The 57671-nt window shown below is 69.6% G+C and carries 44 protein-coding genes and 2 pseudogenes (1 of these 46 running past the window's edge); 40 read left to right on the top strand and 6 right to left on the bottom strand.

The window, feature by feature from the left end:
- Positions 1–1013, bottom strand: partial view of a hypothetical protein gene (locus tag AC1UKG_RS11450; RefSeq protein ID WP_029123184.1) — the 5' portion only. 181 nt of this gene lie to the left of the window's left edge; 1013 of the gene's 1194 nt are visible here — the first part of the coding sequence; the start codon lies at positions 1011–1013; its stop codon lies off the left edge, out of view.
- A 337-nt stretch (positions 1014–1350) separates the two neighbouring features.
- Here AC1UKG_RS11450 and rsmD point away from each other — a divergent pair, with 337 nt between their 5' ends.
- The 8 genes from rsmD to mutM all read left to right on the top strand — a co-directional run bounded on the left by rsmD (position 1351) and on the right by mutM (position 6689).
- Positions 1351–1914, top strand: a complete 564-nt coding sequence (rsmD, locus tag AC1UKG_RS11445; protein ID WP_475889251.1) for a 16S rRNA (guanine(966)-N(2))-methyltransferase RsmD — start codon at positions 1351–1353, stop codon at positions 1912–1914.
- Complete coding sequence (gene coaD, locus AC1UKG_RS11440) at positions 1911–2399, top strand: pantetheine-phosphate adenylyltransferase (RefSeq protein WP_018743081.1); 489 nt, start codon at positions 1911–1913, stop codon at positions 2397–2399. Before rsmD ends, coaD begins: the two co-directional genes overlap by 4 nt.
- A 196-nt stretch (positions 2400–2595) precedes the next feature.
- Positions 2596–3093: an SPFH domain-containing protein gene (locus tag AC1UKG_RS11435; protein WP_011905185.1), complete on the top strand. Its 498-nt coding sequence runs from the start codon at positions 2596–2598 to the stop codon at positions 3091–3093.
- A 147-nt stretch (positions 3094–3240) separates the two neighbouring features.
- Positions 3241–3804, top strand: a complete 564-nt coding sequence (locus tag AC1UKG_RS11430; protein WP_482641745.1) for a YceD family protein — start codon at positions 3241–3243, stop codon at positions 3802–3804.
- 5 nt (positions 3805–3809) lie between these two features.
- The gene (gene rpmF / locus AC1UKG_RS11425; RefSeq protein ID WP_011905187.1) at positions 3810–3983 is read left to right on the top strand and encodes a 50S ribosomal protein L32; all 174 of its coding nucleotides are present in this window, start codon (positions 3810–3812) and stop codon (positions 3981–3983) included.
- A gap of 114 nt (positions 3984–4097) precedes the next feature.
- Positions 4098–5078: a fatty acid synthesis plsX protein gene (locus tag AC1UKG_RS11420; protein ID WP_018743083.1), complete on the top strand. Its 981-nt coding sequence runs from the start codon at positions 4098–4100 to the stop codon at positions 5076–5078.
- Positions 5075–5833 carry a ribonuclease III gene (rnc, locus tag AC1UKG_RS11415; RefSeq protein ID WP_018813611.1) on the top strand — a complete coding sequence of 253 codons (759 nt, stop codon included), beginning with the start codon at positions 5075–5077 and terminating at the stop codon, positions 5831–5833. The genes AC1UKG_RS11420 and rnc overlap by 4 nt, the downstream gene beginning before the upstream one ends.
- A complete protein-coding gene (gene mutM, locus AC1UKG_RS11410) occupies positions 5826–6689 on the top strand; it encodes a bifunctional DNA-formamidopyrimidine glycosylase/DNA-(apurinic or apyrimidinic site) lyase (protein ID WP_018743085.1) in 864 nt (287 codons plus the stop codon). Before rnc ends, mutM begins: the two co-directional genes overlap by 8 nt.
- Before the next feature lie 78 nt (positions 6690–6767).
- Here mutM and AC1UKG_RS11405 read toward each other — a convergent pair whose 3' ends face one another.
- A complete protein-coding gene (locus tag AC1UKG_RS11405; protein WP_482641744.1) occupies positions 6768–8141 on the bottom strand; it encodes a CAP domain-containing protein in 1374 nt (457 codons plus the stop codon).
- A gap of 374 nt (positions 8142–8515) precedes the next feature.
- Between AC1UKG_RS11405 and AC1UKG_RS11400 the strand changes: the two genes are divergently transcribed.
- The 3 genes from AC1UKG_RS11400 (at position 8516) to AC1UKG_RS11390 (ending at position 13343) form a co-directional block, all read left to right on the top strand.
- Positions 8516–8710, top strand: a complete 195-nt coding sequence (locus tag AC1UKG_RS11400) for a hypothetical protein (protein WP_012181397.1) — start codon at positions 8516–8518, stop codon at positions 8708–8710.
- A 416-nt stretch (positions 8711–9126) separates the two neighbouring features.
- Positions 9127–12723 (top strand): chromosome segregation protein SMC, encoded by a 3597-nt coding sequence (gene smc, locus AC1UKG_RS11395; RefSeq protein WP_482641743.1) that lies wholly within the window; start codon positions 9127–9129, stop codon positions 12721–12723.
- Positions 12720–13343, top strand: a complete 624-nt coding sequence (locus AC1UKG_RS11390; RefSeq protein WP_475889256.1) for an HAD-IA family hydrolase — start codon at positions 12720–12722, stop codon at positions 13341–13343. Before smc ends, AC1UKG_RS11390 begins: the two co-directional genes overlap by 4 nt.
- A gap of 3 nt (positions 13344–13346) precedes the next feature.
- On the opposite strand, the gene AC1UKG_RS11385 is transcribed toward AC1UKG_RS11390, so the two are convergent.
- The gene (locus AC1UKG_RS11385) at positions 13347–13874 is read right to left on the bottom strand and encodes a DinB family protein (protein WP_018743089.1); all 528 of its coding nucleotides are present in this window, start codon (positions 13872–13874) and stop codon (positions 13347–13349) included.
- Between the two features lie 121 nt (positions 13875–13995).
- Entirely contained in the window at positions 13996–15774 is a 1779-nt protein-coding gene (locus AC1UKG_RS11380; protein WP_482641742.1) for an alkaline phosphatase D family protein, read from the bottom strand.
- Positions 15775–15918: 144 nt separating this feature from the next.
- On the opposite strand from AC1UKG_RS11380, the gene ftsY reads away from it, so the two are divergent.
- The 23 genes and pseudogenes from ftsY (at position 15919) to AC1UKG_RS11265 (ending at position 50075) form a co-directional block, all read left to right on the top strand.
- Positions 15919–17142 carry a signal recognition particle-docking protein FtsY gene (gene ftsY / locus AC1UKG_RS11375; RefSeq protein WP_482641741.1) on the top strand — a complete coding sequence of 408 codons (1224 nt, stop codon included), beginning with the start codon at positions 15919–15921 and terminating at the stop codon, positions 17140–17142.
- Positions 17143–17152: 10 nt separating this feature from the next.
- On the top strand, positions 17153–18019 hold the full coding sequence (locus AC1UKG_RS11370) for an aminoglycoside phosphotransferase family protein (RefSeq protein WP_018813616.1): 867 nt from the start codon (positions 17153–17155) through the stop codon (positions 18017–18019).
- A 372-nt stretch (positions 18020–18391) separates the two neighbouring features.
- Positions 18392–19606, top strand: a complete 1215-nt coding sequence (locus AC1UKG_RS11365; RefSeq protein WP_018813617.1) for a hypothetical protein — start codon at positions 18392–18394, stop codon at positions 19604–19606.
- Between the two features lie 325 nt (positions 19607–19931).
- Positions 19932–21305 carry an ammonium transporter gene (locus AC1UKG_RS11360; protein ID WP_018743094.1) on the top strand — a complete coding sequence of 458 codons (1374 nt, stop codon included), beginning with the start codon at positions 19932–19934 and terminating at the stop codon, positions 21303–21305.
- 60 nt (positions 21306–21365) lie between these two features.
- Entirely contained in the window at positions 21366–21704 is a 339-nt protein-coding gene (locus AC1UKG_RS11355; RefSeq protein WP_180198442.1) for a P-II family nitrogen regulator, read from the top strand.
- 27 nt (positions 21705–21731) lie between these two features.
- Positions 21732–24026, top strand: a complete 2295-nt coding sequence (locus AC1UKG_RS11350) for a [protein-PII] uridylyltransferase (RefSeq protein ID WP_482641740.1) — start codon at positions 21732–21734, stop codon at positions 24024–24026.
- A gap of 156 nt (positions 24027–24182) precedes the next feature.
- Positions 24183–25727: a signal recognition particle protein gene (ffh, locus tag AC1UKG_RS11345; RefSeq protein WP_018729913.1), complete on the top strand. Its 1545-nt coding sequence runs from the start codon at positions 24183–24185 to the stop codon at positions 25725–25727.
- Between the two features lie 172 nt (positions 25728–25899).
- The gene (locus tag AC1UKG_RS11340; protein WP_018743097.1) at positions 25900–26979 is read left to right on the top strand and encodes an amidohydrolase family protein; all 1080 of its coding nucleotides are present in this window, start codon (positions 25900–25902) and stop codon (positions 26977–26979) included.
- A gap of 112 nt (positions 26980–27091) precedes the next feature.
- On the top strand, positions 27092–28498 hold the full coding sequence (gene proS, locus AC1UKG_RS11335; protein ID WP_018743098.1) for a proline--tRNA ligase: 1407 nt from the start codon (positions 27092–27094) through the stop codon (positions 28496–28498).
- A 271-nt stretch (positions 28499–28769) separates the two neighbouring features.
- Positions 28770–29417 (top strand): ribonuclease FAU-1 family protein, encoded by a 648-nt coding sequence (locus AC1UKG_RS11330; protein ID WP_026271204.1) that lies wholly within the window; start codon positions 28770–28772, stop codon positions 29415–29417.
- Positions 29418–29750: 333 nt separating this feature from the next.
- On the top strand, positions 29751–30215 hold the full coding sequence (gene rpsP, locus AC1UKG_RS11325) for a 30S ribosomal protein S16 (protein ID WP_018729917.1): 465 nt from the start codon (positions 29751–29753) through the stop codon (positions 30213–30215).
- Positions 30190–30450, top strand: a complete 261-nt coding sequence (locus tag AC1UKG_RS11320) for an RNA-binding protein (protein WP_018729918.1) — start codon at positions 30190–30192, stop codon at positions 30448–30450. The genes rpsP and AC1UKG_RS11320 overlap by 26 nt, the downstream gene beginning before the upstream one ends.
- A pseudogene (gene rimM / locus AC1UKG_RS11315) lies at positions 30450–30943 on the top strand (ribosome maturation factor RimM). The gene AC1UKG_RS11320 and the pseudogene rimM overlap by 1 nt, the downstream one beginning before the upstream one ends.
- Positions 30944–31048: 105 nt before the next feature.
- On the top strand, positions 31049–31822 hold the full coding sequence (trmD, locus tag AC1UKG_RS11310) for a tRNA (guanosine(37)-N1)-methyltransferase TrmD (protein WP_018813619.1): 774 nt from the start codon (positions 31049–31051) through the stop codon (positions 31820–31822).
- 143 nt (positions 31823–31965) lie between these two features.
- Positions 31966–32322, top strand: a complete 357-nt coding sequence (gene rplS, locus AC1UKG_RS11305; RefSeq protein ID WP_018729921.1) for a 50S ribosomal protein L19 — start codon at positions 31966–31968, stop codon at positions 32320–32322.
- 176 nt (positions 32323–32498) lie between these two features.
- Positions 32499–33368: a signal peptidase I gene (lepB, locus tag AC1UKG_RS11300; protein ID WP_029123199.1), complete on the top strand. Its 870-nt coding sequence runs from the start codon at positions 32499–32501 to the stop codon at positions 33366–33368.
- 10 nt (positions 33369–33378) lie between these two features.
- Entirely contained in the window at positions 33379–34014 is a 636-nt protein-coding gene (lepB, locus tag AC1UKG_RS11295) for a signal peptidase I (RefSeq protein ID WP_018743102.1), read from the top strand.
- 165 nt (positions 34015–34179) lie between these two features.
- Entirely contained in the window at positions 34180–34992 is an 813-nt protein-coding gene (locus AC1UKG_RS11290; RefSeq protein WP_018729924.1) for a ribonuclease HII, read from the top strand.
- On the top strand, positions 34989–35312 hold the full coding sequence (locus AC1UKG_RS11285) for a DUF2469 domain-containing protein (RefSeq protein WP_018218957.1): 324 nt from the start codon (positions 34989–34991) through the stop codon (positions 35310–35312). The genes AC1UKG_RS11290 and AC1UKG_RS11285 overlap by 4 nt, the downstream gene beginning before the upstream one ends.
- A gap of 208 nt (positions 35313–35520) precedes the next feature.
- Entirely contained in the window at positions 35521–36069 is a 549-nt protein-coding gene (locus AC1UKG_RS11280; protein ID WP_018743104.1) for a M23 family metallopeptidase, read from the top strand.
- Between the two features lie 313 nt (positions 36070–36382).
- Positions 36383–39556, top strand: a complete 3174-nt coding sequence (locus tag AC1UKG_RS11275; RefSeq protein WP_482641738.1) for a DNRLRE domain-containing protein — start codon at positions 36383–36385, stop codon at positions 39554–39556.
- A 101-nt stretch (positions 39557–39657) separates the two neighbouring features.
- Entirely contained in the window at positions 39658–43155 is a 3498-nt protein-coding gene (locus AC1UKG_RS11270; RefSeq protein ID WP_482641913.1) for a LamG domain-containing protein, read from the top strand.
- 89 nt (positions 43156–43244) lie between these two features.
- Positions 43245–50075: a polymorphic toxin-type HINT domain-containing protein gene (locus AC1UKG_RS11265; RefSeq protein WP_482641737.1), complete on the top strand. Its 6831-nt coding sequence runs from the start codon at positions 43245–43247 to the stop codon at positions 50073–50075.
- An 848-nt stretch (positions 50076–50923) separates the two neighbouring features.
- Here the strand turns inward: AC1UKG_RS11265 and AC1UKG_RS11260 are convergent.
- Positions 50924–51496 carry a GntR family transcriptional regulator gene (locus tag AC1UKG_RS11260; protein WP_482641736.1) on the bottom strand — a complete coding sequence of 191 codons (573 nt, stop codon included), beginning with the start codon at positions 51494–51496 and terminating at the stop codon, positions 50924–50926.
- Positions 51497–51650: 154 nt separating this feature from the next.
- Here AC1UKG_RS11260 and AC1UKG_RS11255 point away from each other — a divergent pair, with 154 nt between their 5' ends.
- The 5 genes and pseudogenes from AC1UKG_RS11255 to AC1UKG_RS11235 all read left to right on the top strand — a co-directional run bounded on the left by AC1UKG_RS11255 (position 51651) and on the right by AC1UKG_RS11235 (position 55721).
- Positions 51651–51974 (top strand): hypothetical protein, encoded by a 324-nt coding sequence (locus tag AC1UKG_RS11255; RefSeq protein ID WP_482641735.1) that lies wholly within the window; start codon positions 51651–51653, stop codon positions 51972–51974.
- Positions 51971–53413: an FtsK/SpoIIIE domain-containing protein gene (locus AC1UKG_RS11250; RefSeq protein WP_482641734.1), complete on the top strand. Its 1443-nt coding sequence runs from the start codon at positions 51971–51973 to the stop codon at positions 53411–53413. The genes AC1UKG_RS11255 and AC1UKG_RS11250 overlap by 4 nt, the downstream gene beginning before the upstream one ends.
- Positions 53414–53427: 14 nt before the next feature.
- The gene (locus AC1UKG_RS11245) at positions 53428–54735 is read left to right on the top strand and encodes a replication initiator (RefSeq protein ID WP_482641733.1); all 1308 of its coding nucleotides are present in this window, start codon (positions 53428–53430) and stop codon (positions 54733–54735) included.
- Entirely contained in the window at positions 54732–54923 is a 192-nt protein-coding gene (locus AC1UKG_RS11240; protein WP_018831733.1) for a helix-turn-helix domain-containing protein, read from the top strand. The genes AC1UKG_RS11245 and AC1UKG_RS11240 overlap by 4 nt, the downstream gene beginning before the upstream one ends.
- Positions 54913–55721, top strand: a pseudogene (locus tag AC1UKG_RS11235) (tyrosine-type recombinase/integrase). The gene AC1UKG_RS11240 and the pseudogene AC1UKG_RS11235 overlap by 11 nt, the downstream one beginning before the upstream one ends.
- Before the next feature lie 34 nt (positions 55722–55755).
- Here the strand turns inward: AC1UKG_RS11235 and AC1UKG_RS11230 are convergent.
- Positions 55756–56022 carry a flavin reductase gene (locus AC1UKG_RS11230; protein WP_482641732.1) on the bottom strand — a complete coding sequence of 89 codons (267 nt, stop codon included), beginning with the start codon at positions 56020–56022 and terminating at the stop codon, positions 55756–55758.
- Between the two features lie 180 nt (positions 56023–56202).
- Here AC1UKG_RS11230 and AC1UKG_RS11225 point away from each other — a divergent pair, with 180 nt between their 5' ends.
- Positions 56203–57399: a helix-turn-helix domain-containing protein gene (locus AC1UKG_RS11225; RefSeq protein ID WP_482641731.1), complete on the top strand. Its 1197-nt coding sequence runs from the start codon at positions 56203–56205 to the stop codon at positions 57397–57399.
- The last annotated feature ends 272 nt before the right edge of the window (positions 57400–57671 follow it).

The raw sequence follows: 57671 nt of genomic DNA, 5'->3' as shown, positions 1-57671 counted from the left end.
GGGTCCTCGATGCCCTCGCCGCTCGGCGTGACGATCAGGCCTTCCTCGGCCGGGAAGGAGACGGTGCCGCTCATGCCCGGCTCGACGGTCAGCGTCTGCGGCTCACCCTTGTTCGGGGTGAAGGTCGCGGTGGTGGTCTTGCCGTCCTCGGGGTTGTTGATCTCGAAGATCAGCTCGTCGCAGGTGGACTTGTAGGCGCCGGTCGGCTCGCCCGGCTTGACGCAGTTGTCGGCCGGCTCCGGATCGCCGTGGAAGAGCGGCTCCTCGCTGCCCTCGACGGACACCTTGATATCGGTCGCCTGCTCCGCCGGAACCTCCACCGAGGTGCTCTCGCCGGGCTTGACACTCACCTTCTCGGTGAAGGCGCCGGCACTGGCTTCGACGGTGAACTCCGCCGGAGCGGTCGCGTCGTCGGCGTTGTTGAGCGTGACGTGGGCGATGCCCTCGCAGTCAGCCTGGATGCTCGCCGACGGGTTGGGGACCGTCGGAGCCGGCGGCTCGGAGGGCGATGGGGTCGGAGTCGGCGGCTCGGAGGGCGACGGGGTCGGAGTCGGCTTCGGTGGCTTGCAGGTGCCGCAGAACTTGACCGTTGCCCCCTTCAGCCGGTCTTCGACGAAACCGTTGTCCCACTCGGCCCGGACGGCCAGCGACGCCATGGTGACGTTGCTGTCCACCCGCAGGGTGGCGGTCAGCGCCTTCTTCACCGAGTGCGGGTACTTGTCGCCGTCGGTGACGGTGATTTCGGGGATGGTGACCTCGGTGGCCTTCCCCCCGACGTAGGTCTTGGCAACGACCTCGACCAGCTTGTACTTCTTGACGCCCTTGGGGGCGTAGTTCTTGATGCTCCAGTCGACAACCCACTCGCCGGTGGCGGCGTCGCACTTGGCCTGACCGGTGACTTTGCTGTGGTGGGCGCTGGCGGGGGTGGCGAGGACAGCCACTCCGGTGAGACCGAGCAGCGCGCCAGCGGCGACGGCGCTGGCACGCCGGAATAGGGCATGGAGACGGTTCACGTCTGCTCCTGAATGAGGGATCGGACGACGTGCCGGGCGGAACGGGAGGTAGCGGCGATGTTGGCGTGGACCGCGGGCTCACGGCGCTCGCCTGGGCACAGGCTGCGCTCGCCAGGGCGGGCGCACAGACGGTGACTGTACTGGTTTGTAATCAATCTCGGGTACTGGGATGGGGGGGTTCACATGATGTTGTCGATTCGTGATCATTGATTGGCGGAGGGTTGTCGAGCAGTAACCGTCCGATGTGTATGGCGGGGTGACTTCTGACCTGGTTCGGCCCGGAAGCGCTCGGCCCGGCGTAGGTGACGTAGCGTCGCAGCATGACCAGGAGCAGGCGGTGACGCGCATCGTGGCGGGCGCGCTCGGTGGGCGCCGGATTGCCGCCCCGCCCGGCGCCGGCACCCGGCCGACCTCCGACCGGGTCCGGGAGGCGCTGTTCAGCGCCCTTGCGGCGGCCGTCGACCTGGAGGGGGCGCGCTTCGCCGACCTCTACGCCGGGTCCGGGGCGGTGGGCCTGGAGGCGCTCTCCCGGGGTGCCGCGCACGTGCTGTTGGTCGAGTCGAACCCGCGGGCCGGCCGCACGATCCGGGCGAACATGGCGGCCCTGCGAACCGGTCCGGCTGCCCGCCTGGTTGCGGGAAAGGTCGCCACCGTGCTCGCCGCCGGCCCCGAAGAGGGCCCATATGACGTGGTCTTCGCCGACCCGCCCTACCCGGTGTCGGACGAGGAGGTCTCCGCCATGCTCGCCGGGCTCGCCGGCAACGGGTGGTTGGCGCCCGAGGCCCTCGTCGTGGTGGAGCGGTCGAGTCGCAGCGGGCCGGTCGGCTGGGTGCCAGGTCTCACCGGCGAGCGCAGCCGCCGGTACGGCGAAACCATTCTTTGGTACGGTCGCCGATCATGAGGCGTGCGGTCTGTCCCGGCTCGTTCGACCCGGTCACCAACGGTCATCTCGACATCATCGGCCGGGCCAGTCGGCTCTTCGACGAAGTGATCGTCGGAGTGTTGATCAACCAGTCGAAGACCGGTCTGTTCACCGTTGACGAGCGCATCGACATGCTTCGCGAGGTGATCTCGTCGTACGACAACGTCCGGGTGGAGTCGTTCCGTGGTCTGCTGGTGGACTTCTGTCACGCCCAGCGGGCCAGTGTCCTGATCAAGGGGCTCCGAGCGGTCAGTGACTTCGACTACGAGTTGCAGATGGCCCAGATGAACATCGGCCTGGCCGGCGTGGAGACACTCTTCATGCCGACCAACCCGCTCTACTCGTTCCTCTCCTCGAGCCTGGTCAAGGATGTGGCGAAGTGGGGTGGTGACATCTCCGCCCACGTGCCGGAGGTGGTCCGCGAAGCCCTGCTGGCGCGCCTCGATCCGCCATCGCGGCTCTGATCCGTCGTCGGTGCCCCGGTTCGTTCCGCGGTCGGTGACTCGGTCCGGTCCGCCGACGTCAACCTCTCCCGGCGACGCGCCGGGAGGGGTCATGATGCACCGGTGGATGGCACAGCGCATCATGGGTGGGGGCGCCGAACCGGGGTTCCACCCGCATCATTGAGATCGGCCGACGAACGACAGGAGTGAGGTACCAGTGGACCCGCTCGATCGCATCGACGAACTGATCACCATGGTGGAGCAGGCCCGCTCCGTGCCGATGTCCCGCAACAACTGCATGTTCGATCGGGGCGAGATGATCGCCGTCCTTGACGAGCTGCGCGCCGAGTTGCCCGCGGACCTGCGCCGGGCCGCCGCGTTGCTCGATGAGCGAGACAAGATCATGGAGGCCGGGAAGCGGGAGGCCGACCGGATCATCGCCGAGGGGGAGACGGAGCACGCCCGGCTCGTGTCGGTGAACGAGATCACCGTCTCGGCCGAGCACGAGGGGGCGCGGATCGTCGCCGAGGCACGGGCCGAGGCACAGCGGCTCCGCGACGAGGTGGACGACTACGTCGACACCGCGCTCGCCAACTTCGAGCAGTTCCTCACCCGGGCCCTCGCCTCGATCGAGCGGGGTCGGGACAAGATGCACGCGCTCCGGGAGATCGGCACGTTCAGCGGAGAAGAGGCCGAGCGGCCATTGAATTTCTAGGGTCGGCCCCGCCAGAACCGCGGGTTGGGCCGCGCCGGAACAGGCGCGAACCGCCGTCGCCGTGGGTGCAAACGCCCCCGGTTCGACGCTACGGCGACCACCCAGGTAATCTCGGGTGTCGGCCCTCCTACCGGCCGGAGTCTAACTATGCCCAAGCACACGCCTGCGCCACTCGACCCCAGGTCGCCGCTGGTCCTCGACACGAGGGACCTGCCGCGTCGACCTGGTGCGTTGCGTACCGTCCGGCGGGTAGCGGCGGCACCGGCGGACCTCGGTGTGGAGTTGATCGGCGTGCCGGCCGGTGCTGATCTTGACCTCGACCTGAGGTTGGAGTCGGTATCCGAGGGAGTGCTCGTCTCCGGGACCATCAGTGTTCCCCTCAAGGGCGAGTGCAGCCGTTGCCTGCGCGAGATCGACGACGTCGCGGCCGTCCCGGTCCAGGAGCTGTACGCGTACGAGAACAGCACCACGGACATGACGGCCGACGAGGACGAGGTGGGCCGGATGCAGGGCGATCTGATCGACCTGGAGCCGGTGCTGCGGGACGCGGTGGTGTTGACGCTGCCGACCAACCCGCTCTGCCGGGAGGACTGCCCAGGCCTGTGCCCCGACTGCGGGGTGGGCTGGGCCGAGCTGCCGGCCGATCACAGCCACCAGCAGGTCGACCCACGTTGGGCGGCCCTGTCGCAACTGACCCGTAAAGAGGAGTAAGAACCGTGGCCGTCCCCAAGCGCAAGATGTCGCGCAGCAACACCCGGTCCCGTCGGGCGCAGTGGAAGACCGCGGCGGTTGCGACCGTGGCCTGCCCGCAGTGCAAGTCCGCCAAGCTGCCGCACGCCGCCTGCGCCGTCTGCGGCACCTACAACGGCCGTCAGGTCCTTGAGGTCTGACCTGGACGACGAGTGACGCCCCCGACCTCTGGTCGGGCGGCGCGTGCGCCCCGGCGCTCGCCCGATGCCCCGGCTCCCATCGCCACCGGCTGGCCTGTTCCGGTCGAGGTCCCGGTGGAGCCGGGCATCGTGCGGATCGCCGTCGACCTCCTCGGCGGGGACGACGCTCCCGCCGTCGTGGTTGACGGCGCTCTGCGGGCCGTCCGTGCCGACCCCGACCTACACGTCCTGCTCATCGGCCCGCCCGAGGCGCTCGGCGAGCTGACCGCCGCCCTTGATCCCGTGCAGCGCGCCCGGATCGCTCTGCGCCCCGTCGAACGGGGAGACCACACCACCGCGCGAGTCAACTCCACTGTTGGCGCCGCCGTGGACGCCGTCCGGGACGGCACCGCCGACGCGCTCGTCTCCGCCGGTTCGACCGGTGCCACCGTCACCGCCGCGGCCCTCGGGCTCGGCCGCTGGCCCACCGTCCGGCAGCCGGCCCTGGTCGCCACCCTGCCCGGGGTGAACGGCCCGGTGATCCTCCTGGACGTCGGCGGCTCGTTGGAGCCCCGCCCGGCTACCCTCGCCCGGCACGCGGCGCTCGGCGCCGCGTACGCCGCCGTCACGCACGCGCTCGAGTCGCCGCGGGTCGGGCTGCTCTCGATCGGCACCGAGCCCGGTAAGGGCGACCGCGCGCGACGACTGGCCGATCCCACCCTCGCCACGGTGCCGCTGCCGTGTGCCGCTCGCTACGTCGGCCTGGTCGAGGGGTACGACGTCGCGTCCGGCGCGCGCGCCGATGTGGTGGTCACTGACGGATTCACCGGTAACGTGCTGCTCAAGGCGATCGAGGGCGCGTACGCCATGACCGGTGGCCCACCGGCTGGCGGCCGGGTTCCCCGGGCCGCTGCCCTGCTCGGCGTCGCTGGCACGGTGGTGGTGTGCCATGGCGCTGCCCACGGAGGGGACATCGCCTCGGGTATCGCGTTGGCCGCCCACCTGGCCCGACGTGGGGCCACCGACCAGGTCCGTGCGCTCCTCTCCGATATCGGTGCGGAAGCTCACCCGGACCGCAACGACCGCATCACCGACACCGAGGTACGCACATCATGAGCATCGACAAGCGTCGGCGGCCGGCCGTCGGACACCTGGAGGCGGCGTTCGGCGTGGCGCTGGACCCGGAGCTGCTGGAGCGGGCGTTGACCCACCGCTCGTACGCGTACGAGAACGGCGGTCTGCCCACCAACGAGCGGCTGGAGTTTCTCGGCGACTCGGTGCTCGGCGTGGTGATCACCACCGCGTTGTTCCACAACCATCCGGACCTGCCCGAGGGGCAGCTGGCGAAGCTACGGGCCAGCGTGGTCAACATGCGGGCCCTCGCCGAGGTGGCCCGCGGTCTGGGCCCCGCCGGCCTCGGCCCCTACCTGCTGCTCGGCAAGGGGGAGGAGAGCACCGGCGGGCGGGACAAGGCGAGCATCCTCGCCGACACGCTGGAGGCGCTGCTTGGTGCGATCTACCTCGAGAGCGGCCTGGAGACCGTGGCGAGCGTCATCCATCGTCTCTTCGACCCGCTGATGGCCGAGTCGGCCGGGCGGGGCGCGGCGCTGGACTGGAAGACCAGCCTGCAGGAGTTGACCGCCGCGCAGGGGCTGGGCGTCCCGGAGTACCGGATCGAGGGCACCGGGCCGGACCACCTGAAGACCTTCACCGCCTGGGTGGTGGTGGCGGGCCGGCGTTACGGCGGCGCGGAGGGGCGGAGCAAGAAGGAGGCCGAGCAGCGGGCCGCCGAAGCGGCTTGGCGGACGTTGACCGCGCAGGCGGAGCAGGAGCCGGCCAGCGCCGGCAGCGGGGCGGCCGGCAGTGCCTGAGCTGCCGGAGGTCGAGACCGTCCGGCAGGGGCTGGCGCAGTGGGTGATCGGGCGGCGGATCGCCGAGGTGCAGGTGCTGCACCCGCGCGCGGTGCGCCGACACCTGGCCGGCGCCGCCCACTTCGCGGACGTGCTCGTCGGGACGACCTTCCGGGACGTGCGGCGGCGCGGTAAGTACCTGTGGCTACCGCTGGACAGCGGCGATGCGGTGATCGGGCACCTCGGCATGTCGGGGCAGTTGCTCCTGCAGCCGGCTGCGGCGCCGGACGAGAACCACCTCCGGGTCCGGTTCCGATTCGCTGCTGACGGACCCGAGTTGCGCTTCGTCGACCAGCGGACGTTCGGTGGGTTGCAGGTCAGTGCCGGGGGTGCGGAGCTGCCCGCGGAGATCGCACACATCGCCCGGGATCCGCTGGACCCGGAGTTCTCCGATGCCACCTTCGTCGCGGCGCTACGCCGCCGCCGGACCGAGATCAAGCGGGCTCTGCTGGACCAGACGCTGCTCTCCGGCGTGGGCAACATCTACGCCGACGAGGCCCTCTGGCGGGCTCGGTTACACGGCGCCCGGCCCGCCGACGGGCTGACCGGCCCGGCCGCACTGCGCCTGCTCGGGCACGTCCGGGATGTGCTCGGCGAGGCGATCAAGGAGGGCGGAACGAGCTTCGACGACCTGTACGTCAACGTCAACGGCGAGAGCGGTTACTTCGACCGGGCGCTGAACGTGTATGGGCGGGCGGACCAGCCGTGCCGGCGGTGCGGTGCGCAGGTGCGCCGCGAGGCGTTCATGAACCGGTCGTCATTCAGCTGCCCGCGCTGCCAGCCGCGGCCTCGCGGGAGGGGCCCGGCTCGCGGCTGAACCGCAAGCGCCCGGTTGAGGCAGCGGCGCTACCTCAACCGGGCACCCGGTCGGGACGAGGCGGACGACGACCCGTGGTCACCGGGGCGCGGCGAAGACCTGCGTCCAGTAGGGTCCGTTGCTGGTCGCGATGCCGATGCCGATCTCGGTGTAGGAGCAGTTCAGGATGTTCGCCCGGTGGCCGGGGCTGTTCATCCAGGCCTTCATCACCGCGGCCGGCGACTGCTGGTTCCAGGCGACGTTCTCCCCGATGGCTCTCCACTGGTAGCCGACAGCGTTGACGCGGTCGCCGAGGCTACTGCCGTTGCTGCCCGTGTGTGTCATCTTCTTGTTGTCGGCCTGATCCTGGCTGTGCCGCTGGGCGGCGGTCATCAGCTTGTCGTCGATGCTCAACGCCGCGCAGCCGGCCGCCGCACGCTCGACGTTGGCCAGGCGAACCACCTCGGCGGCGTCTTCGCTGACGTTGCCGTTGGTGGGCGTGGTGGGGGGTGCGGTGGTGCGGGTCGGGGCGGGCCGGGAGGTGGCGGTGGAGCGTGACGCCGTCGGGCTCGGCTTGCGACTGGGCGTCACCGACGGCGACGGTGCGGGTGCGCTCGTGCTCGGCGTGGCGCTGGGGCTGGGGCTGGCCGAGGTCGGCGTCGCGCTGGGGAGCGTACTCTCCTCGGTCGGGTTGGTCGCCACGATGTCGTCGATGGCCGAGGTGGGGCTGGTGTCATCGCCGCCGGCGAGGGTGACGGCGCCGACGCCGAGGCTCACCACCAGCATGGCTGCCGCCGCGGCTCCGCCGATGAGCAACGGTCGTCGGTTCCGATGGCCCGGTCGATCCTCGCCGGCCGGCAGGTCATCGGTCGGTGCGGCGGCTCCCGCGATGGGCGGCATGCTGGTCGTCGGCTCGTCGGCGGACCAGCCGGTCGACTTCGGGGGCGGCCACGCGCCGGCGGGCGCCGGTTGTCCGGTGGGGGTGGCCGCGCCGTGCCAGCTACCGCTGGGGTCGTCCTGCCCGCCCGCGAACCGCTGGCCGCGCCAGTCGCCCGGCTGGTCCTGCTGCCAGCTCCGGGTGGGCTCCCCGTGCTGCCAGCTCGGGGTGGCGTCCGAGCCCTGCGTGGGCTGCTCGTGGTAAGGCTCACCGGTGCGTCCGTGGTGTGGGTGCTCCGCGGCTCCCCAGCCCCGGACCGGCTCGGCGTCGGGCCGCCAGTGCGTGGTCGGCTGCTGCTGGTCCCACTGGCCGGTGGGCCGGTCCCACTCGTTGGCGGGCTGCTCCCACCGGTTGGCGGGTCGCTCCCATCGGTCGGCGGGCTGCTCCCCGCCGCCGGAGGGGCTGTCCGGCTCGTCACCGAACAGGTAGGCGGAGCGCGGTTCCGGGCGGTCTGTCGGCCAGGCTGGCTCGTCGGCCGCCGGTTCGGGTTGCCGACGGCTACCGTCCGGGTTCCTCGGGTCGTTCCAGCCGTACACGACGGGTCGCCTCCACGGGTTGAGGTGCGGGCCGGGGCGACGCTACGTCGCGGCCGCTTCCTGCGGCAACGTGGCTAAGAAAGAGTTAAGGGGAACCCGGACCTCAGGGGTGGGGAGTTGGCAGAAGTTGTGCGTACAGTTGGGTGGTCCGGACAGTGCATGTCCGCGCCGAAAGGCAACCCCCGTTAGGTGGACAGGTCGACGTGGAGATGGTTCACGGCCTGTAGCAACTTGACGAAGGAGGGGGTGCCGGCTCAATATGTAGGTGTCGCCAGTCGCGCCCGGTCATGCCCAGAATTTGCTGGAGTGACAGTCGCGTACTAACTGGGCGCGCGTTGGCCGGCTTTTCCGGCAGCGCATATCAAGGAGTCAACATGGCGAAGGCCCTGTACGGCCACGTAGGTGCGGCGCCCGATCGGCGCCTGCTCGACGAGGTCACCCGACTGCGTGCCACGGTTCAGGCACTCGAGTTCGAGATCACGCGGTTGCGTGCCGAGAACGATCGGCTCGCGGCGGCGGCAGCCGAGGCGGACGACCTGCTCCGTCTCGCCGAGCCCGCGCTGACCTGACCCACCAGGTCGGCACTGATCCGCAGTTCGCAGAAAACTGAATCGCACCAGGTAAGAAGCGCGCCGACACGACTGTGCCGGCGCGCGGTTCTGTGTACGCCGTCACCTGGTGGATTGCGCCTCCTGGGTACGCCATCACCCGAGCCGGCCGGCATTGTGGACCGGGCCGTCATCTGTGCCTCCGGTCACCTGTGTGTTCGGTCACGGGTTCCGGTGCCGGGGCGCCGAAACAATGCCCCCAGTCATCGTTTTTCTTGATCGGCCCGGGTGTGGAAACCTGAATCAGATATGACCGGCGGTGGCGCCGCAGGGCGGGTCGCGTGCGCGGTGCGTGCCGACTGCGGGTTAGTCTGCGGGTTCACCAGGTCCGCGCAGCCGGGCGACGGTACGGCGGCCACCGGACGAGGATCGAGAAGGTGCATCTCAAGAGCCTGACGGTCAAGGGCTTCAAGTCCTTCGCCTCAGCGACGACGCTGAAGCTGGAACCGGGCATCACCTGCGTGGTGGGCCCGAACGGCTCCGGCAAGTCGAACGTTGTCGACGCCATCGCCTGGGTCCTCGGCGAGCAGGGCGCGAAGGCACTGCGGGGCGGCAAGATGGAAGATGTCATCTTCGCCGGCACCGCCGGTCGGGCCCCGCTGGGCCGGGCCGAGGTGACCCTCACCATCGACAACACCGACGGCGCGCTACCCATCGAGTACACCGAGGTCTCGATCACCCGCCGGATGTTTCGCTCCGGCGAGAGCGAGTATGAGATCAATGGCGACTCCTGTCGGTTGCTCGACATTCAGGAGCTGCTCAGCGACTCCGGCATCGGCCGGGAGATGCACATCATCGTCGGGCAGGGTCGGCTCGACGGCATGCTGCACGCCAAACCGGAGGACCGGCGGGCCTTCATCGAGGAGGCGGCCGGTGTCCTCAAACACCGCAAGCGCAAGGAGAAGGCGCTGCGGAAGCTCGACGCGATGCAGACCAACCTCAACCGGCTCACCGACCTCACCGCCGAACTACGCCGCCAGCTCAAGCCACTCGGCCGGCAGGCCGAGGTGGCCCGCCGGGCCGCGGTTATCCAGGCGAACCTGCGGGACTCCCGGCTCCGACTGCTCGCCGACGACCTCGCCACCCTGCGTAGCACCCTGGCCAAGGAGATCGCGGACGAGACCGCGCTGCGCGAGCGGCGCGAGCGAACAGAGGCCGAGCATGCCGAGGTGCAGGCCCGCCTCGGCGAGCTGGAGGCGGCGCTCGCCGCGGATGCGCCGTTGCTCGCCGCGGCCCAGGACACCTGGTATCGGCTCTCGGCGCTGCAGGAGCGGTTCCGGTCCATGGAGCAGTTGGCCCGGGAGCGGCGGCGCCACCTCAGCGCCACGCCGGACGATGAACGGCCGGGCCGTGACCCGGACCAGCTCGAGACGGAGGCGGAGCACGTCCGCGAGCAGGAGGAGGAGCTCCGCGCGGCGCTCACCGACGACCAGATCCGGCTGGCGGAGGCGGTGGAGCACCGCCAGGAGCTGGAGCGGCAGCTCGCCGCCGCCGAGCGGGAGTTGGTTGCGGCGGCAAAGGCCAACGCCGACCGGCGGGAGGGGCTGGCCCGGCTGGCGGGGCAGGTCAACTCCGCCCGCGCCCGCACGGCCACCGCTGGTGAGGAGATCGAGCGCCTCAGCACCGCGTACGCCGACGCCCTGGCCCGGGCCGAGCGGGCCCAGGCCGAGCTGGACGCGGTGGAGGAGCAGTCCACCGAGGCCGATCGGGACAACGCCGGCCTGGATGCCCGCCACGCGGAGGCGGTCGCCGACCAGGAGCAGGCGCAGGCGGGGGTCCGGTCGTGCAGCGACGCCGAGCGATCCGCGGAGAAGGAAGCCGCGACCTGGAAGGCCCGTGAGGAGGCGCTCGCCCTGGGCCTGCGGCGTAAGGATGGCGCGGGTGCCCTGCTGGCTCGGGCCGGAGAGGTGCCGGGCCTGCTCGGCGGCCTCTCTGGGCTGCTCACCGTCGCGCCCGGGCACGAGGCCGCGCTCGCCGCGGCGTTGGACGGGCTCGCGGACGCCGTCGTGGTCAGCGGCGTGGACGAGGCGGCGGAAGCGATTCGCCTACTCAAGATCACAGATGCTGGTCGGGCTGGTCTGCTGGTCGGTAGCCCGGCCGGCCCCGGCATGACCGGCCCGGCTGACGCGCTGCGGCCCAAGCTGCCCGACCGGGCCCAGTGGGCGCCGGACCTCGTGGAGTGCGACGCACCGATCCGGCCGGCCGTACACCGGGCGTTGCGGGATGTCGTCCTCGTCCCCGACCTCGCCACCGCCGCCGAGGTCATCAGCGACAATTCCGAGCTGCGGGCGGTGACCCCGGAGGGGGACGTGCTCGGGGCGTACGCCGCCGCCGGCGGGTCGGCCAAGGCGCCGAGCTTCATCGAGGTGCAGGCCGCCGTCGAGGAGGCGCGGACCCATCGCGTCGCCGCCGAGCGGACCGCTGCGCAGCTGCGCGAGCAGCTGGTGCAGGCGCGGGCCGAGGTGGCGGTGGCCAAGGAGGCGGTACAGCAGGCCACCGCCGCGAAGCGGGAGGCTGAGGGGCACCGCAACGCCGCCGCTCGCCGGCTCGCCGAACTGGGGGCCGCGGCCCGGTCGGCGCGGGCCGAGACCGAACGGCTCGGTGCGGCCCGCTCCCGCGCCGTCGAGGCCCGCGAGCGGGACCTCACCAGCCTGACCGAGCTGGCCGAGCGGCTGCGGCTGGCCGAGGAGGCACCGGTGGACGTCGAACCCTCCACCGCGGAGCGCGATGAGCTGGCCGCGGCTCTGCCCCGAGCCCGGCAGAACGAGATGGAGGTACGGCTGGCGGTGCGTACCGCCGAGGAGCGGGTCTCCTCGATCGCCGGCCGGGCCGACTCGCTACGTCGGCAGGCCACGGCCGAGCGGGCCGCCCGGGAGCGGGCGGCGGCGCGGCGGGCGGTGCGTACCCGGGGCGCCGCGGTCGCCGGGGCGGTGGCCGCCGGAGCGCACACGGCGTTGACCCAGCTCGATGTCTCCATTGTCCAGGCGGCGCAGCAGCGGGACGCCGTGGCCAGCCAACGCGCGGCCCGGGAGGCCGAGCTCGCCGAGGTGCGCGGCGCCGCCAAGCGCCTCGGGGTGGAGCTGGAGCGGCTGACCGGCCAGGTGCATCGCGACGAGGTCGCCCGCGCCGAGCAACGGCTGCGGATCGAGCAGCTGGAGGCGAAGGCGGCCGAGGACTTCGGCGTGGACCTGGCGACCCTGATCGCCGAGTACGGTCCGGCCCAGCCGGTCCCGCCGACCGACGCCGAGGTCGCCGCCGCCGACCGGGACGGCCTGCCCGTGCCCGAGCCGGTCGGGTACGAGCGGGCGGTGCAGGAGAAGCGGGCCGCCAAGGCGGAGCGGGAACTGACCCTGCTCGGCAAGGTCAATCCCCTCGCGCTGGAGGAGTTCGCGGCGCTGGAGGAGCGGTACAAGTTCCTCTCCGAGCAGCTGGAGGACCTGAAGGCCACCCGGCGGGATCTGTTGACCGTGGTCAAGGATGTGGACGACCGGATCCTGTCGGTCTTCGCCAGCGCCTTCGCCGACACCGCCCGGGAGTTTGAACAGGTCTTCAGCGTGCTCTTCCCCGGTGGTGCGGGGCGGCTGGTGCTCACCGAACCGGACGACCTGCTCACCACCGGCGTCGAGGTGGAGGCCCGGCCGCCGAGCAAAAAGATCAAACGGTTGTCGCTGCTCTCCGGCGGGGAGCGGTCGCTGACCGCGGTGGCGATGCTGGTGGCGATCTTCCGCGCCCGGCCCAGCCCCTTCTACATCATGGACGAGGTGGAGGCGGCGCTCGATGACGTGAACCTGGGCCGCCTGCTCACGCTGCTCGCGCAGCTGCGGGAGAAGAGCCAGCTGATCGTCATCACGCACCAGAAGCGGACGATGGAGGTCGCGGACGCGCTCTACGGCGTGACCATGCGAAACGGCGTTACCCAAGTAATCAGCCAGCGGCTCGACCGAGCCGGGGGCGGGCAGGAGGATGGCGAGTGAGTCGGGAACGGGCGACGGCGTTGTTGGTGGACTTCGATGGGGTGCTGCGCCGCTGGGACCCGGCGGTCGCCGCCGGCGTCGAGCGGGCGTACGGGCTCACCGAAGGTGTCCTCGACGAGATCGCGATGTCCTGGGGTTCGCTCCAGCCGGTACTGACCGGCCGGGTGAGCCACGCCGAGTGGATGGCCAGTGTGGCCGCGGCGCTGACCCCGTCGGTGGGGGAGCAGCAGGCTCAGGCGGCGGTGAACGAGTGGCAGCGCTACCGGGGTGAGGTCGACCCGCAGGTGCTGGCGTTCGTCCGGGAGGTCCGGGCGTCCGGGGTCCCGGTCGGGCTCGCCACGAACGCCACCGACGTACTCGATGCCGACCTCGCCGCCCTCGGGCTCGAGGGTGAGCTGGATGTCGTGGTCAACTCATCGGTCGTCGGCACGCACAAGCCGGCGAAGGAGTACTTCGAGGCGGCCTGTGAGGCGCTGCGCACCGCACCGTCGCGGGTGCTGCTCGTCGACGACGACGACCGGGTGGTCGCGGGGGCCCGGGTGGCCGGCCTGTCGGCGCACCGCTGGAGCGGCCCCGGCGACCTGCGCTACCTGCGGGCCGCCCTGGCCCCGGCCGACTGACGGTCAGTCTCCGGTGACACCGTCGAGGCGTTCCCGGATCAGGTCGGCGTGGCCGTTGTGCCGGGCGTACTCCTCGATCATGTGGAGGTAGACCCAGCGCAGGCTGAGCTGGTCGCTGCTGCCGTCCCGCCGGCGCAGCGTGAACTCCTCGTCGAGGTCGCGCCCGGCGGCGGCGGCGTCGGCGGCCGCGATCTCGGCTCGGAAGGCCGCGAAGTCGGCCTCCGGGTCGGCGGTCTCCACCCGGAACTCCGCGTCCGGATCAGCGGTGAAGTCGAACAGGTCGGGCAGGTCCTGCCCGGCGAAACGCTGCCGGAACCACGCCCGCTCGACGTAGGTCATGTGCCGAACCAGGCCGAGGAGGGAGAGCAGGGACGGTTCGACGCTCGCGGTGCGTAGCTGGTCGGCGGACAGGCCCGCGCACTTGTGCAGCAACGTGTCTCGGTGGTAATCGAGCCAGCCGGTGAGCAGGGCACGTTCCGTACCGAGGAAGGGCTCGGGTCGGCGGTCGATCTCAGGTGCTTTCCAGATCATGCCCGTATCCTCGCGCAGCGGGTCCGGGACGAGCGCACTACCCCGGCGAGGGCTCATGCCGGCGCCATCTGGACCGGATTCGGCGCCGTCCGACGAGCCGGGACCGACTGTTGGCCGGGCGTCAGCCGCTGGTGAGCTGGTGGCGCATCACCTCCCGCAGCCCACCCGCGCTGGTGGTGCCCGCGATCGTCACCTCGGCCGTGCGCCCGTCGTGTCGCAGGGTGCCGATGGCGTTGCCGAAGTATGGTCCGGCCAGCTTCGTCCAGCGCAGCGCCGGCCGGCCGGTCCCGGTGGTGCGAGACAGCGCTCGGGCGGCCATGGCCAGGGCAGGTGACCAGCCCAACCGCAGTGGCAGGCGCATCCCGGCCGGCACCTGGTTGTGCAGTGGGGAGCAGGTGAGCTGGTGCACCGGGGTGACCACCGTGGGGTCGGCGAACCGGGCCCGGGCCAGGTACGAGTGGTGCACGTCGCCGCTGAGGACACTGATCGACGCCGGCTTGGCCCCCGGGGCGCGGTTCGCCGGCTGCCCGGGCTGCCCCGGCTGTCCGGTCCCACTCGGCTGCCCCGGACCATGTGGTTCACCCGGCTCACGGCGAGGCCGGGTCGCCGCGTCCGGTGTGCCGCCACCGATGCGGGCGAAGAGGGTGCCGAGCGCGTCGAAGGAGCGCCGGAACGCCGCCCAGTGCTCGAGGTCGACAGCGCGCCGCAGCTTCTCCGCCGCGTCGGCCACCCAGCGCCGCGGGGAGTCGGCGAGCACCTCGTTCCACGCCTCCACGTGGTGGATGCCAGGCGGTAGCAGCCAGGGCAGGGACGAGCCCACGACCAGGTGGTCGTAGCTGCCGTGGGCCTGGTCGACCAGCCAGGACCACTCGCCCGGCGGGAGCATCGCCCGCCGGCCCGGCTCCAGCACCCGGCCGCACCGGTTGTCGAGCATGACCAGGCGGGTCCGGCCGACATCGAGCGCGAAGCTCCACTGGTACTGCACCGCCCGCGACCGTTCCGGATCGTGCGCGAGGCCCGACTCCCGGTCGACCCGGCGACCGAAGTCGCGGAGTACGTCGGTGGCGTCCTCGGCGGCGGTCACCTTCAGGTAGAGCGGGTCGGCCGCGATCTCCGCCGGGGCGAGGTTGCCGAGGTGCTGGTAGACCCAGTAGGAGGCGAGCCCGCTGCTGATGCGCTCGCCCCACCAGGGCTGGGCCTGGGCGTCGGCGCGCCAGGCGGCGGAGGTGTTCCAGTCGTCCACGATCTCGTGGTCGTCGAAGATCATGACGCTCGGCACGGTGGAGAGCAGCCAGCGGGTCTCCGGGGCGCGCCACGACTCCAGGTAGAGCTTGGTGTACTCGTCGAAGCTGACCACCTGGTCCACCGGCGCGCCCACCGGCCGTCGCCGACGCCGCCGGAGTAGCCGTCGTACGGTCGGTGAGGTCTCGTCGGCATACACCTGGTCGCCGAGGAGCACCAGCAGGTCGGGCAGGTCCGCCGGGTCGGGGGTGGCGGCCAGCCCGCGGGCGTACGCGTCGAGCGCGTCCGGGGGCAGTTCGCGGCCGGTGGCGTGCTGGGTGGCTTCCCGGCACGAGCCGAACACCAGGCGTACTGGCTGGTCCCGGTCGTCGGCGGCCCGGGTACGGATGACGCTGGGCCGGTACGGGCCGGGCAGTGGCCAAACGGGTTCCCCGTCGAGCAGTACCTCGTAGCCGCTGATGGTGTCGGGAGTCAGCCCGGAGACCACGACCAGGGCATAGTGGTGCTGGTAGGCGGAGAAGGTGCGGGCGGTGCCGGTGGCGCCGTCGGCGGTCTGGACGGTGACGGTCGCCGGGGCGCTGGTCTCCACCCAGATGGTGGCCTGCGTGCCGACCACCCGGCGGAGCAGCGGGCCGACGAGCAGGTCTGCGGCGGGCATGGTGGGCCTCCCGATGAGCGTGTCGTCCCTGCTACCCGGCCGGCGGGTGCAGCAGTGGGTGCGGACGAGCCTATTGCCCCGCCGGTTTCCGGCGGCGGTGCGGTGGTGGAGACGCGGTCGCCCGCGTCTGACAGGATTTCGGGCATGACGGATTACCTCCTCATCGCACTCGCCCTGCTCGGCGTGCTGATTCTCGGCACCGTCGGGCTGGTGGCACCGAAGCTGCGTCGCCGTCGGGAGCCCCCGTTGCCGACGACGGAGGTCGAGACCCGCGCCGAGGAGGACCTCGCTGGACCGCCGGTCGAGGCGGCCGAGGCGGCCGAGGCGGAGCCCACCGGGATCCTGGTCGAGCCGCCGCCGGCCCCCCCGGTGCAGGTGCCCGAGGTCCCGGCTGAGGTCCCGGTGGAGGTCCCGGTGGAGGTCCCGGAGCCGACCGCCGGCCGGTTGGTTCGGCTCCGCTCCCGGCTGTCCCGCTCGCAGAACGTGTTCGGCAAGGGGCTGTTGGGCCTGCTCAGCCGGGACCGCCTCGACGAGGAGACCTGGGAGGAGATCGAGGACAGCCTGATCACCGCGGATGTCGGCATCGACTCCACCCGGGAGATTGTTGACCGGCTCCGCGAGCGGACCCGGGTGCTCGGCACCCGCACCGTCGCTGAGCTGCGTACCCTGCTCGCCGCCGAGCTGGTCAACGCCCTCGACCCGGAGCTGGACCGGGCCCTGCACACGGCGCCGAAGGACGGTGTGCCGGCGGTGCTGTTGGTGGTGGGGGTCAACGGGGCCGGGAAGACCACCACCTGCGGCAAGGTCGCCCGGGTACTGGTGGCGGATGGCCGGAGCGTGATCCTCGGCGCGGCCGACACGTTCCGCGCCGCCGCCGCGGATCAGCTGGAGACCTGGGCGGGCCGGGTCGGGGCGGAGACCGTCCGGGGCCCGGAGGGGGCCGATCCGGCCAGCGTCGCCTTTGACGCCGTCAAACGCGGTATTGAGACCGGGGTGGACACGGTGTTGGTCGACACCGCCGGCCGGCTCCAGAACAAGGTCGGCCTGATGGACGAGCTGGGCAAGGTCAAGCGGGTGGTGGAGAAGCATGGTCCGATTGACGAGACGCTGCTGATCCTCGACGCCACCACCGGCCAGAATGGTCTGGAGCAGGCGCGGGTCTTCACCGAGGCGGTGGATGTGACCGGCGTCGCACTCACCAAGCTCGACGGTACCGCCAAGGGCGGCATCGTGATCTCCGTGCAGCGCAAGCTGGGCATCCCGGTGAAGCTGGTCGGTCTCGGCGAGGGGAAGGACGATCTGGCTCCGTTCGACCCCGCGCAGTTCGTGGACGCGTTGCTGGGCGCCGAGGCCGGTGCGGACGCGTAACCCCACGGTGATGACCAACGATCGCGCCCACCCCGGGTGGCGCGACCCGCACCATCCGACCTCCCGCCTCGGGCGGCCTTATGTGATGGCACGAGAGATCCCGCTGCGCGGCGGCAATGTGAGCACGGTGGTCCGGGTCGGGGACACGGTCCGGCGCAACGCCGGCCCGTGGACACCGTCGGTGCACGCCCTGCTGCGGCACCTGGAATACGTGGGTTTTACCGGTGCCCCCCGGGCGCTGGGGATGGATGAGCGTAACCGTGAGGTGCTGTCGTACCTGGAGGGGGAGTGCGGGGAGTACCCGCTGGCCCCGCACTGGGTCACCGACGAGGCGCTGGTGACGGTCGCCACGATGCTGCGGATGTTTCACGACGCGCAGTACGGCCTCGTCCTGCCGGACGGGGCGGTGTGGCGTTCCTTCGGCCCGTCTCCGGAGAGCGAGGTGATCTGCCACCACGATGCCGCCCCGCACAACGTCATCTGGCGCCCGGACGGCACCCTCGGGATGATCGACTTCGATCTCGCCTCGCCGGGCTCCCGCATCTACGACGTCGCCTACGCCGCCTGGACCTGGGTGCCGGTCTTCGCCGACCGAGACTCGGTCACCCTCGGGTGGCGACGTCCGGACCGGCCGCGGCGGCTGCGGCTCTTCGCCGACGCGTACGGGCTCATCCCGCGCGACCGGCATCGGCTGGTCCGTACCATCCGCAAGCGGATCGTTGACCACGTGGAGGGCATCCGGCGGATGGCCGCTGCCGGTGATCCGGCCTTCGTGCGGATCGTCAACCGTGGGCACCTCCGTCGTCCGCTGCGGGACCTGCGCCTGCTCGACTACGAGCAGCACCTCCTTGAGGACGCGCTTCGGGCCCCGGGGTAGTCGTTCGGTGCTGCCGTGGCGGACGGTAGGCGGGTGCGGGTGCGGGTGCGGGTGCGGGTGCGGGTGCGGGGCGAGATCTGGTGGGTGAGCGCGCGTCGGTGTGTCCGTCGAGGGCGTCGTCCATTTCATATGGGTAGCTTTTTCGGGTTCATGTTTATTTGGGCGTCATGTCGGTTTTGCTCGGTGGTGGCTGCTACTGCCTGCCTGGTAGCCGAGGAACGCCAACCGGGCTACCCGGAGCGGTGCGTTCCTCGTCCATGACGGGGGAAGGGACACCGAAACGACATGAACCATCAGCACTGCACGCACGAACCGACGCGCCCCGACAGGGGGCGGGCGAGATCACGATGGTGGGCCGTCGGGCTCGCCGGTGTGGCCGGCCTGGCCCTCACCGCCACCATCGGGGTCGCCACCGCCGCTGCTGGCGCGGACGGGCGACCTGGTGCCCACAAGGGAGACCACCCGACGGGCATCCCCGTCCCCTGCGACGCGGACAAACTGATCGCCGCGATCACCCTCGCCAACGCCCGCGGCGGCGCTGTCCTCGACCTCGCCAAGGACTGCACCTATCTGCTCACCGCCGAACTCGACGATGCCGGCCTCCCCACCATCACCACCCCGATCACCCTCAACGGCGGAAAACACACCACCATCAAACGCGCCGCCGCGGTCGACCCGTTCCGCATTCTCGCCGTGGACGTCGGTGGTGACCTCACCCTCAGACACCTCACCGTCACCGGCGGGCAGACCGCCGGAGGCGACGGTGGTGGTCTCCTGGTGAACGCTGGTGGTCGCGCCACCCTGAAGCACGTCGAGGTCGTGAACAACGTGTCCGACCAGAACGGTGGAGGTGTGGCCAACAGCGGAACGGTTGTCGTCGAACACTCCAGCATCAGCCGCAACATCGCCGCCGTGAACGGTGGTGGTGTCTACACCACGGGTCAGCTCACGGTCCGGTACTCGCGGGTGGACAAGAACACGGCTAGCAATGCGGCTGGCATTGGCAGCGCCCCTGGTGCGGCGATCCGAGTGGAACACAGCTCCATCACGGGAAACCAGGCCGAGACCAGTATCGGAGGCATCCAGCTGGAGGGGATCGGTTACCTCGCCGATACGAAGATCGCCGACAACACCGCCGGCGAGACCGGGGGCGTCGCGGTGTTCGGTCAGACCACGATGCGACGCGTCGGCATCATCAACAACACCGCGAACGGGTTCACCGCGGGCGGGCTGTTCGTTGCGGCGGGGCTTCCGGTGTCCCCCGTGGCGGTCCTCGAGGACAGTCGGATCGAGGGCAACACCGCTGCCACCGACGGTGGGGGAATCCTCAACGGTGGGCAGGTGGTGCTGCGGCGGACCTCGGTCGCCGGCAACCAGGCGGGTGAGGAGGGTGGTGGAATCTTCAACTCGGCCACCGGTACGGCCACCCTGTTCACTTCCAAGATTATCAAGAACATCGCTGTCATCGACGGCGGCGGTATCTTCAACGAGGTGGGTGGAACGGTGAACCTGAACACCGCCACCGGCACCGTCGTCGTGAAGAACCGGCCGAACAACTGCGTCAACGTACCCGGCTGTTCCGGGTAGCGGTCCGGCCGCGTCAGATCCACCAGGGCCCCGTTCCCGCCGGTTTTCCGGTGGGAACGGGGCCGCTGTTGTGCTGCGTCAACACGGCGAAAGTCCGGTGTGGGCCTAGCCCCGGGGGTGCGTTCGGTCGGCGATCGGCTGGTCGCGGCCTCCTCCGTTCGGGTGGCCGCGGCCCGCTTCACACGTACGAAACACGTCGTCATCGATTGGAAATCGACGGGTGACGCTGCGGGAAACAGGGAGCGCGCAGGCTTCCGGGCAACCGGTGGACGGGCAGTGCTGCCTCGGAAGCCGTAAGGAGGGAACTTCACCTTAGGAGGCCAGCGTGCCTGAAGCACCGACCATCGACACCGGCAACACCGCGTGGCTGCTGGTCTCGAGCGCGATCGTGCTGCTCATGACGCCCGGACTGGCGCTGTTCTATGGCGGCCTCAACCGGGCCAAGGGCGTCCTCAATATGATCATGATGAGCTTTTCCGCGATCGGGCTCGTCAGTATTCTCTGGTTGTTCTACGGCTTCTCCGCCGCTTTCGGTGCGGACCGGGGTGGGGTCATCGGCGACCTCGGCCAGTATCTCGGCACCAAGACCTTCATGGCGGAGACCGACCTGTGGGGCGAGACCGGCATTCCGCTCTACGTCTTCATGGCGTTCCAGATGATGTTCGCCGTCATCACGGTCGCCCTGATCAGCGGTGCGATCTCTGACCGGGCCAAGTTCTCCGGTTGGCTGCTGTTCGTGGTTGGCTGGGCGAGTCTGGTCTACTTCCCGGTCGCCCACTGGGTGTGGGGCGGCGGATTCATCGGTGCGGAGCTCGGCGCACTCGACTTCGCCGGTGGCACCGCGGTGCACATCAATGCCGGGGCGGCGGCGCTGGCCCTGGTGCTGGTGCTGGGCCGGCGGCTCGGCTGGCCCCGGGAGACGATGAAGCCGCACAACGTCCCCATGGTCGCTCTCGGCGCCGGTCTGCTCTGGTTCGGTTGGTTCGGCTTCAACGCCGGCTCCGAACTGACCGCGGACCTGACCACCGGGCTGGCCTTCGTCAACACCCAGGTGGCGACCGCCGCCGCCGTACTCGGCTGGTTGCTGGTGGAGAAGGCGCGGGACGGCCGACCCACGCTGGTCGGTGCCTCCTCCGGCGCCATCGCCGGATTGGTCGCGATCACCCCGGCCTGTGCCTTCATCACCCCGTGGGCCGCGGTGCTGCTGGGCCTGGTCGCCGGGGCGGTCTGTGCGCTGGCGGTGAGTCTGAAGTATCGGCTGGGCTTCGACGACTCGCTCGACGTTGTCGGCGTGCACTTCGTCGGTGGCTGGATCGGCTGTCTGTGGATCGGTCTCTTCGGCACGTCGTCGGTCAGCTCGCTGGTCAGCAACGAGGGCCTCTTCTACGGGGGTGGGGTGGCGCAGCTGGGCGTCCAGGCGCTCAGCGCGGTGATCGTCACCGGCTACTCCTTCGCGGTGGCCTTCGTCCTCGCCGTTGTCCTGGAGAAGACGATCGGCTTCCGGGTCAGTAAGGAGGCCGAGGTCGAGGGGATCGACATCGCCGAGCACGCCGAGAGCGGCTACGACCTCTCTCCCGCCGCCGGTTCCGCCGGTGGCGGCGCGTTCGCGGCGGCGGGCCTGGCCAGCGGGAAGCCGGCCGGGGAGAGCAGCGCCGTAGAGCAGGTCGCGTCGGCCTGGTCGGCGGGCGGTCGGCGGTGAGCGGCGGGTCCGCCGTCGCGCAGGTCACTGGTTAACGTTCCGGGAATGGAGGGGTTGGACATGAAGCTGGTGACCGCGGTCATCAAGCCATACCAGCTGGACGCGGTGAAGGAGGCCCTGCACGCGCTCGGGGTGGCCGGCCTGACCGTCAGCGAGGTCCAGGGCTACGGCCGCCAGAAGGGGCACACCGAGGTGTATCGGGGTGCCGAGTACACGGTGGAGTTTCTGCCCAAGATCCGGGTGGAGGTACTCACCGACGAGCTGGATGTTGACAAGATCGTTGACGCCGTCGTCGCCGCCGCCCGGACCGGCAAGATCGGTGACGGCAAGGTGTGGGTCACCGCGGTCGAGGAGGTCGTCCGGGTCCGTACCGGCGAACGCGGCCTCGACGCCGTGTAGGCGTCCCACGGGCGGGAGTAGGTACCGGTGACCTCGTTGATCAAGAAGTGTACGGCCGGACCGGACCTCCTGACCAACGAGGTCACCGGTGCTCCTGGCGGGATCGACGCCGCGGCGCGGGCGGCCCGGGCGGCGTCGATCGACGGCTGGCTCGCCGGGCTGCTGCCCCGGTGGGAAGGGGTCGCGCTGGTCGCCGTGGGCGGGCTCGGCCGCCGTCAGTGCGCCCCGTACGGGGACCTTGACCTGCTGCTGCTGCACGCCGACGTACCCGGGGTGGACGAGCTGGCCGCCGGCATCTGGTACCCGGTCTGGGACGCTGGGCTGCGCCTCGACCACTCGGTACGTACCGTTCCCGAGGCCCTCGCGGTCGCCCAGGATGATGTCCGCGTGGCTCTGGGCCTGCTCGATGCCCGACTCGTCGCGGGTGACGAGGCGCTTGCCGACCGGCTGGTTCGTTCGGCCGCCGACCAGTGGCGACGGGACGCCGTGCGTCGACTGCCCGGGCTGCGCGAGCTGACCGAGGCCCGGTGGAAGGCCCACGGAGAGCTGGCGTTCCTGCTCGAGGGGGACCTCAAGGAGGCCGCTGGCGGACTTCGCGACGTGGGGCTCCTCCGGGCGATCGCCCGCGCCGGCGTCACCACCGCGCTCCGGCCCGCGGTCCACGCCGCCCACCTGCGGCTACTGGATACCCGCGACGCGTTGCACCTACGGGCCGGTCGGCGGGTTGACCGGCTGGTGGCCCCGGAACGCGACGGTGTCGCCGCCCTGCTCGGGTTGCGCCAGCCACGAACCGACCTGTCGGCGGTGCGGGTGGACGAGGGGGACCTGCTGCTGCGCCGGGTCGCCAACGACGCCCGGACGGTCCGCCACGCTCTCGACGACGCCCTCCGGGCGGCCGACCGGCTCCGCGCTCGGCGTCGGGGTGCCGACCGCCGACCGCTCCGCCGGCCGGTAGCCCGGGACGTGGTCGAGCACGACGGTGAGCTGGTGCTCGCCCGCGCGGTGATCGGGGTGCGCCCGGAGCCGAGCCTGTCCCTGCGGGTCGCCGCCGCGGCGGCGACCACCGGTCTGCCGATCGCGGCGGCCACCTGCGAGTGGCTGGCCGCCTACTGCCCGCCGCTGCCGACTCCCTGGCCGGCTGCGGCGCGCGCCGCCCTGGTCACGCTCCTGGGTGCGGGGCCGGGGCTGGTGTCGGCGTGGGAGACCTGCGACCGGTACGGGTTGGTTGACGGCTGGCTACCGGAGTGGACCCGGATCCGGAGCCTGCCGCAGCACCATCCGGTGCACCGGTTCACCCTCGACCGGCACCTGGTCCAGACCGCGTCCGAGGCCAGCCGGCTCACCCGGGAGGTGGACCGACCGGACCTGCTGCTGCTCGGCGCCCTCCTGCACGACGTGGGCAAGGGGTTACCCGGTGACCACAGTCAGGTCGGCGCGCCGATCGCGGCGGCGGTCGCCGCCCGGATCGGCCTGCCCGCGGCTGAGGTGGCGCTGATCGGGCGGCTGGTCCGGCTGCACCTGCTCCTGCCCGAGGTGGCGACCCGGCGCGACCTCGCCGATCCGGTGACCGTGGCCGGCGTGGCGGCGAAGGTCGTCGACACCAGCACCCTGGAGCTGCTGCACGCCCTGGTCCGGGCCGACGCGGCGGCCACCGGCCCGGCCGCCTGGTCGCGCTGGAAGGAACGGCTCGTCGCCGATCTGGTGGCCCGGGTCCGCACCACACTGGACACCGGTCGGTTACCCGAACCGCCCGTACCGGATCCGGTGTTGGTCGCCGGCCCACTGCCGGTGGTCCGTCTGACCGGGGACGAGGTGGCGGTGGCGGCGGCCCACCGGCGTGGCCTGCTCACGACGGTGGCCGGGTGCCTGGCTCTGCACCGGCTCGACGTGATCTCCGCGGACGCCTCGACGGTGTCCGGGCGGGCGTTGGTCGAGTTCCGGGTCCAACCCCGCTACGGCCTCGCGCCGGATCCGGTAGCGCTCGGCGCCGACCTACGCCGGGCCGTGACCGGTGCCGACTCGGTGAACCAGCGGCTGCGGGATCGGGCCGTCGCGGCCGGCGGCGCGGGACCCGCACCCCAGGTGCGGTGGTACCGGGAGGCGGCCACCGACGCGGTGGTGTTGGAGTTGCGGGCGGCCGACGCCGCTGGCCTGCTCTACCGGGTCAGCGCGGCGCTCGACGAGGTGGGAGTTCAGCTGCGAGCGGCGCGGATCTCCACCCTCGGCGCCTCCGTGGTGGACGCGTTTTACCTGGTCGGCGCCGGGCTGGACGCCGAGGACCAGGCTCGGATCTCCGCCGCTGTCCTGGCTGCGGCGCGATGAGGGGGCGATGTCGTCGGCTGGACGGCAGGTACGCGGGCGGCATCGGGTGTGCCGGCCGGAAGCGGGTGGATCGCGGGCCGGATACCCTAGCGGTGGCTGGACAGCTCGTCCGGCCGTGCTCGTGCTCACCAGAACTCTGACAAACGGGATGTTCGCGTGTTTGACACCTTGAGTGACCGCCTGTCCGGGATCTTCACCAAGCTCCGCGGTAAGGGACGGCTCACCGACGCCGACATCGACGCCACCGCCCGCGAGATCCGCCTCGCGTTGCTGGAGGCGGACGTGGCGCTGCCGGTGGTCAAGGGCTTCATCGCGCGAGTCAAGGAGCGGGCGCGGGGCGCCGAGGTCTCCCAGGCGCTGAACCCGGCCCAGCAGATCGTCAAGATCGTCAACGAAGAGTTGGTCAACGTCCTCGGTGGTGAGGCACGGCGGCTTCAGTTCGCCAAGCAGCCGCCGACCGTGATCATGCTGGCCGGCCTCCAGGGCTCCGGCAAGACCACACTCGCCGGCAAGTTGGCCAGTTGGTTGCGCGGCCAGGGCCACCAGCCGCTGCTGGTCGCCGCCGACCTGCAGCGCCCCAACGCCGTCGGGCAGCTTCAGGTGCTCGGCGGTCGCGCCGGCGTCGAGGTGTACTCCCCGGAGCCCGGCAATGGCGTCGGCGACCCGGTGCAGGTGGCTCGTGCCTCGATCGAGCACGCGCGTCGGGCTGCCCGGGACATCGTCATCGTGGACACGGCCGGCCGGCTCGGTATCGACGCCGAGATGATGCAGCAGGCGGCCGACATCCGGGACGCGGTCAACCCGGACGAGGTCATCTTCGTCATCGACGCCATGGTCGGCCAGGACGCGGTGCGCACCGCGGAGGCGTTCCGGGACGGTGTCGGCATCACCGGTGTGGTCCTCTCCAAGCTCGACGGTGACGCCCGTGGTGGTGCCGCGCTGTCGGTCCGGGAGGTCACCGGCCAGCCGATCCTCTTCGCCTCCACCGGCGAGAAGCTGGAGGACTTCGACGTCTTCCACCCGGACCGGATGGCCAGCCGGATTCTCGGCATGGGCGACGTTCTCACCCTGATCGAGCAGGCCGAACAGGCCTTCGACGTCGATCAGAAAGAGAAGATGACCGCCAAGCTGATGGGCGGTGAGCAGTTCACCCTGGAGGACTTCCTCGACCAGCTCATCGCCGTTCGGCGGATGGGGCCGATCGCCAACGTGCTGGCCATGATGCCGGGCATGGGCCAGATGAAAGACCAGCTCGCCGAGGTGGACGACAAACACTTCGATCGGGTTACCGCGATCATCCGGTCGATGACCCCGGCCGAGCGCACCAATCCGAAGATCATCAACGGTTCGCGCCGGGCCCGCATCGCCAACGGCTCCGGGGTTACCGTGATGGACGTCAACCAGCTACTCAACCGCTTCACCGACGCCCAGAAGATGATGAAGCAGATGGGCGGCATGATGGGTCTGCCCGGCGGGCGCCGGAAGGCGACCAAGTCGCCGAAGAACAAGCGCAAGGGCGGGAAGGGTGGCGGTCGGTCGCGGGCCGGCACGGGGGCGCGGGGCGGCTTCCCCGCTGGCATGCCGCAGCTGCCGCCCGGCCTGGGCCCCGACGACCTGGCCGGCCAGGGGCTACCACCGGGGTTCAAGCTTCCGAAGATCGACTTCAACAAGCTCGGCAAGGGGGACCAGCGCCCGCGATGACCGGGTTCGAGACGGGGCGAGGTCGGCAATGATCGCTGCTGATCGAGTGGTGGCCGTGGCCTGTCGGCGGTGACCGTGGCCTGTCGGCGGGCTGCGGCCTGTCGCCGGGCTGTGGCCTGTCGGCGTCGGCCTGCCCGCACGCCCTGGCGGGCGATCAGGTAGGACTGAGCGTATGGCTTTGCACGTGCGTGGTGTGCTCCTGCCCGAAGATGAGGTCCGGGACATCTGGCTGGTCGGTGACCGGGTGACCTTCCAGCCGGTGGCCGGCGCCGAGACCATCGCGGATGGTGGCTTCCTGCTCCCCGGCCTGACCGACGCGCACTGTCACATCGGCATCGCCCGGGGCGGGGCGCCGATCACCTCGCTCGACCAGGCCCGCGAGCTGGCCCAGGTCAACCGCGACGCCGGGGTGCTCGCCATCCGGGACGCCGGCTCCCCGTACCCGTATCCGGAGCTCGACGACGCCCCGGACCTGCCGCGGCTGGCCCGGGCCGGCCGGCACGTCGCCCCACCGAAGCGCTACCTGCGCGGCGTCGGGGTGGAGGTCGGCGCCGCCGAGGTGGCCGCAACCGTCGCCGCGCAGGCGGACGCCGGCAACGGCTGGGTCAAGCTGGTCGGCGACTGGATCGATCGCGGCGTCGGCGACCTCGCCCCGGCCTGGGACGCGGAGACCATGACCGCAGCGGTTCGGGCCGCGCACGCCGCCGGGGCCCGCGCCGCGGTGCACACCTTCTCCGAGTCCGCCGTCGACATCATGGTGCGGGCCGGGGTCGACTCGGTGGAACACGGCACCGGCCTGAGCCTGGACCTGATCGACGTGATGGCCCGGCAGGGCACCGCACTCGTACCCACCATGATCAACATACGGACCTTTGGTGGCATCGCCGACCAGGCGCGGGCGAAGTTCCCCGGCTACGCCGACCACATGCTCGCCCTGCGGGACCGCTTCCCCGAGGTGGTCCGCGCCGCCTACCAGGCCGGCGTCCCGATCTACGTCGGCACGGATGCCGGCGGTGGCATCGCGCACGGTCTGGCGGCCGAGGAGATGCTGCTGCTGCACGAAGAGGCCGGGATGCCCGCCGAGGCCGTCCTCGCCGCCGCCTCCTGGCGGGCCCGCGAGTGGCTCGGCTTTCCCGGCCTGGTCGAGGGAGGCCGGGCCGACCTGGTCGTCTACCCGGAGGATCCACGGCGAGACCTGCGCGTCGTCCGATCCCCCGCCCGCGTCGTCCTCCGCGGCCGGGTGCTGCGCTGATCCACCGGGGCGGGTGCCGGGTGGTGGCGGGCGGCGGGGGCGGTCGGTGGTCCGGCGTGGAGCGACCGCCCGCTGACGGCGACCGCCCCGGCGGCACATAGGATGTGCGGTCATGGCGCGCGTGCTCACTCCCCGTGCGGAGGACTTCCCCCGCTGGTACCAGGACCTGATCGCCAAGGCGAAGCTGGCCGACAACGGCCCGGTCCGAGGGACCATGGTGATCCGACCAGCCGGCTACGCCATCTGGGAGCGGATGCAGGCCGAGATGGACGACCGGATCAAGGCTGCCGGCGCGGAGAACGCCTACTTCCCGCTCTTCATCCCGGAGGGCCACCTCAAACGCGAGGCCGAGCACGTCGAGGGCTTCTCGCCGGAGCTGGCGGTGGTTACCCACGGCGGCGGTAAGCAGCTCGCCGAGCCGGTCGTGGTACGCCCGACCAGCGAGACCGTCATCGGCGAGTTCATGGCCAAGTGGGTCGACTCGTACCGGGACCTGCCGTTGCTGCTCAACCAGTGGGCGAACGTGGTCCGCTGGGAGCTGCGCCCCCGCATCTTCCTGCGGACCAGCGAGTTCCTCTGGCAGGAGGGGCACACCGCACACACGACCCGCGAGGACGCCCGCGCCTACGCGCGACGGATTCTGCACGAGGCGTACGAGGACCTGATGGTCAATGTCCTCGCCATCCCGGTGCAGGTGGGCCTCAAGACGGCCCGGGAGCGGTTCGCCGGTGCGACCGCCACCTACACCCTCGAGGGCATGATGGGCGACGGCAAGGCGCTCCAGCTGGGCACCAGCCACGAGCTGGGGCAGAACTTCGGCCGCGCCTTCGACATCAGCTACACCTCGGCCGAGGGGGGTCGGGAGTACGCCTGGACCACCTCGTGGGGCACCTCCACTCGGATGCTCGGTGGTCTGATCATGTGCCACGGCGACGACAACGGCCTGCGGGTGCCGCCGAAGCTCGCGCCGGTCCAGGCGTACGTGATGGTCGTCAAGGACGGCGAGGGGGTCGGCGAGGCCGCGGCACGGCTGCACGACGCGCTGCGGGATGCCGGCGTACGGGTCGCCCTCGACGACCGGACCGACACCCCCTTCGGACGTCGCGCAGTGGACGCGGAGCTGCGCGGCTATCCGATCCGCGTCGAGATCGGCCCCCGCGATCTGGCCGCGGGGAACGCGGTCGTGGTCCGGCGGACGGACGGCTCGAAGTCCCCGGTTCCGGTCGCCGACGTGGTCGCCGTGGTGCGCGCGGCGCTCGACGCCGACCAGCAGGCGCTGCACGACGAGGCGCTCGCCAGCCGGCAGGCGCGGACCCGCGAGGTGGGGACGCTCGCCGAGGCGATCGAGGCGGCGGCGACGGGCTGGGCCCGGGTGCCGTGGTCGGTGGTCGGTACCAAGGGCGAGGCGGAGGCGAACACCCAGGGTGTCACCGTGCGGTGCCTGGTCCGGGCAGATGGCTCGGTGCCGGACAGCGAGGACGAGCCGGACCTGGTCGCCATCCTGTCCCGGGCCTACTGAGCTGCGCTCGCACCGGGCCGGTACCGCCACCGATCCGGTGCGACCAGATTCGATCCCGGTCCGAACCCGTCGGACCGGGTCCGACCGGTCCGACCCTGATCCGGCCCGAGTTGGCTCGGGCGCTCAGATGGGGCAGCTCGACAGCGAGCGGAGCGAACCGGGCCGCCGGCGCTCCAATCGGTCGTCGGTTAGGTGAGCTTGGCGTTTCTGAGCGGTCTTGGTGGGCGCTTGGCGTTCCGAGTGGTCGTCGGCGGGCGGTAGGGTCGGCCAGGTGAGGTTCGAACCTGGGCGGCTGGTGGTGCACCGCAATGTGCGGCGGGGGCGGATCGGTTGGGTTCGTCCGGCGCGCGTGGTCAGCGATGACGACCGGGGGCTGCTGCTCTGGATCCCCCGGGGCTCCGAGGTGGCCAGCGAGACTACCGACGCCGGAGTCGGGATGCGGGCAATTCCGTTCGCCGAGTGGATCGTCTCGAGTTACCGGCTGACGCTCGCGCGGTGGCAGGGGCCACCCCTGCTGAAGTTCCTGCCGGTCGGGGCCGCGCACTCGGTCTGGTTATTCCAGGACGATCAGGGGCATTTCGCCCATTGGTACGTCAACCTCGAGGAACACGGTGTTCGCTGGGACGACGGTGGGCTCGCCGGCGTTGACGTGGTGGACCAGGATCTTGATGTGCTGATCCACGCGGACCGTCGTTGGGCGTGGAAGGACGAGGACGAGTTCGCCGAGCGGCTCGACTTCCCGGAGCACTACTGGGTGCCCGACCCGGATGCGGTCTGGGCTGAGGGGAAGCGGGTGATCGCCCGGGCCGAGGCGGGTGAGTTCCCGTTCGACGGCACCTGGTGCGACTTCGTGCCGCCGGTCGAGTGGACGGCCCCGCTGGATCTGCCGCCCGGGTGGGACCGGCCGCCAGCGCGCTGATGGCACCGCCCACCGGCCGCCGGAGCCCACTCGGCCGACGGCGCCCACTCGAGCGCCGGAGTCAACCGCGGCGGGTGTGCCGGTCCACCCGGGCCGAATCCGTGTGCGCTTCGTCATAGTCGAAGGGTGAGCCGGGGCCGGTCCGATGTGAGGCTTCTCGGTTCGATCTGGCAGAATGGCTTGCTGGTATCCGGCGTGGGTCCGGCGCCCTCTACCCGGGCACCACGTCAGTCCACCCGAGCAGTCTCCGGCCCAACCCCACTGTGCCGGAGTGCGCGCTCACCCGTGCACCGCCCGTCCAGGGTCGGTGGAAACAACAGGAGCGAAAACACTGTGGCCGTAAAGATCCGGCTCCTGCGGATGGGCAAGATCCGCAACCCGCAGTACCGCATCGTCATCGCCGACTCGCGCACCAAGCGTGACGGCCGGGCGATCGAGTTCGTCGGGATCTACCAGCCGAAGCACGACCCTTCGGTGATCGAGGTCAAGTCGGACCGGGTGCAGTACTGGCTCTCCGTGGGCGCGCAGCCGAGCGAGGCGGTGCAGCGCCTGCTGGAGAAGACCGGCGACTGGCAGAAGTTCAAGGGCCTGCCGGCTCCCGAGCCGCTGAAGGTTGCCCCCGAGCGGGTCGACCGCAAGGCGGCCTACGAGGCTGAGGCGAAGGCCGCCGCCGGTCTGGCGGAGACCCCGGCCAAGCCGGCGAAGAAGGCCGCCAAGGCCGAGGCGGCGCCGAAGACCGACGAGGCGGCGCCGAAGACCGAGGAGCAGGCCGGTGCGGGCTCCGGCGAGCAGGGCTGACGTGGCACTGCGTCCAGCGCTGGAGCATCTGGTCAAGGGCATCGTCGACAACCCCGACGATGTCCGGGTCCGGCTGGTCGATTCCCGGCGGGGCAAGCGGCTTGAGATCCGCGTGCACCCGGAGGACCTCGGCACGGTGATCGGGCGGTCCGGGCGGACTGCGAAGGCGCTGCGCCAGGTCATCGGTTCCATCGGTGGACGCGGCGTACGCGTCGACATCGTCGACTCGTACTGATGCTCGTCGTCGGCAGGATCGGCAAACCGCACGGGATCCGCGGTGAGGTGACCGTGGAGGTGCGGACCGACGAACCTGAGACGCGGTTCGCCCCGGCGCGTACCGGGTGCCGGGTGAACTGACCGTCGAGGCTGCGCGGTGGCATCAGGGGCGGGTGCTGCTGGTGGTGTTCGAGGGTGTGCTCGACCGTAACGTCGCCGAGGCGCTTCGTGGAACCCTCGTCGGGGTGGACCGCGCCGATGTGGCCCCGCCGACGGACCCGGAGGAGTTCCACGACCACCAACTGGTCGGTTTGGCCGTGGTCACCCCGGCTGGGGAACGGCTGGGTGAGATCGCCCGGATCGACCACGCCCCCGCCGCGGACCTGTTGGTGCTGCGCCGACCCGGTCGCCGGGAGGTGTTGGTTCCGTTCGTCCAGGCGATCGTTCCCGAGGTTGATCTCGCCGGCGGTCGCGTGGTCGTGGATCCGCCCGGCGGTCTGCTCGACCTCTGACCCGTAAGGCCTGCTCGACCTCCGACCCCGGCGGCCAGTTCGACCCCCCGGCTGGTATCCGGTGTGGCCAGGCCGCCTGGCCCGCACAGTTGTTGGAGCCCCGCAATGCGCGTTGACGTTGTGTCCATTTTCCCGGAGTACTTCGCTCCGCTGGACCTGTCGTTGATCGGCAGGGCCCGCGCCAGTGGCAACCTCCAGCTGGCCGTACACGACCTCCGGACCTGGACCCACGACGTGCACCGGACGGTCGACGACACCCCGTACGGTGGGGGGCCGGGGATGGTGATGCGACCGGAGCCGTGGGGGGAGGCGCTGGACGCGCTCGCCCCGCCGGAAGCTGACCCGCCCCGGCTGTTGGTGCCCACGCCGGCCGGTGCTCCGTTGACCCAGGCGCTGGCCCACGAACTGGCCGCCGAGCCGCACCTGCTCTTCGCCTGTGGCCGGTACGAGGGGATTGACCAGCGGGTGCTTGAGCACGCTGCGAGTCGGATGCCGGTCACCGAGGTCTCCCTCGGTGACTATGTGCTCTTCGGCGGCGAGGTGGCGGTGCTGGTGATCCTGGAGGCGGTGACCCGGCTGCTGCCCGGGGTGCTGGGCAATGTTGGCTCGCTGGACGAGGAGTCGCACGCCCACGGGCTGCTGGAGGCGCCGATGTACACCAAGCCGGCTGCCTGGCGGGGCCAGGAGGTGCCGGCGGTGCTTCGCTCCGGGGACCACGGGAAGATCGCCCGCTGGCGTCGGGATGAGGCCCTGGTGCGGACGGTCGCCCGGCGCCCCGACATGATCGCCGCGCTGGCTCCGGAGTGCCTGGACCGGCGGGACCGGGCGACGTTGGAGCAGGCCGGGTTCCCGGCTGCCCCCAGCGATGTGGCAAAATAGGGGGTTGCCGCAGTCGACCGCGCCGCGGGTGGCTGCGAGGACCCTCGACCGGGGCCGGCGAGTGCCGGCGACCATCCGGGGGTCAGAATCACCCATTCGCGCATCGACTGACGATGCGCCGTGAGCCTCGCGAGGACGCAGCGATGAACATCCTGGACGCGCTTGACGCCCAGTCGAAGCGGACCGACGTTCCCGATTTCCGCGCCGGTGACACTGTCAAGGTGCACGCACGGGTCGTCGAGGGAAACCGGTCCCGGGTCCAGATCTTCCAGGGCGTCGTCATCCGTCGTCAGGGTGACGGTCTGCGGGAGACCTTCCTGGTCCGCAAGATCAGCTTTGGGGTGGGGGTTGAGCGCACCTACCCGGTCAACAGCCCGGCCATCGACCGGATCGAGGTCGTGACCCGCGGTGATGTCCGGCGGGCCAAGCTCTACTACCTCCGCGAGCTGCGCGGCAAGAAGGCGAAGATCAAGGAGAAGCGGGAGAAGCAGCCGAGCTGAATCGTGCTGCACCACCCGTCCTGAGCTGCGCGTATGGTGTACGAACCGGAGGGCACCGCCGGGACGTGCCAACGCAGCCGGATGCCCCGCCCAGCGGCGGGGCAGGTGTCCACTGCCGTCCGGAGACCTCGACCAGGTCCCCGGGCGGTAGTGTCGTTTCTGCGGACCGGGGAGGCGTGGTGCAGACGCGCGACGAGGACGGCACGGTCGACCCACGCCGTCGCCGGGCGCGGCGCCGCCGCCCGTTGCCGCTCTGGCAGGAGTTGCCGCTGCTGCTGACGGTCGCCTTCTGCCTGGCGGTGCTGATTCGGACCTTCCTCCTTCAGGTGTTCTTCATCCCGTCCGGCTCGATGACCGAGACGCTGCTCGTCGGGGACCGGGTGCTGGTCAACAAGGTCGTCTACGACGTACGGGACCCGGCGCGGGGCGAGGTGGTGGTCTTCCGCGGCCCGGAGCGGTGGGCCGCCCAGCTCGACGAGAAGCCCGACCCGGGATTCCTGCCCCGGCTCACCGCCACCTTCGCTGATCTGGTGGGGGTCGGTGGCCCCGGCGAGAAGGACTTCATCAAGCGGGTGATCGGGCTGCCGGGCGACCGGGTGAGCTGCTGCGACGAGCAGGGGCGAGTGCTCGTCAACGGCATCGCCATCGACGAGCCGTACGTGTGGCGCGACTCGCCGCTGGACCTCCCGCCGAATCCGGGTGAGTGCCGTGCGCGTCGCTTCGACGAGGTCATCGTCCCACCCGGGCAGCTCTTCCTGCTGGGCGACAACCGGCTGGTCTCCCAGGACGCCCGGTGCCAGGGCCCGGTGCCGATTGACAATGTGGTCGGACGGGCGGTCGGCGTGGTGTGGCCGTCGTCGCGGTGGGCCGCACTCTCCACTCCGGAGGTCTTCGCGAACGTTCCGGCGGCGGCGGGCTCCCCGACCAGTACGCCACCACCGGTTGGGCCGAGCCCCGACGGTGGCGCGCTGCTACTCCTCCCGCTCCCCGCCGCGTGGCTCAGTTCTCGCGCGTTCCGTCCGGTGTCGCCCAGCTCGGCAACGTAGGCTCCATTCCGTGATTGACGAGCAGACCGACAAGTCCCGCAACTCCTTCTGGAAGGAGCTGCCAATTCTCCTGGGCGTGGCGATTCTGGTCGCGGTGCTGGTGCGTGCCTTTGTGTTGCAGACCTTCTTCATCCCGTCGCCGTCGATGGAGAACACCCTCCAGATCGACGATCGGGTGCTGGTCAACAAGTTGGTGTACGACTTTCGCTCGCCGAAACGAGGCGAGGTGGTCGTCTTCAAGGCGCCGACCTCCTGGAGCCCGGACGGGGAGGATTTCATCAAGCGGGTCATCGGCATCGGCGGCGACCACGTGGTCTGCTGCGACGAACAGGGACGGATCACGATCAACGGGGTTGCCCTGGACGAGCCGTACCTCTACTCCGTCGGCGGCGAGCGGGACCAGCCCGCTGACCAGGACTTTGATGTCACCATCCCGCGGGGGCGGCTGTGGGTGATGGGCGACCACCGGTCGGCCTCGGGCGACTCGTTGCAGCACTGGCAGCAGTCGGGGGAGGACGTCCACGAGGCGACCGTTCCCGAGGATCGTCTCGTCGGCCGGGCCTTCACGATCTTCTGGCCGCTGGACCGGGCACGTTGGCTGAGCGTGCCCGAGCAGTACGGCCCCATTCCCCGGCCTGGAACCTGAGCCGGTGGGCCGGGTAGGCCCGGTAGGCGACGGCGAAGGCGTCTGGCAGGCTGGGATGGTGACCGTCGCCCACGTCCTCCGTCGCCCCACCCGGGTGCTACTCGTCGGCGCGTCCGGCCAGCTCCTGATCGTCGAGCCGTGGGTGAGCGCGGACAGGGGTGGGCCATGCTGACGCCGCCGCGTACCGTCGTCCGTCGCGACGGCGGGCTCTACGCGCTGGAGCGCGCCCTGCAACGACGCGGATTTGGGCGGGTGGCCGGCGCCGATGAGGCCGGCCGGGGTGCCTGCGCCGGCCCCCTGGTGGCGGCCGCCGCCATCCTGCCCCCGGGGCGGCGCGGGGAGATCGACGGACTCGCCGACTCCAAGCTGCTCACCCCGGCCAGCCGGGAGCGGGTGTACGCGGAGGTCGTCGCTCGGGCGTCGGCGTACGCGGTGGTGGTGATCCCGGCGGCGGAGGTGGACCTGCGCGGACTGCACGTGTGCAATCTGGCGGCGATGCGTCGTGCGCTGGCGTCGCTGGCCACCCCACCGGAGTACGTGCTGACCGACGGCTTCGGGGTGGACGGGCTGGACGTGCCCGGGTTGGCGGTCTGGAAGGGCGACCGGGTGGCGGCCTGTGTCGCGGCGGCCAGTGTGCTGGCCAAGGTCACCCGAGATCGGATCATGGTGGAGCTGGACCTGGAGTTCCCTGGTTACGGGTTCGCGGAGCACAAGGGCTACATCACCGCCGAGCACTCGGCCGCGCTGCGGGAGCGCGGGCCGTGCCCGGAGCACCGGTTCTCGTACGTCAATGTCGCGACCGTCTCCGGCCGGCACGGGGCCCCACCCCGGGCCCGGCGACCGCTGGTCGCCGCGGCCGACGAGGCGATGGAACGCGCTGGGGCGGTAAAGGGTACCGTCGGCGTGGCGTTGGGCGAGCGGCCCTGGGCCGCGGCGTCGGTGGGGAATGATGTGGCCATGGAAGGCGGGATGGGATGAGCGCGGAAGATCTCGAAAAGTACGAGACAGAGATGGAGCTGCAGCTCTACCGGGAGTACCGCGACATCGTCCGCCAGTTCTCCTACGTCGTGGAGACCGAGCGTCGGTTCTATCTGGCGAACCAGGTCGACCTGCACGTCCGTAACTCGGACGGTGAGGTCTACTTCGAGGTCGAGATGCACGACGCCTGGGTGTGGGACATGTATCGTCCTGCCCGGTTCGTCAAGAACGTCCGGGTAATGACGTTTAAGGATGTCAACGTGGAAGAGCTGGAGAAGCCGGATATCTCGCTGCCGGCCGACTCCGGGTTCGGCAACTGACCTCCGGAGCGCACTGACCCCTCCCTTTCCCCCGCGGGGTCAGCTCCGTCGCCCTGACCGCACGTCATCCCGATCCCACCCGGCGGACCCAGGCCGGCCTGGTATAGCAGATCGAATCGCCTCCCATGCTCCCTCCACAGTGTTGTGGCTATCCACAGTGAGCTGGTGGGGAGTAGCCGCCGACCGGCAGTCCGGGCAGGCTGCCGCCATGGAGCCGTCCCCGATCCTCGCCATCCTGCTCAGCGCCGGGCTGGTCACCACGCCCGCCGTCCCCGCCGCACCGGCGGTTGGGCCCAGGTCGCTGTTGGTGGACTCCCCGTCGCCCGGGGCGGTTCCGACCTTCCAGTGGCCGCTGCCCGGGGAGCCGTCGGTCGTGCGACGGTTCGACCCACCGCCGCAGCCCTGGTTGCCCGGCCACCGCGGTGTTGACCTGGCCGCCGACGCAGGCGTGCCGGTGGTGGCGGCGGGCGATGGGGTGGTCACCTTCGCCGGTGCCGTGGCTGGCCGGCCGGTGCTCACCGTGACCCACGCCGCCGGCCTGCGGACCACCTACGAGCCGGTGCACTCCGATGTCGAGGTTGGCACGCCGGTCCTGGCCGGCGTGCCGGTCGGCCGGCTGCGGGCCGGGCACCCGGGCTGCCGGGCTCCGGCGTGCCTGCACTGGGGTCTGCGGCGTGGCGACACCTATCTGGACCCGTTGGCGCTGCTCGGTCGGGGGCCGGTGCGGCTGCTGCCACTCGACGGTGTGCCTCGCTAGCTGGCACCCTGACCAGTCAGCCCGGCCGGGTATTTTAGGCGTTATCAGCCGTTTCGGCAGCTTAGAAAGTTTTAGTGCTTCTTAGGAGCTTCTTGGAGTATAGCCGCACAATATAAGCCGGAAGTCTGTTAATAATTGTCTTACTCCTGATTTAACCAGATCTTACAATGCGTCGCTTAGAGAAGCCTTATCGTCCGTTTTGAACTCTCTATCCTCACCCTCGGTAGTTGCTCTTGCGCCTTGGGGAAAGGTGCTCCTAAGGTCCTCTGCGCAAACGTGAAGATCATGCGGGGGAGGGTCTGTGGCGCGTCGGATGACGGCCGCCGTTCGTTCGTGCCTGGCGGTGAGTGTCGCCGTGTTGACGGTGGCCGGGTTGGCGAGCGTGCCGGGCGAGCCAGCGGAGTTTCTGGCTGCGGGACCGGATGGCGTGACAGGTGGCGTGGAGAGTCGGTCCGACGAGGCGGTCTCCCTGCGGGCTGCCCGCGAGAGCGGCGAGCCGGTGCAGGTGAAGAGTCTGACCTCGGAGACAACCGAGGTGTACGCACTGCCGACAGGTCAGTTCCGGGCGGACATCGCCGCCGGCATCCAACGCTTCCGCCGGGACGGGAAGTGGGTCCGAGTAGACCTGACCCTGCAGGCGGGACCGGACGGCTCGGTGCGACCCGCGGCCCATCCGAACGATCTCTGGATCTCTGGTGCCCAGGGCGCGGGCGAGCACGAACTCGCCGCGGTGGTCCTGGATGAGGGCCGGGTCGCGATGGGGTGGTCCGGAGCGTTGCCAACGCCGGTGTTGGAGGGCAACCGGGCGACCTACCCGGACGCCCGACCCGGCGTCGACCTGGTGGTGGAGGCAACCCGTCTCGGGTTCGAGCAGTTTCTGGTGGTCAAGAACCGGGCTGCCCTGGTCAGCGTCGGCGAAGTTGACTACGTGTTCTCCGGCTCTGGTGTGGATTCCTCGACCCGTGGTGCCGACGGTTCGGTCCTGCTGAGGGATCGTGCGGGTGAGCAGACGGCACGCATTCCCGCCCCGCTGATGTGGGATGCGCAAAAGGACATTGTTGGTAGTCCTGTCAACGAAAAGCGGGTCCGCACGGATGTTGTCGATCGGAGCGGTCGCGTTGAGCTAACGCTGACTCCGGACCTGGACTGGCTCCGCAGCGACTCCACGGTCTATCCGGTCACTATCGACCCAACGGTCAATCCGCTTGGGACGACGTTCGACACGTACGTGCGGGAGACCGTGACCAGCGATCAGAACCAGAGGAACGATCTGCAGGTCGGGCTGTTGGGGACCACCCCGACGGAACTGACGCGCTCGTTTCTCACCTGGGATACGACGGTGCTCGTCGGTAAGCAGGTCACCGCGTCAACGGTGTCGTTCTGGAACTTTTGGTCAAGCACCTGCACGCCGAGGCCCTGGGAGATTTGGACAACGGGGACGTCGACCTACACGACCACGTTCACGAACCAGCCGGAGTGGTTCACCAAGGAAGCTACCTCGACGTCGACGCACGGTTCGTTCGAGTGTAGTGACGCGTGGGCGACGATTGACGGTCAGAGCTTCTTCCAGCGGGCTGCCACGGCGAACAAGACCCAGGCGGGTATGGGGCTCCGCGCGAGCGACGAGACGGACACCTCCGGTTTCAAGCAGTTCCGGTCCCGGGAGGGTGCCAGCCCCTCGCAGGACCCGAAGGCGTCGGTGACCTACAACTCGTGGCCGACGGTGGAGTCCCGCGCGACCGTTCCGAGCACCAGTTGCGTGACGGGCACGGACCGTCCGCTGGTGAATACGCTCACCCCGCAGTTCAAGGCGACCGTCTCGGACGGGGATGGAACGGCGATGGCGGTCACCTTCGAATGGTGGGCGATGAATGCCGACCGTCCGGTCGGCTCGGTCAGCTTCAACAGCGTCGCGTCCGGTGCCACGGCGGCGACGACGGTCCCGGCCGGCGATTTCGTGGACGGTGGCATCTACCGCTGGCGGGTGAAGGCCGCCGATGGTGTCTCCGGCAGCGATGCCTGGTCGTCGTTCTGCGAGATGCAGGTATACACCACGGATGCCCCGGTGACCGGCTGTGTCGGCGGTACGGACAGCGACTTCAACGGGGATGGCGTTGCTGACATCGCAATCGCCGATCCGGAAGCGACTGTCGAGGGCAAGGACAAGGCGGGCCACATCCGGTTGGTATACGGCGGCGGCGCCGGCACGGTCGAAACGTTGCATGAGGGCAACTCCCAGGTGTCGGGCGCGGTCGGGGCGGGTGACCAGTTCGGGTACTCCGTGTCGGCGTATGACGCGAACAACGACGGCTGTACCGACCTCGCGGTCGGGGTGCCCTTCGAGGACCTGGCTACCGCGGAGGATGCGGGCGTCACGTACGTCCTGCTCGGCACGCCAGACGGACTCGCGCAGGGGCCCGCGTCGCTGACCTTCCACCAGGGTGCGGGTGCCACTCCCGAGCAGGCCGAGGTCGACGACCAGTTCGGGTTCGCCGTGGCTGGTGCGGTTTCCCGGACCGGGGAGCCCTATCTTGTGGTCGGGACCCCGGGCGAGGACATCGGTGGCTCGGTCGACGCCGGTGTGGCGCACTACTTCCGCGGCAGTCTCAATGTGCTCTTCCAAGCCGGGGAGCTCATCCCGGGCGTGGTCGAGCAGGACGACCGTGTGGGCTACGCGGTGGCGGCCTCGTCCAATCACTTCGCCATCGGCTCCCCGGGCGAGGCGATCGGCCCTGAGGTGTTCGCGGGAGCTGTCGGCGTGTTCAGCAGCTACGAACTGGTCGAGGGCAGCCCGAGACTGGCGACAAATCTTCACCAGAACGTCGCCAACGTGTCGGGTGTGGCAGAGGCCAACGACCTCTTCGGTAAATCGATTGCGATCGCGCCCTACCGGCCGGCTGGTGCCGCGACGGACCAGGCGGACTCGCTGGTGGTGGTCGGGGCTCCTGGTGAGGACATCACCGTCGAAGAATCCAACTCCGTGGTCGCAGACGCGGGCTTGGTACAACGGTTCCACGTCACCGCCGACGCGACCTTCACGGAGCTGCCCGCGTTCACCCAGGCCCTGGAGGATGGCGCCTACCTGGGCGAGGAGGTCGCGGTGGTGAACACCGAGCCGGCCAGCGACGGCACGAACGACACCATGTTCCTGGCCGTCGGCGCCCCCGGTGCGGACGCGGGCGACGTGCTCGACGCGGGTCGCGTACTGGTGTTCCCCGCTCTGGCCGACCCGATCGGCACGCCGACAACGATCCAGCGCGACGCCGCCAGCCTGCCCGGCAGCGCCGTGACGCAGGAGTTGATCGGTGTCAGTCTGGGGGCCACTGCCCACCAGTTGTACGTCGGTACGCCGTATCGCGATCCGGCGGTATACGGATTCGCCTGGTCCAGCCTGGCGGACGGTGCGACGTCGCCGAGTACTACCTGGCAGCCCGGTCAGGGCGGAATTCCCGCCGATGGGACCGCCTTCGGCGCGGCGATCGGGTGATGACACACATGACAACGCAGAGTTCACCGGGGGAGGAACGTACCGTGGTTCGTCGCAGGCGTCGGCGGGACGGGCTGTTCAGGGCAGGCCTAGCGGCCGGCATGCTCGGCCTGTTGGCCGGGATGGTGTTCGTGCAGCCGCATGAGGCGGCGCCGCTGGTCCCGACCGCCGCGTTGGCGGAGGAGCCGGTCCGGGACACCGAGGCGGAGGCGCTGGTAGCGGCGAAGGAGCTCGACCAGCCGGTGGAGGTGCTGGCGCTACGCACGGAGTACCGCGACGTGTTCGCGCAGCCGGACGGGACGCTGATCGCCAACGACTACACCCAGCCGGTCCGGGTGACGCAGGGCGACAGCTGGGTCCCGGCCGACGCGACCCTGGTGGTCCAGCCGGATGGCTCGTACGCTCCGAGCGCGGCGTTGCTCGGCATCCAGCTCTCCCCGGGCGGCGATGTGCCGCTGACGGTGGCGACCCGGGACCAGAAGAGTATGACCCTGACCTGGCCGCACGGTCCGCTACCCGAGCCGGTCGTGGTGGACAGCCAGGCGACGTACTCGAACGTGCTCCCGGACGTGGACCTGGTCACGAACGTGACGGTCGAGGGCTTCTCCCACGTGCTGGTGGTCAAGACGCCCGAGGCGGCCGAGCTTCCCGAACTGCAGGACCTCCGGCTCGGTGTCACCACTGTCGGGTTGACGATCGAGGAAACCCCGGAGGGGGGCGTGGTGGCGTTGGACCCGGCCACCAACGACCCGGTCCTCCAAGCCGATGCGCCGACCATGTGGGACAACGGACCCCAGGAGGGTGGTGGCGCGCTGGCCGCCAGGGCCCTGCGTTCCTCCAGTGGCACCAGCGTCACCTCGACCGACCCTGGTGCGGCTTCCGTGCAGGGCCCGGGTGACGCGTCGAAAGTGGCGCCGGTCGAGCTGGAATACGCCGAGAACATGCTGACGCTGACCCCGGATCAGGGCATGTTGACCGATCCGGAGGCGTCCTTCCCGCTCTACATCGACCCGGTCTGGCAGAGCAGCACCAACAGCGGCTGGGCGATGGTCGACAGCGGCTATCCCAATGAGGAGTACTGGAAGTTCGACAGCAAGCGGCACGAACGAGTCGGGCGCTGCCCCAGCTCGTGCTTCAACTCCAAGGTCAAGCGGCTGTTCTACCGGCTCGCCACCCCGTACTCGGGTCGAACGATCCTGAAGGCGGAGTTCAGGGTGACCTTGCAGCACGTCTACAACAGCACGCCCCGAGCGGCCGCGCTCTATCTGATGCCAGCCGGGATCAGCTCCGCCACCAACTGGAACAACCAGCCCGGTGGCTCCGGGTGGTCCGGAGCGAAGCACCTCGCCACCAGCTCTCCCACCAAGACCCAGTCGAGCTGCACGTCCACCAACCAGAACACGGAGTGGAACGCGAAAGCCGCCGTGGAGCTGGCGGCGAAGAACGGGTGGAGCACCGTGACCCTCGGTCTGCGGTCGGTCAACGAGACCAGCGGGGTGCACACGAAGCGGTTCTGCGACAACGGCGTCCTGTCCGTCCAGTACAACCGGGCACCCCTGATCCCGAACGCGAACGAGCTCACGATGTCTCCGGGAGGCCAGTGCGTCTATGGCGCGGGGGCACCCTATGTGGATGTGCCGCCGCGGCTGAACGCGGTGCTGCGGGACCCGGACCACTCCTCGGCGCACACCGAGCAGATCAAGGCCCAGTTCAAGGTGACCTGGACGCCGAGCGGCGGGACGACGCAGTCGCGAAGTTACACCACACCGTTGAAGGCCAGCGGATCGGTCTTCTCGTACACGGTGCCGAGCGACATCGCGCAGAACGTGCCCATCTCGTGGGAGGTACGGGCCAGCGACAACACCAGCTGGGGTCCGTGGAGCAGCGACGGATCCCGCAATGTCTGTCAGTTCCTGTACGACAAGTCGAGCCCGACCCCGCCGGACGTGGACTCCGCGGTGTATCTGCCGCAGGACGCGGCGGACAACGGGACGACAGACGCCCCACTGTGCATCGAAAGTGACGAGTGGCTGGGCTCGATCGGTATCCCCGGCAGCTTCACCTTCGACTCCGCCGCGACCGACGTGGTGGAGTACCGGTACGGCTTCAACACCAACCCCGTGCCAGGAGTGAACGTGCTGCGGCCCACCACCGACGGTGGACCGGTCACCCTTGCCGACTGGTACCCGGACAAGGAAGGCCCTCGGACCATCAACGTCCAGGCCGTTGACCGGGCCGGCCGATCGAGCACCATCGCCTCCTGCACCTTCCGGGTGGGTAAGCGACCGCCGACCGCTGCCTGGGCGCTCGGCGAGGTCGCCGGACAGGACATGGCGGACGACGCGCTCGGCGGCAACGACGCGACCGCTGGTGACGGCGTCACGTTCGGTGTACAGGGACCAGGTGGCGCCTCCGACACAGCAGCCCTCTTCGACGGGACCACCAACGGTTACCTGACTACCGCGGACAGCGTGTTGACGGATACGTCGACGAGTTTCGCCGTCAGCGGCTGGTTCAAGGTCGATGATCCCTCCCGCCAGCAGGTGGCGGTGAGCCAGGACGGCACCGGTGAGCCAGGCTTCGCGCTGGGCGTGCGGAACGGAGCCTGGTTCTTCTGGGTACCGACCACCGAGGTCAACTCGCTCGGTCGGTGGGAGGTGACCGCCGAGGCAGCGACCACGGAGTGGACCTATGTCACGGCGATCTTCGACGGCGGCACGAGGGAGATGTCACTCCAGGTTGGGGCCAACGCGCCGCAGGTCGCCGAGCGCCGTTCGTTGACGAAGTCGAGGGGTTCGCTCCAGCTCGGTCGCCGGCTCGTCAAGAGCGGATACGCCGACTACTGGCGGGGTGCGATGGCCGACGTCGCCGTCTTCGACCGGCTGATCGTCGACGACGAGGTCACCTCACTGCAGAAGACGCCACCGAGCCGGAAGGCGTACTGGCGGCTGAACGCGGAGACCGACATGCTCAGCCCGGAGCACGGCGGTGGAGCGGGGCTGACCCTCGGATCCGGCGCGATGATCTTCAAGCATCCGGTGTTGGCGCTGCTCGGCGGGGGCCACCTCGCGCTCACCGGCAGCGCGGACAGCTACGCCACCACGCCCACCAACGCCGACATGGCGGGCAGCTTCTCGGTCAGCGGCCGGGTCAAGCTGACCAGCAGCTGCGAAGGCACCCCGATGACGGCCTTCTCCCAGAAGGGCGGCCACGGTAGCTCGGTGGTGGTGCGCTGCAACGAGGCCGGTGTGTGGGAGCTGGCCATGACCGAGACCGACGAGGTGGGCCCGGAGTGGACCACCAGGGACACCGACAAGACGCCGAAGTTGATCGGCAAGGGTGACCACCTGGCGCTCGTCTACAACGGCTACACCCGAGAGATGGTGCTGTACGTCAACGGAGACCTCAGTGCAGCTATCGAGTTGGTGTCGCCGTTTGTCGCCACCGGTGGGGTGCAGGTGGGCCGGGCGTTCCTCGACGACTCGTTCCAGGAGCACCTCTCGGGAGCTATCGACGACGTCCGGGTCTATGACGGGGTCGCTGACCCGGTGCTGATCCAGCGGCTCAACCTGCAGACCCGCGAGCAACTCGCACTCTGACGCGACCACTGCTGGGCCCGCCTCCTGTCGGGCGGGCCCAGCACACCTCACGCCTTCCTTCCGACCTTCCTCGACCCCTTGGAGGGGTGATGTTCTCCCGACATCTGGTCCGGCGCGGCCGGTTCAACCGCCGCACCGTGCGACCGGTCGCCTGGGCGGTGGCCGTCGTGATGGGTGCCAGCCTCATCCAGGTCGCGACGCCGCCCGTCGCGGCGGAGCCGAACCTGAACCGGCCCGCCACCACGGACCCGGGGACGATCCTGCCGACGCGGGATCCGCTGCCGGTCAAGCCCCGTACGGCGAACCCGGCGGTGATGGCGGCAGCCACCGAACCAGATGAAGTCACCTGGCCCGCGGCCGGGGTCGCGGACATCAAGGTGCCGACCACCGCGGCGGTCAGCGCCCCCGCCCCCGCCACCGCCGGCACCCCCGCCACCGCCACCGCCACCGCCAGCGCCGTCGTGCCGGCCGAGGCCGCCGTCGTGCCGGCCGCCACCGCTGTCATGCCGGCCGAGACCACCGACATTGGTGGACTGCCGGTCTCGGTGTCGTCGGCACCGGAGACGACCGACGCGAAGGCCAAGACGTCGGCCGAGCGGGACCGTGGCACCGACCCCGTTCCCAGCAAGGTGCGGGTCGAGGTGCTCGACCGCGGCGCCAACGAAGAAGCGAAGGTCGATGGTCCGCTCGTCCGGGTCACTCGAAACGACGGCCGGTCCACCGATGGCACGGTCCGGCTCGGCCTCGGCTACGCGGGCATCGCGGGTGCCTACGGCGGTGATTTCGGAGCGCGGCTGCGGCTGGTTCAGCTGCCGGAGTGTGCCCTGACCACTCCCGAGCAGGCGCAGTGCGCTGCGGCGCCAGTGCCCACGTCCAATGACACCGTGTCGAAGACGCTCTCCGCCGAGGTGCGTACCGGTGCGCTGGTCGCCATGGTCGCCGCCGACGCCTCGTCGCAGGGCGACTACAGCGCGACGAAGCTGGCGCCGTCGGCCAAGTGGTCGGTGGCCCCCTCGACCGGCGGTTTCTCCTGGAGTTACCCGCTGCGGACCCCGCCGGTGCCGGGCGGTGGCGCACCACCGGTCACGCTCGCCTACTCCTCGCAGTCGGTCGACGGCCGGACGGCGGCGACGAACAACCAGGGCTCGTGGATCGGTGAGGGCTTCAACTACGAGCCCGGTCACATCGAGCGTCGATACAACCCGTGCTCGGAGGACGGGCACGACCAGTACCCCGACCAGTGTTGGGCCTACGACAACGCGACCATCCTGCTCAACGGGCGTTCGACGGAGCTGGTCAAGTCCGGTGACACCTGGCGGTTCGCGGACGACGACGGGTCGAAGGTCGAGCGGTTCACCGGCGCGGTCAACGGTGACAACAACGGCGAGTACTGGAAGGTCACCGCCACCGACGGGACCGAGTACTACTTCGGCCTGAACCGGCTTCCCGGCTGGACCTCCGGCAAGGAGGAGACCAAGTCGACGTGGACGATGCCCGTTTTCGGCGACGACAAGGGTGAACCGTGCTACGACGAGACGTTCACCTCGGCGCACTGTGACCAGGCGTGGCGGTGGAGCCTCGACTACGTCAAGGACCGCTACGGCAACGTCAGCTCCTACTTCTACCAGCAGGAGATCAACCACTATGCGCGGGGCACGCGCACTGACGTCAACGGTGCGCCGTACGTGCGCGGCGGTTGGCTTAAGCGCATCGACTACGGGCAGCGGCACGAGGCGGTCTACACGACCGATGCTCCGGCCCGGGTCCGTTTCGACACGAAGGAGCGGTGTCTGCCCAGCGGGAACATCGACTGTGACCCGCAGGACCTGACTGCCGACACCGCGTCGCACTGGCCTGATGTGCCGTTCGACCGCAACTGTGCTGCGAACACCAAGTGCACGCTGGACCAGATCACCCCGACCTTCTGGACCCGGGCCCGGCTGACCGGCATCACCACCGAGATCCGCGAGGGCACCGACTGGACGGCGGTGGATCACTGGAAGCTCGACCACCTGCTCACCGACAACGGCGACGGGTCCCGGACCCTCTGGCTTCACAAGATCACCCACAAGGGTCTCTACGGTCCCGGCGTGGATATCACCATGCCATCGGTGGAGTTTGGGGGTCTGCAACTGCCCAACCGGATCGACCGCAACGGTGACCACATCGCCCCGCTGGTGCGTTTCCGACTGGCTACGGTCTGGACCGACACCGGCGGACAGATCGATGTCAACTACGCCACCCCGGACTGCACCCTGTCCAACCTCCCCACCCCGGGCAAGAGCACCCGCCGCTGCTACCCGGTGCGGTGGAGCCCGCTCGGCAGCGGCGACCCGATCGTCGACTGGTTCCACAAGTATGTGGTCGAGCAGGTCGTCGAGACCGACCGCACCGGTGGCGCGCCGGACATGGTGACCCGCTACCAGTATCTGGATGGGGCGGCGTGGCGGCACGCCGACCCGGACGGGATCACCGACCCGGAGGACCTGACCTGGAATGACTGGCGCGGTTACGGCCGGGTGGTCGTCACCTCCGGTGACGGTCAGGTCCAGCCGACCAAGACGGAGTACCGCTACCTGCGGGGTATGCACGGCGACAAGGATCCGGACGGTGGTACCCGCACGGTCACCGTGACCGACTCCACCGGCGGCACCCACACCGATCACGACGAGTTCTCCGGCCACCAGGTGGAGAGCATCGTTTACGACGGCGCCAAGGTGGTGAGTAAGAAGATCGAGACCTCGTGGCGGCACAACACCGCGACGGAGACCCACAGCTGGGGCAGTAAGAAGGCCTGGTTTGTCAACACCGCCACGGCCCGGAACCTGGTCGCGTTGGCCGCGGGCGGCTGGCGGGAGACGAAGCAGACCTCAACCTTCGACACGAGCTTCGGCCGGGTGACCCAGACCGAGCACGAGGGCGATGTCGAGGTCACCGGCGACGAGTCGTGCAGCCGCACCACCTACGCCGACAACCCCACGAGCCACCTGCACAACCTGGTCTCGCGCGTGGAGGCGGTCGCGGTGCCGTGCTCCGCCACTCCCGAACGCAGCACGCAGGTCATCTCCGACAACAGGACCAGTTACGACGGCAAGGCGTTCGGTGAACCGCCGACGTTGGGTAACCCGACCCGGAACGAGCGGCTCAAGAGCCACGACGGCACGTCGGCGACCTACGTACGCGCGTCCGAGGGCACCTTCGACGAGTACGGACGGCCGCTGACAGCGGTCAACGCTCTGGGCGCGGTCACGACCACTGAGTACACCGAGACCGACAACTTGACCACCATGGTCAAGTTGACCAATCCGCTGCAGCACGTCACGACCACCGAGTACACCCCTGCCTGGGGCCTGCCGGTGCGGCATGTGGACGAGAACGGTCTGGAAAGCGAGCTGGAATACGACGGGTTGGGTCGGCTGGTCAAGGTCTGGATGCCGGACCGTTCCGGTGGCGTCGACCTCGACCCGAGCATCCGATACACCTATCTGATCCGCACCGACAAGCCGGTCGCCGTCAAGACCGAGCGGCTGCAGAGGAGCCGCTCCTACAGCGTCGAATACCAGCTATATGACGGACTGCTTCGGCCCCGGCAGGCTCAGTCGGAGGGTCCGGACGGCACTCGCGCGATCGCGGACACCTTCTACACGGCGACCGGGCAACTCGCGAAGGCCTACGCGACCTACACCGTTGCGGGTGCACCCACCGACGCGATCTACCCGGCCGTCAACGGTGACGTGAACGGCCAGAAGCTCTACGTCTACGACGGCGCGGATCGGGTCAAGGCCGAGATCTTCGCCGTCGCGGGCAATGAGAAGTGGCGCACCACGACCACCTACGGCGGTGACCGGGTGTCGGTGGATCCGCCGGCCGGGGGCACCCCCACCACCACTATTACGAACGCGCTGGGCAAGACCACCGAGCTACGGCAGTACAAGGGCAACGAACCGTCGGGTGACTTCGACGCAACCACCTACGCCTACAACGAAACTGGGCGGCTTGAGACGGTCACCGGTCCAGCCGGGAACGTCTGGACGCACGAGTACGACCAACTTGGCCGGAGGACCAGCTCGGTCGACCCGGACGCGGGCAGGTCAACGATCACCTATGACGATCTGGACCGGATCACCAGCACCACCAACGCCCTGGACCAGACGATCAGCACCACCTACGACCAGATCGGTCGCAAGAGCGCCGTATACCAGGGCTCGGCCGAAAGCGGTGAGCTGCTGAGCAGCTGGACCTACGACCTGGAGATGCTCGGCCACATCTCGTCGGCAAGTCGGTGGGTCGAGGGGCACGAGTACGCCACCTACTACTCGATCTATGACGAGTTCTACCGGCCGGCCGGCACCTACATCTCCGTGCCGGAGCACGCCGGCGCCGAACTCGCCGGCCTCTACACCTTCGGCACCGAGTACAACTCCGATGGCACCGTCCAGTCGAGGTCCTGGTCCGACGGGGGTGGCCTGCCCTTCGAACCGATCATCTACACCTACGACGAAATGCAGCGCGTCACCGCGATGACGGGTGACGCCGCCTACGTGACCGACGTCGACTACGCCAGCACCGGTGAGGTCCTGCAGACCGAAGCGGTGGTGGGCAGCCGGAAGGTTTGGTCGACCTACGAGTACGAGCAGGGCACCAAGCGGCTGACCCGCCAACGACTGGACCGCCTGATGGCCCCGGTCGTCGACATCGACGCCCGCTACACGTACGACCCGGCCGGCAACATTTCGAGCATCGCCAACAACCCGTCCGGTACCCGGGACACCCAGTGCTTCACCTACGACTACCTGCGCCGAATGGAGGAGGCCTGGACGTCGGCGAGCACCGCCGAGGACCCGTGCGCGGGTGGCCCGTCGGTGACCGGGGTGGGCGGTATAGCGCCCTACCACCACGCCTACACCTTCGACGCGACCGGCAACCGCACGACGGAGACCCAGTACTCGACCAGCGGCACCCCACTGATCGAGCGCAGCTACAGCTACCCGGCCGCCGGCGAGGCGCAGCCGCACACGCTCCGAGAGATGACGGAGAAGACTCCGCAGGGCGACCGGCTGTACTCCTACGAGTACGACGCGACCGGTAACACAACGAAGCGTACGAAGACCGGTGAGGACCAGACCCTGGTCTGGGACGCCGAGGGCAACCTCGAGTCGGTCACCGACGCCGACGGGAAGAAGACCAGCTTCCTCTACGGCGTAGACGGTTCGCGGATGCTCCGTAAGGAGCCGGACGCGACCACGCTCTACCTGCCGGAGATGGAAATCCGGCTGGACCACCAATCCCGGTCCACGGCGGCGACCCGCTACTACCCGTTGCCCGGCGGCAGCACCCTGGTTCGCAAGGTGGACGGTCTCCGATATGTGGCCAACGACCACCACGGCACCGGCCAGGCGACAGTCGACGAGACCGGTGCGATCACCCACCGACGGACGACCCCATTCGGCGAGGTCCGCGGCGCCGAGTCGGGGGAGTGGCCGACGGAGAAGGGCTTCGTCAACGGAAACATCGACTCCACGACCGGCCTGACCAACATCGGCGCCCGAGAGTACGACCCGGTCACCGGCCGGTTCATCTCCGTTGACCCGATCATCGACATCACCGACCCGCAGCAGATGAACGGGTACGCGTACGCCAACAACAACCCGATCTCGTACTCGGACCCCACCGGGCTCATTCCCCTTGCCACCGGTGGTGGAGCCGAAGAGGAAGCCTATTGGAAAGAGCAAGACCAAAGACTTACCTATGACGGAAATAAGTGGAGTGTCGTTGATGGGTATCGCTCTACGCGTGCTCCGCACAAGAATCCGCTAGCGTCCGCGGATGAGCGACTCGCCGCCTTGGCGGCAGCGGCGGAGAGAGAGCGGCAGCGCAAATTAGACGCCGCCAAGGCAAAAATGATCAATGCCGGCAAGGAGCTGGCCGAGATTGCGATGGAAGATCTGGGCATCACTGATGGCCTGGACTGTTTCCTTGATGGCGACGTTGGTGCCTGTGTAAATACTGTTATTAACGTTATTACTTCCGCTATTGGCGGTGGCGCCCTCGGCAGACTCGTTGTCAAGTATGGCCTTAAGTGGGAACAAGGATATAACCGCGCCAAGCGCATCAAAAACTTGCTCGGTGACTTGATAGAAAACGCCAAGGTCTACTTCAAGAAGGGGTGCCACAGCTTCGCGCCTGGCACCATCGTCTTGATGGCTGACGGCTCAATGCGGCCGATCGAGAAGCTCAAGCCAGGCGACGAGGTACTTGCCACCAACCCCGAAACCGGCGAGACAGTCCCACGGGAGGTTGTTGCCACCCATATCAACCTTGACGTGGAGCTCACCGACCTCGCACTGTCAACCGCTGGCGGGTTGGCCGCTATCGAGACCACGGCGAACCACCCCTTCTGGAGCGAGGACAGGTCAGCGTGGGTCGACGCCGCCGAGCTACGCGCTGGCGAGCGCATGCTGACCAGCGACGGCACGCCGGTGACGATCTCCAAGGTTGAGCCCTACTACGGCCATGAGGTCATGTACGACCTCACCGTCGCCGACATCCACACGTACTATGTGATGGCTGGCGACACGCCGGTGCTCGTACACAACACCAATGGCTGCACTCCGCCGCTGAGTCAGTCAACGTTAGATGAGGCATTCGGCCTTGCTAACACGCCACAAAAATTGGAGCACGTGATTGACCCCGCAAAGCATGGATTCGGAGACCTTGTTACTGCTGCAGGAGGCAGGTCCGAAGCGATGCGTGCAATCACCGATAGCCTGCGCTGCACCTGCGGGCTTCCTGCGAGGGGGCCTTTCGAGGTTCAGCGTGAGATTTATGGTGAGACGGTGACAATTCGAGGTGCAATGGTCAATGGTGTACCTCGAATAGGAACCGCGTTCATTCCATCGAAGTTCCCTGGAGCGTCGTGATGAGCATCCGTCGAGAGGCCGGTCGGGGTGAGGAGTTCCCTCGTCCCCTGACTGCCCTCGAATACCAGGTCATCCGGGCGATTCTGATCGACGGCGTTCCCGGCGTGGCGGAGCTCAGGGCGCAGCTTGAGTCAGCAAAGGTGTCAGCTCAATGGCAGCCGATCGGGTCGCCGAGCATTGACCTCGATATACCGGCTGATCTGCCTACTGCGCACGTAGCGGAGGGTCCATGTCCGGTCGATGCCCATGTCTACGATGCAGATGAGAACTATGTTGGCGAGCTGCTCCTCTGGCTTTCAGGGGGACGACTTTCCTCGCTTGAATTCGCCTGGGTGACGGACGAGATACCGCTCTCGCTGCCTCCCGCAAGTCGGATTAGAGTCAGCCGCCGCTAATCCTTATGGCGGTTCTCTGGCAAGTGGGTGGTTTGTCGCATTGGCGGCGGAGGGAACCATTACTGATGGTAGTGACTTCCCTCCGCCGTGCGCCTGCGGGCGTGGTTGTTGGTGTGGGTTGCTGTCACGGGTGATGTCATAGATGCAGCATGTATTTAAATTCGTGAATACGGCTGGATCCACTCCAGCGGCCGGCAAGGTTGCTCGGTGGCGCGGCGCGTAGCGTCGTGGCGTCGATCGCCGGAACCATCGTGGTGCTTGCTGCCGTGAAGCGATCGTCACGGCCTGATGGCTTCGGTGGCCGCTCCCGTCGTGACGGTTGCGGGCACGTGGGCCGCCTCGTTCGGGTGTTCGCTTGCGCGGGCGCGTGCGAACGGCCCGGCCGATAGGCCGGGCCGTTCTTGATTAGGTGAAGCAGTTTTTAGCCCAGTGGTCGGTGGCGGGGCTGCTGGGCTATGCCTTGGGGTTGCGGCGTGGTTTCTTCGGTGCCGGCGGCTCGGAGGGCTCGGGCGCTTCGCTGGCGGCGGCTCGTCCGAGGTTGGCTTCGTAGGCGGCGAGGTCGTGGGTGAGGTCGGTGTGTGTCTGTTGGAGGGTGGCGAGTTCTTCGGTGGCTTGCCAGGCGGCGGCGGTGTCCTTGTTCATGAACGCGTCGACGATCTTGCCGCTGATGCGGTCGCGTTCGAGGAGGTAGAGGGCGAGGCGTCGGTTGAGTGCCGGGTTGTCGCTGATGACGGGCGTCTGGGTCGTGGCCGCGATGGGGCGGCCGTTGGCGTCGGTGCCGATGCGTTGGGGTGCCTGGGGGTGGACGAAGGTGCCTTTGCCGACGACGGCGTAGGTGAGGCCGCGGTGTTGCAGCTCGCGTAGCGCGCGTTGGGCGGTCATGGAGGCGACGCCGTAGGTGTCTGCCATGCGCCGGGCGGTGGGGAGCACGTCGCCGGGGGCGAGTTTGCCGGTGCGGATCTGGTCGACGATGTCGTCGACGACCCGTTGGAACAGGGCGCGTCGGTCGTCGGCGTCGTGCGGCATGTGCTGATCGTAGTCGTGTTGTCATGATTGAGCTACACGGGCTACCCAAGATTCCTGGGCTAGACCCTTGACTAGATCACGATTGTCACGTGAAGCTTAGGAAGCATAGTGACCATGCTGTTGGGGTGTGGTGGGCGAACGAAGGAGAACGCTCGTGTTGGTACTGCCGATTGACGGTGGTAGGGGACTGCTGGTGCTCGCCGGGGCGACACCGCAGTTCAAGGACAAGGAGAACGGGGTTGCCGCCACGGACCGCGCTACGGGTGCGCCGTTGGTGGAGGTGCCCCTGGCGTTGACGGCGGAGGGCGGGATCCCGCAGGTGTTGCGGGTGTCGGTGCCGCAGCCATCGGTGCCGAAGGACCTCGCGATCGGCCAGTGGGTCAAGGCGACCGGGCTGACGTTGGTGGCGGGGGAGAAGAACGGCCGGCCGTGGCAGATCTTCCGCGCATCGGCGTTGACGGCGGTGAAGCCTGGATGACGATCGATCCGAATCATCTGAGGCTGCTCACCATGGTTCCCGCCGTGCTGCTGGGTGTGGCGGCCGTCGTGGTGGTCGCATGGCTGACCGCGCACATGCTGCGGTATCTGCTGGCCGACGCCGAGATCCGGCCCGCGATACGCGTCGGCTGGCGGATCCGATGGACGTGGCGGCGAACTGCCGTGCGGGTGGGCCTGGTGCAGACCGAGCGCGTCCGTCCGCCGTTGTGGTCGTCTCGGCCGCAGACGGCGGTGGCGCGGCGGGACCTGGTGCCGGCGGTCCGGGTGCGGGCGCGGCGGTGGGGTGTCGAGGTGGACGCCTCCACGGTCGGCCGGCTCGGTTTGGTCGAGTTCCAGAACGCGGCCGGGCATCTCATCGACGCGTGGCGGGTGCCGCAGGTACGGGTGGCGCGGGTCCGTCCGGGTCTGGTTCGGCTGCGGGCGTTGCTGGTCGACCCGCTGACCCAACCGGCCGTCTGGGACGGGCAGGCCGCGACGGTTGACCCCTTGGAGGCGTGGTCGGCGGGTGTCGACGCTGACGGGCAGCCGGTCACCATCCGTTGCTCCGGGGTGTCGGGGGCGGTGGTCGCGGGGCTAGCCGGCTTCGGGAAGACCTCGCTGCTGAATGCCCGGTTCTGTCAGCTCGCCCCGTCGCCGGCGGTGCAGTTCGTGTTGATCGATGGCAAGGGCGGCCCGGACTACGACGGGCTGTTCCGTCGGGCGTGGCTGTCGGCGAAGGACGATCCGGAGCAGGTCCGTGATCATCTGGTGCGGGTGCATGAGCTGATGACGGGCCGTCAGCGGTGTATCCGGGCGGTGCTCGGGGTGAAGAACGTGTGGCATCTCGGCCCGTCCGCCTCGTGGCCCCTGGTTGTGGTGGTGGTTGATGAGGCGCACACGTTCTTCAACGAGTCCAAGGGCACCGACGCCGAGTCGAAGAAGCGCGACGCGGTGGCGCGGCAGACGGCCCGGCTGGTGGAGGAGTTGGTGCGCAAGGGCCGCAACGTCGGTGTCCAGGTGATCCTGGCGACGCAGAAGGCGACCGGGGATGCGATCCCGACGAAGATCCGGGACAACTGCCAGGTAGCGGTCAGCTTCGCGCAGCGCACCAGCGAGGCGGCCACGGCGGTGCTCGGCTCGGACATCACCGGCTTCCCGGATGAGCATCCGCGCCGGTTGCAGGACCCCGCCTACATCGGGGTTGCGTCGATGGTGGCCGAAGGCCGGCCCGGGTTCACGCTGGTCCGCACCCCGTACGTCAGTGACGCCACCGCTGACCGGATCGCCGCGGACACCGCCCACCTGGTCCGTGACCCCCTGTGGCTGCTCGCCGATGCTGCCAGGGCGGACCGTCCCGGCGGTCAGGACAGGGAGGGCGGCGGCTCATTCCGCCAAGAACACCCCGCCGCTCTCCCCGCAAGCAGCCCTCCCACAAGTTGAGAGGAACTGCGCCGATGATGCCATCCACCCCTCACCGCGTCGACCTCGACGCCCTGCTCCGCATCGCCGCCGCTCACGAGGTGGAGGGACGGGTCGGTGTGTGCCGGCATCCGATCCGGTTGACCGGGCGTGGTCTGCTGGTCGAGGCCGGCACCGGCCGTGTCCTCGCCGACACCGGCGACCAGCAGACGATCACGGTGCGGTGCCGTAACCGGCGTGCCGCGCGGTGTCCGGCGTGCTCGACGCTGTACAAGCTCGACGCCTTCCACCTGATCGCCGGCGGGCTCCGTGACGAGCCCACCACCGTGGCCCGGCCGCGGGTGTTCGTAACGGTGACCGCGCTGTCGTTCGGGCCGGTACACCTCGGCCCCGCCCGGCACGGCGTCCTTCGCCCCTGTCACCCCGACGAATCCGGGTGCGGCCGGTGGCACCTGCCGGGCGACCCGCTGATCGGCACCCCGTTGGACCCGGACGGCTATGACTATCCGGGGCAGGTGTTGTTCAACGCTCACGCCGGGATGCTGTGGGCGCGGTTCACCACCGAGGCACGCCGCACGCTCGCGGCTGTAGCGGGTCTGTCCCGGCGGCAGGCTGCCCGGCAGGTGCGGGTGGCCTTCGCCAAGGTCGCCGAGTTCCAGGCGCGGGGAGTGGTCCACTTCCACGCGATCGTCAGGCTCGACGGACCGGACGGCCTGCCTACGCCGCCGCCGACCTGGGCGACCAGCCACCTGCTGGAAACCGCGATCCGCCGGGCGGTCCCGGTCGTCGCCGTCACCACACCAGCGACAGCAGTCGTGGGCGGGCGTGTGTTGCGCTGGGGCCGGCAGGTCGACATCCAGCCGCTGCCCTCCGGTGACGTGGTGGTGGCCCGGCACGTGGCGAAGTACGCCACGAAGACCGCCGAGGCCGTCGGCGTCGACGTGCCACCGCTGTTCTGCCGCGCGTGCCGAGGCGACGGCCTGCGCCCCGCCGACGGGCTTCGACTCTGGTGCCGGGTGTGCTCGGGCACCGGCCGACGTCCCGGCGTCAGCCTCGACCAGCTCCCCGCGCACGGGCGGATGTTGGTGGAGACCTGCTGGCGGCTCGGCGGACTGCCCGAGCTGCGAGGGCTGCGGTTGCGCCGGTGGGCGCACCAACTCGGCTACCGAGGCCACGTCACCAGCAAGTCACTGGCCTACTCGACCACCTTCGCCGCGCTACGCGATGAACGGCGCCGGTGGCGGCTGACCCGCCACGCCGAAGCTATCGGCGTCGACCCGGCCACCGATCTTCTCACCGTCGGGGACTGGCGCTACACCGGCCCACTCGGGGAGGGCATGTGAGCAGTCCCGACCTGTTGACCGTCTCCGACGTGATGGCCCGGCTGCAAGTCGGCCGGCACACCGTCTACGACCTCATCCGCTCCCGCCGGCTGCACTCGGTCCGCATTGGCCGCTGCCGCCGCATTCCCGCCCGCTCCCTGGCCGGCTACCTCGACTCACTGACCAAGGAGGCCGACCATGGCCGGTAGAAAGGCCAACGGCGAAGGCACCATCTTCCAACGCGCCGACGGCCGCTGGTGCGGCGCCGGCTACGTCCTCACCGCCGACGGCACCCGCAAGCGCATCTACGTCTACGCCGCCACCCGCCGCCAGGCAGCCGACAAGCTCGCCGAGAAACTGGCCGACTCGAACCGGGGCCTGGTCGTGGCCGCCGACCCAAACCTCACCGTCGGCGATTACCTGACCGCGTGGCTGACCGGCGTCGCCCGGCACCGGCTCCGCGCCACGACGTACGTCACGTACGAATCCCTGGTCCGCCGGTTCCTAATCCCCGGCCTCGGCGCACGGAAACTCGGCACCCTGACCGTCCGGGACGTGCGAACCTTCCTCGACCGGCTGCCAAGCGTGTGCCAGTGCTGCGCGCAGGGCTGGGACGCCAAACGGAACCCGAACCACCCGGTCAAGGCACGCCGGCCGCGCTGCTGCGCCATCGGCAACTGCTGCCGCAAACACATCCGCCCGGCCACCGTCCGCTACATCCGGGCCTCCCTGCTGCGACAGGGCCAGCGGTGAAGGTCTCTCACCTCCACTCGAACCTCAGCGCCTCACGGCGCACCCACGACCTGCGACACACCTGCGCCACGCTGCTGCTCGAACAGGGCGTGGACCTGGTGACGATCAAGGACCTGCTCGGCCACGCGCAGATCCACACCACCGCCGACATCTACTCCCACGTCCGGCTACGCCTGCAACGCCACGCCGTCGAGTCCATGAACCAGGCACTACAAGCCGACCAACCCGACGACGACACCAACTCCGACAACTGAACCCCACCAACCGACAGCACGCGCCCCGCCGGGATTACCACCCCGGCGGGGCGCCCTTTCTACCTGGCGGGGCGTCGGTTGGTTCGTAGGGCCAGGCGAAGAACCGGTGATACAGCGTTCCCGTGGTAGTGGTGGGCATGTCCACGCACGCCTCGACAAAGAACTGGGTGAGGTAGAGCATCAGCGATACCCGCGCGCCGGCGAACTCGGCCAGCAGTTGACGTTTGCGGGTCAGGCACGGCCATACCTGCCCGCACACGGCGCACGTCCATACCGGACGAACTGGTAGATGCATCGTCATCGCTGACACCCTTTCGGCGGCGTCGTGGGCTACGGTGGGAGGACCGGGGCCGCAGCACTGGGGTCGAGGCGAGTGCCGATCGCCAAACCCCTGGTCCCGGCCCTCCCGAAACGGGCGCCAGCCAGGTTCGGACTCGATGCACGTCCCCGCTGGGCCTGCCACCAGGATCAGGGGAGACAGATGACCATGGAAGCAGGCGAGGGTTTTCCCCCGTCTACAGACACCCCCGCCGACCTCGGCGCCCACCTGCGAGCCGCCCGCGAAGCCGCCGGACACAGCCTCGCCGGCATGGCCGCGCTCACCCACTTCAGCAAGCCCTACCTCAGCCTCGTCGAGACCGGCCGCCGCCAGGCCACTCCCGATATCGTTGAACGCTACGAACATGCCCTCGGTGTACCGATCGGCACCCCAGCCGGCCCGGTCCGCCGCACCCACGAATGGCTCCTGGACAGCCCGCCCGCCATCGGCTGCCTACGCGCCGGCCGCCGCATCGGCGCAACCCTGATCCGAACGTTGGAAGCCCGGGTGATCGACCTCCGCCACCTGGACGACACGGTCGGCAGCCGCACCCTGCTTCCCGTCATCCGCGCCGAACTCGACCACGCCGAACACCTCGCCCGCACCGCCTCCTACACCGACGCCTCCGGTAGACGGCTGTACACCGTGATCGGTGAACTGGCCCAACTCGCCGGCTGGGTCGCCAGCGACGCCGGCAACTACTCCGACGCCCAACGCCTCTACCTATCCGGCGTCACCGCCGCCGACGCGGCAGGAGACCGGGCGCTGGGCGCGCAACTGCTGTCCAGCCTCGCCTACCAGATCACCAACATCGGCAAACGCGACGACGCCCTGCTCATCGCCCGCTCCGCCGTCACCGGCACCCCGCACGCCAGCCCGCTCGTGCGGGCGCTGCTGCTGGAACGCCTCGCCTGGGCCGCCGCCCGAGCCCGCGACACCGACACCACCCGCCGCGCCCTCGACGCCGTCAACGACGCCTACGACCAACACTGCGACGGTATCGCCGAACCCGAATGGGTGTACTGGCTCAACCAGACCGAAATCGACGTCATGGCCGCCCGCTGCCTCATCGAACTCGGCACCCCAACCTCCGCCGAACCCCTACTCACCCGAGCACTCGCCGGCTACAACCACGACCACACCCGCGAAGTCGCCCTCTACCAAACCTGGCTCGCCGAAGGCCACACAAGAGCCGGCAACCTCGACGCCGCCCGCGCCGTCCTGCACCGCATCGACACCACCGCCATCGACGCCGGCTCCACCCGCCTGCACCGCCGCATCACCGCCGTCGACCGCCTCATCAACCGCCGCACACAGAAGAAGAAGCCCGCCAACACCACCAGACGACCGACCGAGTAGACACCCCAGCCCGTCGCCCCACGCAGCCCGACGCGCCCCCACGTTGCTGTCACGGCTGCTGTCAAAACCGCCCACAAACGATGAACCGCCGACAGGCGGCTGAGCGAAAGCCCAGCTCACCGCCAAGATCGACCCCATGACATCGCCGCAGCCACCGTAGCAAGGCCACCCGTACTATGTGGTAGCCGGCAACACCCCGGTCCTCGTACACAACTGCGGTGGCGACACTCCTACGCCGTCGATGGCGGACAAGCCACTCGGGCCGGAGTGGC

This window comes from Salinispora sp. CH2A1_6, from assembly GCF_056820975.1.
The sequence above is the reverse complement of the archived record's forward strand: the minus strand, read 5'-3'. Positions and strand labels throughout refer to the sequence as shown.

Coding starts and splice junctions, on each gene's coding strand:
- AC1UKG_RS11280 (WP_018743104.1), top strand. CDS start 35,521: ATGGAGCCGTCCCCGATCCTCGCCATCCTGCTCAGCGCCGGGCTGGTC.
- AC1UKG_RS11225 (WP_482641731.1), top strand. CDS start 56,203: ATGACCATGGAAGCAGGCGAGGGTTTTCCCCCGTCTACAGACACCCCC.
- AC1UKG_RS11275 (WP_482641738.1), top strand. CDS start 36,383: ATGACGGCCGCCGTTCGTTCGTGCCTGGCGGTGAGTGTCGCCGTGTTG.
- AC1UKG_RS11260 (WP_482641736.1), bottom strand. CDS start 51,496: ATGCCGCACGACGCCGACGACCGACGCGCCCTGTTCCAACGGGTCGTC.
- rplS (WP_018729921.1), top strand. CDS start 31,966: ATGAACATCCTGGACGCGCTTGACGCCCAGTCGAAGCGGACCGACGTT.
- rnc (WP_018813611.1), top strand. CDS start 5,075: ATGAGCATCGACAAGCGTCGGCGGCCGGCCGTCGGACACCTGGAGGCG.
- AC1UKG_RS11250 (WP_482641734.1), top strand. CDS start 51,971: ATGACGATCGATCCGAATCATCTGAGGCTGCTCACCATGGTTCCCGCC.
- proS (WP_018743098.1), top strand. CDS start 27,092: ATGGCGCGCGTGCTCACTCCCCGTGCGGAGGACTTCCCCCGCTGGTAC.
- AC1UKG_RS11380 (WP_482641742.1), bottom strand. CDS start 15,774: ATGCCCGCCGCAGACCTGCTCGTCGGCCCGCTGCTCCGCCGGGTGGTC.
- AC1UKG_RS11270 (WP_482641913.1), top strand. CDS start 39,658: ATGCTCGGCCTGTTGGCCGGGATGGTGTTCGTGCAGCCGCATGAGGCG.
- trmD (WP_018813619.1), top strand. CDS start 31,049: ATGCGCGTTGACGTTGTGTCCATTTTCCCGGAGTACTTCGCTCCGCTG.
- AC1UKG_RS11245 (WP_482641733.1), top strand. CDS start 53,428: ATGATGCCATCCACCCCTCACCGCGTCGACCTCGACGCCCTGCTCCGC.
- coaD (WP_018743081.1), top strand. CDS start 1,911: ATGAGGCGTGCGGTCTGTCCCGGCTCGTTCGACCCGGTCACCAACGGT.
- AC1UKG_RS11265 (WP_482641737.1), top strand. CDS start 43,245: ATGTTCTCCCGACATCTGGTCCGGCGCGGCCGGTTCAACCGCCGCACC.
- AC1UKG_RS11230 (WP_482641732.1), bottom strand. CDS start 56,022: ATGACGATGCATCTACCAGTTCGTCCGGTATGGACGTGCGCCGTGTGC.
- AC1UKG_RS11400 (WP_012181397.1), top strand. CDS start 8,516: ATGGCGAAGGCCCTGTACGGCCACGTAGGTGCGGCGCCCGATCGGCGC.
- AC1UKG_RS11385 (WP_018743089.1), bottom strand. CDS start 13,874: ATGATCTGGAAAGCACCTGAGATCGACCGCCGACCCGAGCCCTTCCTC.
- AC1UKG_RS11290 (WP_018729924.1), top strand. CDS start 34,180: ATGCTGACGCCGCCGCGTACCGTCGTCCGTCGCGACGGCGGGCTCTAC.
- AC1UKG_RS11285 (WP_018218957.1), top strand. CDS start 34,989: ATGAGCGCGGAAGATCTCGAAAAGTACGAGACAGAGATGGAGCTGCAG.
- AC1UKG_RS11370 (WP_018813616.1), top strand. CDS start 17,153: ATGACCAACGATCGCGCCCACCCCGGGTGGCGCGACCCGCACCATCCG.
- ftsY (WP_482641741.1), top strand. CDS start 15,919: ATGACGGATTACCTCCTCATCGCACTCGCCCTGCTCGGCGTGCTGATT.
- AC1UKG_RS11340 (WP_018743097.1), top strand. CDS start 25,900: ATGGCTTTGCACGTGCGTGGTGTGCTCCTGCCCGAAGATGAGGTCCGG.
- AC1UKG_RS11355 (WP_180198442.1), top strand. CDS start 21,366: ATGAAGCTGGTGACCGCGGTCATCAAGCCATACCAGCTGGACGCGGTG.
- AC1UKG_RS11430 (WP_482641745.1), top strand. CDS start 3,241: ATGCCCAAGCACACGCCTGCGCCACTCGACCCCAGGTCGCCGCTGGTC.